Origin of the sequence: Chitinophaga sp. CC14 (assembly GCF_048957795.1) — a bacterium.
Lineage (GTDB): Bacteria > Bacteroidota > Bacteroidia > Chitinophagales > Chitinophagaceae > Chitinophaga > Chitinophaga ginsengisegetis.
In genome coordinates, this window is sequence record NZ_JARBFY010000006.1 from 576,714 (window position 1) to 634,384 (window position 57,671).

The 57,671-nt window shown below is 46.9% G+C and carries 44 protein-coding genes (1 of these 44 only partly in view); 19 read left to right on the forward strand and 25 right to left on the reverse strand.

What is annotated here, in order from left to right:
* The 3 genes in view from PV783_RS32805 to PV783_RS32815 are tightly spaced (at most 59 nt apart) and all read left to right on the forward strand, a layout consistent with a single transcriptional unit that may run on beyond the window.
* Positions 1–2,487, forward strand: partial view of a SusC/RagA family TonB-linked outer membrane protein gene (locus tag PV783_RS32805; RefSeq protein ID WP_420990960.1) — the 3' portion only. The gene continues 900 nt to the left of window position 1, outside the view; the window shows 2,487 of its 3,387 coding nt (coding positions 901–3,387); its start codon lies off the left edge, out of view; its stop codon occupies positions 2,485–2,487.
* A 10-nt stretch (positions 2,488–2,497) separates the two neighbouring features.
* Entirely contained in the window at positions 2,498–3,958 is a 1,461-nt protein-coding gene (locus PV783_RS32810; RefSeq protein ID WP_420990961.1) for a RagB/SusD family nutrient uptake outer membrane protein, read from the forward strand.
* Between the two features lie 59 nt (positions 3,959–4,017).
* Positions 4,018–5,145, forward strand: coding sequence for a redoxin domain-containing protein (locus PV783_RS32815; RefSeq protein ID WP_420990962.1), 1,128 nt, complete (start codon positions 4,018–4,020; stop codon positions 5,143–5,145).
* 76 nt (positions 5,146–5,221) lie between these two features.
* On the opposite strand, the gene PV783_RS32820 is transcribed toward PV783_RS32815, so the two are convergent.
* The 10 genes from PV783_RS32820 to PV783_RS32865 form a co-directional block, all read right to left on the reverse strand.
* Positions 5,222–6,862: an FAD-dependent oxidoreductase gene (locus tag PV783_RS32820; RefSeq protein ID WP_420990963.1), complete on the reverse strand. Its 1,641-nt coding sequence runs from the start codon at positions 6,860–6,862 to the stop codon at positions 5,222–5,224.
* 10 nt (positions 6,863–6,872) lie between these two features.
* Positions 6,873–7,613, reverse strand: coding sequence for a GDSL-type esterase/lipase family protein (locus PV783_RS32825; RefSeq protein ID WP_420990964.1), 741 nt, complete (start codon positions 7,611–7,613; stop codon positions 6,873–6,875).
* The gene (locus PV783_RS32830; protein ID WP_420990965.1) at positions 7,613–9,040 is read right to left on the reverse strand and encodes a RagB/SusD family nutrient uptake outer membrane protein; all 1,428 of its coding nucleotides are present in this window, start codon (positions 9,038–9,040) and stop codon (positions 7,613–7,615) included. Before PV783_RS32830 ends, PV783_RS32825 begins: the two co-directional genes overlap by 1 nt.
* Positions 9,041–9,057: 17 nt before the next feature.
* Positions 9,058–12,372, reverse strand: a complete 3,315-nt coding sequence (locus PV783_RS32835; protein ID WP_420990966.1) for a TonB-dependent receptor — start codon at positions 12,370–12,372, stop codon at positions 9,058–9,060.
* Positions 12,373–12,436: 64 nt separating this feature from the next.
* On the reverse strand, positions 12,437–13,636 hold the full coding sequence (locus tag PV783_RS32840; protein WP_420990967.1) for a FecR family protein: 1,200 nt from the start codon (positions 13,634–13,636) through the stop codon (positions 12,437–12,439).
* An 80-nt stretch (positions 13,637–13,716) separates the two neighbouring features.
* Complete coding sequence (locus PV783_RS32845) at positions 13,717–14,289, reverse strand: RNA polymerase sigma-70 factor (protein ID WP_159454422.1); 573 nt, start codon at positions 14,287–14,289, stop codon at positions 13,717–13,719.
* Positions 14,290–14,442: 153 nt separating this feature from the next.
* Positions 14,443–15,678, reverse strand: coding sequence for a glycoside hydrolase family 88 protein (locus tag PV783_RS32850; protein ID WP_420990968.1), 1,236 nt, complete (start codon positions 15,676–15,678; stop codon positions 14,443–14,445).
* A 4-nt stretch (positions 15,679–15,682) separates the two neighbouring features.
* Positions 15,683–16,594, reverse strand: a complete 912-nt coding sequence (locus PV783_RS32855; RefSeq protein ID WP_420990969.1) for a DUF5017 domain-containing protein — start codon at positions 16,592–16,594, stop codon at positions 15,683–15,685.
* A 17-nt stretch (positions 16,595–16,611) separates the two neighbouring features.
* The gene (locus tag PV783_RS32860; RefSeq protein WP_420990970.1) at positions 16,612–18,645 is read right to left on the reverse strand and encodes a RagB/SusD family nutrient uptake outer membrane protein; all 2,034 of its coding nucleotides are present in this window, start codon (positions 18,643–18,645) and stop codon (positions 16,612–16,614) included.
* Positions 18,646–18,655: 10 nt separating this feature from the next.
* A complete protein-coding gene (locus PV783_RS32865) occupies positions 18,656–21,862 on the reverse strand; it encodes a SusC/RagA family TonB-linked outer membrane protein (RefSeq protein WP_420990971.1) in 3,207 nt (1,068 codons plus the stop codon).
* Positions 21,863–22,056: 194 nt separating this feature from the next.
* On the opposite strand from PV783_RS32865, the gene PV783_RS32870 reads away from it, so the two are divergent.
* Together PV783_RS32870 and PV783_RS32875 are read left to right on the forward strand one after the other, a co-directional pair.
* Entirely contained in the window at positions 22,057–26,028 is a 3,972-nt protein-coding gene (locus PV783_RS32870; RefSeq protein WP_420990972.1) for a two-component regulator propeller domain-containing protein, read from the forward strand.
* Positions 26,029–26,105: 77 nt separating this feature from the next.
* Positions 26,106–28,994, forward strand: a complete 2,889-nt coding sequence (locus tag PV783_RS32875; protein ID WP_420990973.1) for a polysaccharide lyase family 8 super-sandwich domain-containing protein — start codon at positions 26,106–26,108, stop codon at positions 28,992–28,994.
* A gap of 14 nt (positions 28,995–29,008) precedes the next feature.
* Here PV783_RS32875 and PV783_RS32880 read toward each other — a convergent pair whose 3' ends face one another.
* Together PV783_RS32880 and PV783_RS32885 are read right to left on the reverse strand one after the other, a co-directional pair.
* The gene (locus PV783_RS32880; RefSeq protein ID WP_420990974.1) at positions 29,009–29,941 is read right to left on the reverse strand and encodes a hypothetical protein; all 933 of its coding nucleotides are present in this window, start codon (positions 29,939–29,941) and stop codon (positions 29,009–29,011) included.
* A 106-nt stretch (positions 29,942–30,047) separates the two neighbouring features.
* Positions 30,048–30,380: a winged helix-turn-helix transcriptional regulator gene (locus tag PV783_RS32885; RefSeq protein WP_420990975.1), complete on the reverse strand. Its 333-nt coding sequence runs from the start codon at positions 30,378–30,380 to the stop codon at positions 30,048–30,050.
* A gap of 107 nt (positions 30,381–30,487) precedes the next feature.
* Between PV783_RS32885 and PV783_RS32890 the strand changes: the two genes are divergently transcribed.
* From PV783_RS32890 to PV783_RS32900, 3 genes are all read left to right on the forward strand, one after another.
* Positions 30,488–30,910, forward strand: coding sequence for a DUF6194 family protein (locus tag PV783_RS32890; protein WP_079472276.1), 423 nt, complete (start codon positions 30,488–30,490; stop codon positions 30,908–30,910).
* 70 nt (positions 30,911–30,980) lie between these two features.
* Positions 30,981–32,327, forward strand: a complete 1,347-nt coding sequence (locus PV783_RS32895; RefSeq protein WP_420990976.1) for a DUF4157 domain-containing protein — start codon at positions 30,981–30,983, stop codon at positions 32,325–32,327.
* A gap of 11 nt (positions 32,328–32,338) precedes the next feature.
* Positions 32,339–32,812, forward strand: coding sequence for a hypothetical protein (locus tag PV783_RS32900; protein ID WP_420990977.1), 474 nt, complete (start codon positions 32,339–32,341; stop codon positions 32,810–32,812).
* A gap of 36 nt (positions 32,813–32,848) precedes the next feature.
* On the opposite strand, the gene PV783_RS32905 is transcribed toward PV783_RS32900, so the two are convergent.
* Positions 32,849–33,316, reverse strand: a complete 468-nt coding sequence (locus PV783_RS32905; protein ID WP_079472279.1) for a hypothetical protein — start codon at positions 33,314–33,316, stop codon at positions 32,849–32,851.
* Positions 33,317–33,518: 202 nt separating this feature from the next.
* Between PV783_RS32905 and PV783_RS32910 the strand changes: the two genes are divergently transcribed.
* Positions 33,519–34,085, forward strand: a complete 567-nt coding sequence (locus tag PV783_RS32910) for a DUF4256 domain-containing protein (protein ID WP_420990978.1) — start codon at positions 33,519–33,521, stop codon at positions 34,083–34,085.
* A gap of 19 nt (positions 34,086–34,104) precedes the next feature.
* Here the strand turns inward: PV783_RS32910 and PV783_RS32915 are convergent, their stop codons facing one another.
* On the reverse strand, positions 34,105–34,644 hold the full coding sequence (locus PV783_RS32915; RefSeq protein ID WP_420990979.1) for a prolyl-tRNA synthetase associated domain-containing protein: 540 nt from the start codon (positions 34,642–34,644) through the stop codon (positions 34,105–34,107).
* Positions 34,645–35,248: 604 nt separating this feature from the next.
* Between PV783_RS32915 and PV783_RS32920 the strand changes: the two genes are divergently transcribed.
* Genes PV783_RS32920 through PV783_RS32935 form a run of 4 tightly spaced genes read left to right on the forward strand, consistent with a single transcriptional unit; the run spans position 35,249 to position 42,643 of the window.
* A complete protein-coding gene (locus PV783_RS32920) occupies positions 35,249–38,401 on the forward strand; it encodes a SusC/RagA family TonB-linked outer membrane protein (protein ID WP_420990980.1) in 3,153 nt (1,050 codons plus the stop codon).
* A gap of 19 nt (positions 38,402–38,420) precedes the next feature.
* On the forward strand, positions 38,421–40,307 hold the full coding sequence (locus PV783_RS32925) for a RagB/SusD family nutrient uptake outer membrane protein (RefSeq protein WP_420990981.1): 1,887 nt from the start codon (positions 38,421–38,423) through the stop codon (positions 40,305–40,307).
* 25 nt (positions 40,308–40,332) lie between these two features.
* Complete coding sequence (locus tag PV783_RS32930) at positions 40,333–41,517, forward strand: DUF5000 domain-containing lipoprotein (protein WP_420990982.1); 1,185 nt, start codon at positions 40,333–40,335, stop codon at positions 41,515–41,517.
* Between the two features lie 28 nt (positions 41,518–41,545).
* A complete protein-coding gene (locus PV783_RS32935; protein WP_420990983.1) occupies positions 41,546–42,643 on the forward strand; it encodes a DUF4998 domain-containing protein in 1,098 nt (365 codons plus the stop codon).
* Positions 42,644–42,735: 92 nt separating this feature from the next.
* Here the strand turns inward: PV783_RS32935 and PV783_RS32940 are convergent, their stop codons facing one another.
* From PV783_RS32940 to PV783_RS32955, 4 genes are all read right to left on the reverse strand, one after another.
* Complete coding sequence (locus PV783_RS32940; RefSeq protein WP_420990984.1) at positions 42,736–43,506, reverse strand: SDR family oxidoreductase; 771 nt, start codon at positions 43,504–43,506, stop codon at positions 42,736–42,738.
* Positions 43,507–43,541: 35 nt separating this feature from the next.
* Entirely contained in the window at positions 43,542–44,297 is a 756-nt protein-coding gene (locus tag PV783_RS32945; protein ID WP_079472287.1) for an SDR family NAD(P)-dependent oxidoreductase, read from the reverse strand.
* A gap of 129 nt (positions 44,298–44,426) precedes the next feature.
* Positions 44,427–45,050, reverse strand: a complete 624-nt coding sequence (locus PV783_RS32950) for a DUF2306 domain-containing protein (RefSeq protein ID WP_420990985.1) — start codon at positions 45,048–45,050, stop codon at positions 44,427–44,429.
* 71 nt (positions 45,051–45,121) lie between these two features.
* Positions 45,122–46,273 carry a helix-turn-helix domain-containing protein gene (locus tag PV783_RS32955; RefSeq protein WP_420990986.1) on the reverse strand — a complete coding sequence of 384 codons (1,152 nt, stop codon included), beginning with the start codon at positions 46,271–46,273 and terminating at the stop codon, positions 45,122–45,124.
* A gap of 165 nt (positions 46,274–46,438) precedes the next feature.
* Between PV783_RS32955 and PV783_RS32960 the strand changes: the two genes are divergently transcribed.
* Both PV783_RS32960 and PV783_RS32965 read left to right on the forward strand, forming a co-directional pair.
* Entirely contained in the window at positions 46,439–47,185 is a 747-nt protein-coding gene (locus PV783_RS32960) for an alpha/beta fold hydrolase (RefSeq protein WP_420990987.1), read from the forward strand.
* A gap of 42 nt (positions 47,186–47,227) precedes the next feature.
* Positions 47,228–48,145: a helix-turn-helix domain-containing protein gene (locus tag PV783_RS32965; RefSeq protein ID WP_420990988.1), complete on the forward strand. Its 918-nt coding sequence runs from the start codon at positions 47,228–47,230 to the stop codon at positions 48,143–48,145.
* Positions 48,146–48,175: 30 nt separating this feature from the next.
* Here the strand turns inward: PV783_RS32965 and PV783_RS32970 are convergent, their stop codons facing one another.
* Complete coding sequence (locus tag PV783_RS32970; protein ID WP_420990989.1) at positions 48,176–49,444, reverse strand: alpha/beta hydrolase family protein; 1,269 nt, start codon at positions 49,442–49,444, stop codon at positions 48,176–48,178.
* A gap of 266 nt (positions 49,445–49,710) precedes the next feature.
* Here PV783_RS32970 and PV783_RS32975 point away from each other — a divergent pair, with 266 nt between their 5' ends.
* Entirely contained in the window at positions 49,711–50,382 is a 672-nt protein-coding gene (locus tag PV783_RS32975; RefSeq protein WP_420990990.1) for a Crp/Fnr family transcriptional regulator, read from the forward strand.
* 286 nt (positions 50,383–50,668) lie between these two features.
* Here the strand turns inward: PV783_RS32975 and PV783_RS32980 are convergent, their stop codons facing one another.
* Both PV783_RS32980 and PV783_RS32985 read right to left on the reverse strand, forming a co-directional pair.
* The gene (locus tag PV783_RS32980) at positions 50,669–50,875 is read right to left on the reverse strand and encodes a hypothetical protein (RefSeq protein WP_420990991.1); all 207 of its coding nucleotides are present in this window, start codon (positions 50,873–50,875) and stop codon (positions 50,669–50,671) included.
* 37 nt (positions 50,876–50,912) lie between these two features.
* A complete protein-coding gene (locus PV783_RS32985) occupies positions 50,913–51,671 on the reverse strand; it encodes a hypothetical protein (RefSeq protein WP_143313685.1) in 759 nt (252 codons plus the stop codon).
* A gap of 164 nt (positions 51,672–51,835) precedes the next feature.
* On the opposite strand from PV783_RS32985, the gene PV783_RS32990 reads away from it, so the two are divergent.
* Both PV783_RS32990 and PV783_RS32995 read left to right on the forward strand, forming a co-directional pair.
* Complete coding sequence (locus PV783_RS32990) at positions 51,836–52,042, forward strand: hypothetical protein (protein ID WP_420990992.1); 207 nt, start codon at positions 51,836–51,838, stop codon at positions 52,040–52,042.
* A 306-nt stretch (positions 52,043–52,348) separates the two neighbouring features.
* Complete coding sequence (locus PV783_RS32995; protein WP_420990993.1) at positions 52,349–52,675, forward strand: YegP family protein; 327 nt, start codon at positions 52,349–52,351, stop codon at positions 52,673–52,675.
* A 46-nt stretch (positions 52,676–52,721) separates the two neighbouring features.
* On the opposite strand, the gene PV783_RS33000 is transcribed toward PV783_RS32995, so the two are convergent.
* A complete protein-coding gene (locus PV783_RS33000) occupies positions 52,722–52,988 on the reverse strand; it encodes a hypothetical protein (protein WP_420990994.1) in 267 nt (88 codons plus the stop codon).
* Positions 52,978–53,478 carry a hypothetical protein gene (locus PV783_RS33005; protein ID WP_420990995.1) on the reverse strand — a complete coding sequence of 167 codons (501 nt, stop codon included), beginning with the start codon at positions 53,476–53,478 and terminating at the stop codon, positions 52,978–52,980. Before PV783_RS33005 ends, PV783_RS33000 begins: the two co-directional genes overlap by 11 nt.
* A gap of 436 nt (positions 53,479–53,914) precedes the next feature.
* Here PV783_RS33005 and PV783_RS33010 point away from each other — a divergent pair, with 436 nt between their 5' ends.
* Complete coding sequence (locus PV783_RS33010) at positions 53,915–54,145, forward strand: helix-turn-helix domain-containing protein (RefSeq protein ID WP_420990996.1); 231 nt, start codon at positions 53,915–53,917, stop codon at positions 54,143–54,145.
* Between the two features lie 468 nt (positions 54,146–54,613).
* Here the strand turns inward: PV783_RS33010 and PV783_RS33015 are convergent, their stop codons facing one another.
* Together PV783_RS33015 and PV783_RS33020 are read right to left on the reverse strand one after the other, a co-directional pair.
* Positions 54,614–55,708: a hypothetical protein gene (locus tag PV783_RS33015; RefSeq protein WP_420990997.1), complete on the reverse strand. Its 1,095-nt coding sequence runs from the start codon at positions 55,706–55,708 to the stop codon at positions 54,614–54,616.
* A gap of 177 nt (positions 55,709–55,885) precedes the next feature.
* Positions 55,886–57,457, reverse strand: coding sequence for a reverse transcriptase domain-containing protein (locus PV783_RS33020; protein WP_420990998.1), 1,572 nt, complete (start codon positions 57,455–57,457; stop codon positions 55,886–55,888).
* Between the last annotated feature and the right edge of the window lie 214 nt (positions 57,458–57,671).

The window sequence follows — 57,671 nt, forward strand, 5'->3', positions numbered from 1 at the left end:
ACCGGCGCTACACAACCGCTGATCATTGTGGATGGCGTACGTTATCCCGGTGGTACGTTACCTCTTTCCACCAACACTTCCTATGGCACAGAAAATTTCCTGCAGGGAGGCAGCGGCCTCAATTATATCAATCCAAACGATATTGAAAGTATCGATGTGCTCAAAGATGTGGATGCCACTGCTATTTATGGTTCTTCCGGCGCCTATGGCGTAATCCTGATCACTACCAAGAAATCCAGGGCTGCCCAGCAATCTTTTAACGCTAATATCTACACCGGTATATCGGTAAACGGACAAACATCTCCGTTGCTCAATACCGATCAATACCTGATGCTTCGCCGCGAAGCACTGGCCAATGATAAGCTCGAAGTATCCACCAGCGACAATGATCTGAACGGCACCTGGCCCGCCGACCGCTACACCAACTGGCGGAAAGAATTCATGGGAAAGTCGGCCGCCACATCCAACGCTAACTTCTCTTACAGCGGTGGCGCCCAGCACACCACGTACCTGATCAGCGGAAGTCTACGCGATATCGGCAACATACAACGGCACAAAGGATCAAACAGGGATGGTTCGCTCCGGTTTGCATTAAACACCAGCTCGGCCAACGATAAGTTTACGATGGGCATCACCGGTACTTACCTGTCTTCGAAAAATGACATGGTGCCCTACGATTTTTCCGTCAGCGCATTAACGCCGCCAAATGCGCCACCTGCCTATAACAAAGATGGCAGTATCAACTGGGCATCCATCGGGAGCGACCTTAACAGCAGCGGCACAGCCAGTAACGCCAACAGGCTATATGAAAATACTACCAACAACCTACTGGCCAATGCCACGCTCACTTACCGGCCCATCAAAAAAATAACACTCCGCAGTATTTTTGGCTACAATACCATCAACGGAAAGGAACTGATCGGCTATCCAACAACCGTGTTCAATCCTACCAACACCCAGGCCCCTACGCAAACGGTGGGTATTCTGCACCAGTATAACACCCGCTCCTTCACCATTTCACCCTATGGCGAATTCAATACGTTGATTGGTAAGAAAGGTGATTTAAGCGTGAAACTAGGTGGTGAACTCAATAACCAGGTCACCTATTTTGATGAGATCACCGGAACGGGATTTCCTTCCGATGCGTTGCTGAACAACCCCTCTGCCGGATCTAGCGTAACTACCAATTATAACCTCACCGAGTACCGGTCCATCGGCATGTATGGAATTATAAAATTTGTGTGGGACGAGAAATACATTATCGATATCAACACACGGCGGGATGGGTCCACCAAGTTCGGACCCGGCCGCCGTATCGGGAACTTTGGCTCCGCCGCGCTGGCCTGGATTTTCAGCAGCGAAAAACTAATCAGCGACAACCTGCCGTGGCTCAGCTTTGGTAAGCTAAGGATCAGCAGCGGCGTGGTAGGCGGCGATGCCATTGGCGATTTCCGCTGGCTGGGAACGTATAGTGTAATTGGCGGATCCTATGATGGCAAGGTAGGATTAACACCCAACTCACTTCCCAATCCCCTGCTGAACTGGGAACGTAACTTTAACTCGGAAGCCGGTCTGGAGCTGGGATTTTTTCACGACAGGCTTACAACCGATTTTAGCTACTACACCAACCGCGCAGGTAACCAGCTGCTGGGCCAGCCGCTGTCAAGCGTTACCGGCTATACCAGCTACACTTTAAACTCCGATGCGCTGATCCGTACCAGCGGCATGGAAATCAGCCTAAGCTCCATTAATATCAAAAGCAGGGATTTCACCTGGTCAACAAGGTTCAACATTTCAATCCCTAAAAGCAAACTGCTGAGATTACCCTCCAGTACGCAGAATGCCAACTACGTGTTGAACAAACCCGTTACCGGTAAATTGCTTTATAAATACAACGGCGTAAACCCGGAAACCGGCAATTACAGTTTCACCGATGCGAAAGGCAATGTATCCGATTACACCGGCGGATTAACCCAGGCAGATAAAACCGAATTTGTAGACCTGGCGCCAAAATATTTCGGCGGGCTGCAAAATTCCTTTACCTACAAACGGCTTACGCTCGACTTCACCTTTAATTTTACCAGCCGCACAGGCATGAATTTTCTTGGTCAAACCCCGTTTCCTTTCGGGCTGTATGGCTTAAATGGTTCTACCATCTGGTTGCGCCGCTGGCAACAACCGGGTGATATCACAGACATCCCTAAATTAAGCAGCCAGTTCACCAGTATATTCAGACAAACCTTGCTGCAAAACAGCACCGGGGCTTATAGCGACGCCACCTATGCACGATTACAGAATGTGAGCATCCGGTATAGTTTCAGCCCGGAAGTGAACAAGATGCTGCATCTCAAAAATCTGTCGGTGTACGTACAGGGACAAAACCTGCTGACCATTTCCAAATTCGATGGTCTTGACCCTGAAAACCTGAATGCGGGCGTGATCCCGCCACTGCGCATATTTACAACCGGAATTAATGTTACACTTTAATGTACCGAAAATGAAGATGATATTTCCTGCCAATAATAGTTTTTCAAAACGCCTGCTTACCATCACTGCAGCAATGGGCATCACCCTGAGCAGCTGTGAAAAATACCTGGACAATACACAGCTGCCGGCCAATACCATTGCGGCGGTGGATGTGTATTCCACCGACAATATGATATCCACAGTTGTTACAGGTATCTATCTGAACATGAACAATTCCGGGCCTTTTCAAGGTTCCTCGAGTGGTAATATTGGTTATACAATGGGCTTGTATACTGATGAACTCAGAAGTTTACTGAACGGTAATTTTGCAGATGTATTTTACAAGAATGCGATTCAAAGCGGGCAAAGCGGCAACTGGTCCGACCTGTATAAGAAACTCTTTACCGTTAACACGGCTATTGAAGGCATCAGCACCAGCAAAGGCAACCTCGTTTACAAAGACCAGTGGCTGGGCGAGTGCTACTTCCTGCGGGCTTATTTTTATTATTATCTCGTTAATATTTACGGTCCTGTACCGCTGGCGCTGACTAACAACTACGCGGTAAATAACCGGCTGGCCCGCGCTCCGGAAGCTGATGTGTACAAACAAATCATTGCCGATCTTAAAATGGCGCAATCCCTTTTAAGCAACGAGTATAAAAATGGCTATGGTGTTACCACCACTAATCGCTTCCGTCCTAATAAGGCCGTGGCTACGGCTTTGCTGGCAAGAGTTTATCTTTATACAAAAGACTGGGCCAATGCCGAAGCACAGGCTGGTGAACTGATTGGCAACACCAATTATGAGATGCCGCCGCTCAGCCAGGTGTTTCTTGCCAACAGCCGGGAAACCATCTGGGCGCTGGCTACCAACAGTCCCAAAGCTGCCAATGAATACGGTTTCTATAACAATGGTATGCCGGAAACAATTGTACCGCCGCAAAGCCCTGCTTCCTCCAACGTATTTGTTGCATTGAGCAATATCCTGATCAATAAGTTTGAGCCTGGCGACGGGCGCTTCACCAACTGGGTGCGTACCTCCACAGTGGCCGCGTCTTCTACCACTCCGGCTACGGTGTATTATTTCCCCGGTAAATATAAATCACCGGCTACCAATGCAGAATACCAGGTTATGCTGCGGCTTTCAGAGCAATTCCTGATCCGTGCGGAAGCAAGGGCGATGCAAAATAAAAGCAATGCGGTGGAAGATTTGAATGCGGTGCGGCTACGCGCGGGCCTGGAAGGACTGACAGCAGGCACGCAAGCCAGTGTTCTCACCGCCATTGCCAAAGAAAGACAAACCGAACTGTTCACAGAATGTGGTCACCGGTTTTTCGATCTGAAACGCACCGGCGTCATCGACGCTGTAATGGCTACCGTAGCACCTACCAAACCCACTACCTGGATGAGCTATATGTCTTACTGGCCCATTCCGCCCGCTGACCTGCTGCAAAATCCTAATTTAACACCCAACCCGGGATATCTTCAATAATATACCAGGCAGGATGGTGATAAACATCATCCTGCCTGTTCTCAATACATACATTTCTCATGAAAAAAATGTTGATACTGGCAGCCATACTGGCGCCCGGATGGATGTTCGCCCAATCCGGCAAATACACACTGACCATCAAACTTCATACATCCGCCACACCTGCAAAAGCGTACCTGGTAGAAAACTACGGCTGGAACAATCAGCAGGTGCTTGACTCGGCAACGTTCAACAAAGGCGCTTTCCGGTTTAGCGGTCAACTGGAGGAACCGGTTAATGTGCATGTACTCATTGATCATACCGGAAAAGATTTCACAACATGGAAGAAGACGGCTGATGTCAATGATTGCTACCTGGAGAAAGGAGTTATCGAAATTACCGGTACCGACTCCGTAACAAACGCAAAGATTACGGGTGGCCCTGTAAACAGCGATTACCAGCGGTACAAACGCTCCGTACTGCATCGCATGGAACAGATGAGCAAAGACGTGGATGCGGCATCTGATCAGCAAAAAAAAGATCCCGGGTTCATGGATTCGGTGATGAAACAATACCAGGTGATTGCAAAACAAACCGACTCTATGAAATATGTTTTCATCCGTCAAAATCCTACATCGTATATCAGCCTGGTTACCCTGATAGAAGTGGCTGGCAATGATGTGGACGTACCACGTATTAAACCTGTTTTCAAAAGATTGTCCCCGGCAGTACGCAACACCAAAACCGGCAAACAATTCGCAAAAACATTGTATGATCTGGGGCCGCTTTCAATTGGAGCGATTGCCCCTGATTTTATTCAAAATGACGTAAATGGTAAACCGGTGAAATTGTCTGACTTCAGGGGGAAATATGTGCTGCTTGATTTCTGGGCTTCCTGGTGCGGACCATGCCGGGCGGAAAATCCCAATGTACTGAAAGCATACCAGGCATTTAACCAAAAAGGCTTCACGATCGTTGGCGTGTCCCTGGATACCAATAAAGACGCGTGGCTTGGTGCGGTGGCGAAAGATGCATTGCCCTGGCAACAGTTATCTGATCTGAAAGGATGGAAAAATGAAGCGGGGAAATTGTACCAGGTAAAAGCCATCCCACAAAACTTCCTCCTGGATCCAAAGGGCCGCATCATCGCAAAAAATCTGCGTGGAGAAACGCTGCATGAAAAGCTTACGGAGATACTGCATAAATAGCCGGAGAAATTACAAGGGCCGGTTAAAAAGTACAGAACTACTTTTTAGCCGGCCCTTATTTTATTTTATACCATTACTACTCCAGCCGCTGCTTGTCTTTCAGCAACTGTGCTTTCAGTTTTTTATAACTGATATCCTGTACATTCTTTTTATCGGTGATGGCCTGTACTGCGGCGGTGGCGGCACTCTGGCCCAGGATCATGAACACCGGCTCCATGCGGATGGAACCAAAAGCAATATGTGAGCTGGACATACATACCGGCACCAGCAGGTTGCCGCATTCTCCTTTCTTCGGCACAATAGCACCATAAGAGATCCGGTAGGGCTGCTCCGCATCCACGCCTATATCGCCTTCATTTTGCACAAAGCCATCGGGTTTTACGTACCGTTGCGCATTGTGCGCATCCAGCGTATAGGAGCCCATGCCTACAGACTGGCTCACAGCACGTTTGCCCAGCACTTCATGTTCCGTCATCACGCTCATGCCCGTCATGCGCCGTGCTTCGCGGATATACAGCTGGTGCGGCCAGTTACCATTGTCTTTAAACTCGTCGGCCGACAGCCCCCATTTGTTCATGGCATCCTGTACGTCTGACGGTATGCGGGGATCGTGGGCGATGAAATACAGCAGACCTTTCTGGTATTGTTCATGCTCTTTGATAATGGCCTTCCTTCTTTCATAGGAAGCATCCGGGTAATCATAGTTCATCCCGATATTATCCATGCTGAAAGGGCCGTGGTTATTCACGTCTGTTTTGTGGTTGGGAATGGGATCAAATTTATTGAAGGTTTCCCGCCAGCCGGAATTGAAGACGCGTACCAGTAGTTCATACTGCGTAGAGTCGTAACCGTGAGGCCGTTCAAACGGCACCTTGTTACGCGGGTCGTTGGTGAGGCACAAACGGAAGCAGTAGGCCTGTATCCGTTTATCGCCGTCCCCTTTTTTGCCGGGATCGTCGCCGGAAACGCGTGGCAGCAGTCCGCTGGAGGAATCGCCCGCTATTTTATAGGGGCTGATGTTTGTTTTAAAGTGATGACCGTGGTGCAGTACGCCCACCTGGATGCCGTTCCATTGCTCGCCGTACACGCTGTTGGCTTCACGGCCCACGTGGTAGCTGACGCCGGCAGCGGCCATGAGATCGCCTTCATAGGTGGCGTCAATGAACATTTTCCCGGCAAAGGTTTTGCCGCTGAGGGTGGTGAATGACGTGATGTTGCCATCCTTTTTGATCAGCCCTTTTTCGCGGTCCAGCCATTCATCCCGGTATACAATGATCTTGTTTTCTTTTATGAAATCTTCGAACACCTGTTCCGCTACGTGCGGCTCAAAGATCCACATAGTACGTTCCGCGCCGTCCATCGCTACTGTTCCCTGGCCTTTGTTGCCGTACTCCTGCTGTTGCTGCCATTGCCAGGCGTCAGGCTGCTGGTAATGCTGGTATACACGGTGGTAGAACTCACGCGATAACCCGCCTATAACGGATTTGTTGCCGGTGTCGGTAAAGCCCAATCCCCCGGAGGAAAGGCCACCCAGGTGTGTGTCGGGAGATACAATGATAACAGACCGGCCCATTTTTTTCACCTGTACGGCAGCAACAACCGCAGCGGAGGTGCCGCCATAAATAATCACGTCGGCCGTCACGTTCCCGGGAACGGGCGCCGCAAACACGGATAAGGAACAGATGGATACTGCAATACTAACGAGGAATTTTTTCATAATTTATTTTTCAGGAACCAAGCAATCTTTTGAGGGCGGCGGGATAACTCTTCCCGGATACGCCGCCATCGCCTAATGTAATACTATCACCAAAACACACCACCTTGTTATGCGGCAGCTGCAACTGCATGATGGCCTCATACACCACAACGCCCATCAGGCGGTATCCTTCCGGGGTGGGATGCAAGCCATCCGTTTTCCCGCTGTTGGCTTCATTACGGAGAAGACTATCCGCATCAGTGCCTATGTTACCTGTTTTTTCAAAAACATGGTGCATGTCCAGCACCGGCAGTTTATTATCTGCCGCGATTTTACGGATCACGTTATTCACCTGCCGGTTCCGTTCCTGGTACCCTTCGGGCTCATAGAACTCCTTCCTGTGGCGGGTAAACAGGTATGGTTCGTAAGCTGGCAGGATGGTCATCAGCAGCACCTGGCTGTTGATATTCATGATCTGTTTTACAATACTGCGGACATTCTTCTCATATTGCGGCAACGGCACATACTTCACGCTGTTCATGTCGTTAGTGCCCGCCATCAGCACGGTAAGGTCCGGCCGGTGTAACAAACAATCCTGGTCGATCCGTTTTAGCAGGTCAATGGTATTGTTGCCGCCAACACCTGCATTGACCACCTGCGGGTCCGCTGCCGGCGTGGCTTTCACGGCAGGCTTCCAGGAAAAGTATTTTTCCTGGAAGGCCACCGAAGTAGTGAGCAAACCTGTTTGTAAAAATGTTCTGCGATGCATCATCAATAGTCAGGGTTTTGTGTCAGGTTCTTATTTACATCCCGTTCTGTTTGAGGAATTGGATACAGGTAGTGTTTATCCAGGACAATGATACCCGGGTTCTGGGCTTTCATTGCGCTGGCCAGCCGTTTAGTCCTTACCAGGTCGTACCAGCGGTGTCCTTCAAAAGCCAGCTCCAGGCGTCTTTCCAACAGCACGCTGTCGCGGAATGCACCCTGGCTCAGCCCGGGCAACAGCCCCACCAGACCGGCCCTTTCCCTGACCCGGTTAATGGCCGTATAGGCTTCCACATTACCGGCGGCCTGCTCATTCAGTGCTTCGGCGTACATCAGCAGCACATCAGCATACCGGATAATGGGGAAGTTATTGCTGCCTTCTCCTGTAGCCGTGGCGGAAGGGTCCAGGTATTTACATACATATCCCGGGAAAAGAATATTGGCCGGTGCCGGAGGTGTGGTAGTGGCAGAATAAAGCCTGATGGTTATATCCCTGCGCTTGTCCGTCAGGCTATAGGTATCATACAGGTTCTTTGTGGGAGGATTGTCGCCAAAGCCGGAAACGCCATTCACCTTATCAAAACCAGGCCGCATATAGCCCTGCATGTAGCTGCCCTCTCCTACGCCACCACCCAGTGCCTGCACTTCAAATACCGCTTCTTTGCCGTTCTTGTTGGCAATAGCAAATGCATCTGCAAAATTGGTCCAGAGGTCATACACACCCAGGTCTATCACCTCCTTGCATTTGGCGGAGGCTTTGGCCCAGTCCTGCCGGGTCAGGTAAACCTTTGCCAGCAAAGCTGTTGCCGCCCCTTTTGTGGCCCTGCCTTTATCTGCGCCCGTGTAGGATGCCGGCAGCGCTTTCTCCGCATCTGTAAAATCTGCTACGATCTGCTGGTATACTTCGTCCACGGTTTTCCGGGATACTGCCAGGTCGCTGAGTGAGGTGGTTTCCTGCAATACCAGCGGCACATCGCCAAATAATCGTACCAGGGTGAAATAGTAGAACCCTCTCATGAATTTTGTTTCAGCCAGCAGACGCGTTTTGAGCGCATCATCCATAGAGATAGCCGGTACCCGCCCCAGCACAGTGTTGGCGCGGTTGATGCCTTGATAGCAGGTACTCCATACCACCTGGAAAGTAGTGGTAGCCGGTGTAAAAGTATATTTGTCAAGATCGTTCTTTGACTGGTTAACCGTGGAGCGGCCACCACCCCATTCGGCATCGTCCGTAGCCTGATCCATCAGCACCCACATAGACTGGTTGTACAGGTTGGCCGTGTTCAGCAGGTCATATACAGCATTAACGGCGGCCTTTGCGTCGTCCGCATTCTTATAGAAATTGGCAGGCGTGAAACTGGACTGCGGCGCTTCGTTCAGCTTTCCGCAGGACACACCTGTTATCAACAGTAAAAAGAGAATAAACTTTTGCATATGCAGAAATATTTTTGTTAGAAGCTGACATTTAACCCAAAAAGCACGGTCCTGGCGGTAGGATAGCTGCCGTAGTCGAAACCCTGGCTGCGGCTGTCCTGCCCAAAGCGGTTCACTTCAGGATCATACCCGCTGTACTTTGTCCAGGTAGCAAGATTCTGTACGCTTCCATACACACGTATGGAATGCACCTTGATGGCTTTCAGTACGGAAGCGGGCAGGTTGTAGCCCAACTGCAGGTTCTTGAGCCGCAGGTAGGAGCCATCCTCAATCTGTCGTGTAGAGATACGGTTAGTAGGACGGGCATTGGTGGCGCGCGGAATATCTGTATTGGTATGTGTAGGCGTCCAGCGGTCGAGCATGTCCCGGTCCTGGTTCATAGTACCGTTGAGATATTCCAGTTCAAAGCGATTGGCGTTCAGTATTTTGTTGCCATATACGCCCTGGAAGAAAATACTAAGGTCAAACCCACCATAGGAGAAGGTATTGCTGATGCCACCTAAAAATTTGGGCTGCGCATTACCAATGATGGTACGGTCTGCATCGTCTATTTTTTTATCGTTGTTCAGATCCTTGTACCGGCGGTCGCCCGGTTTCTTTGCATTAGGGTCTGCCAGTGCGGACAGTTCTTCTGCCGACTGGTAAATACCATCCGTTACATAGCCGTAGAAAGAGCCTAGTGGCTGACCTACACGGATAATACCGGAGTTCACGTTCTGTGCAATGTTGGCCACTTCACCGGCAAATATCTGCGGAGCGCCACCAATGTCCAGCACTTTGTTACGATTGATTACATAGTTGATATCCGTGGTCCATTTGAAAGCGCCGTCGAGGTTCACTGTAGACAGACTCAGCTCTATCCCCTTGTTCTCTACCTGGCCCAGGTTCTTATAAGCGCTGGAATAGCCGGAGGTACCGGGGATGGTTACATTCAGCAACAGGTTCCTGGTCCTTTTCAGATAGGCATCTGCCGTGAGACTGATCCTGCTGTTGAACAGGGAAATGTCAACGCCCAGGTCGGCCTGCGAGGTGGTTTCCCAGGAGAGGTCCGGATTTGCGATCTGGCTGGGGCCAATACCGGTGGCCACTGCATTGCCCAGCACATAGTTCTGGGTGCCTAACAGGGAGTAAGCGGGATAGTTTCCGATACCGTCCTGGTTACCGGTAGTACCGTAGGTAGCCCTGACTTTCAATTCGCTGATCTGTTTCACGCTTTTCAGGAAAGGCTCTTCGCTTGCCCGCCATGCCAGTGCAGCAGAAGGGAAATAGCCGAAACGCTTGTTGGCGCCAAACCGGGAAGATCCATCTGCACGGAAAGAGGCAGTGAGTAAATATTTATCACGATAGCTATAATTTATCCTGCTGAGGTAAGACTCCAGTCCCCATCCGCCAACGCCTGAAGAAGGGATAACGGGAATTGCGCCTGCGCCCAGGTTGCCGGAGCCGAGGTTGTCATTTACAAAACTGCGGGAAGATGAAGAGCTGTATTCCGTATGGTTTACCTGCTGGGTATAACCTATCAGGGCAGTAATGTTATGTACACGGTTGAATCTTTTCGTATAGGTGAGCGTGTTTTCATTCAGCCAGGTAATATTCTGATCATTGTAGATGTAGGCGACACCACCCTGGGAAAGGCCACTGGCCACACTTCGCGGGAGGTAGTTGTCCTGCTTTTGCAGAATGGCGTCTGCACCGAACATCACCCGCAGGCTAAGCCCTTCGAGTATTTCGTATTCGCCGAATATATTACCAAAAACACGATAGGCAGTATTGCGGTTCTTAGAGTCCTGCACCAGCGCTACCGGGTTATCAGCCGGGAAAACGAGCTTGGGATCATTAATCAGGTATTTACCATCCTTATCGTATACGGAAAGAAGCGGAGGAAACTGCAGGGCAGCCATTGTTGCCAGGCCAGCGGAGCCCAGGTTACCATCAGACTTGGCCTGGTTACTCACCGTGCGGCTCACCGTCAGGCTGTTGCCTATCTTGATCCTGCTGGTCAGTTTCCTGTCGATATTTACGCGAAAGGAATACCTGCTAAAGTCAGATCCTTTCACGATCCCCTGCTGTGTGAAGTAGCCGGCAGACAAGGCATATTGCGTTTTTTCATCACCGCCGCTTACAGACAACTGGTAATTGGCGATGGGAGCTGTGCGAAGTATTTCGTCCTGCCAGTCGGTGCCTTTACCAAAAGCATTTACCTGGTCTTGTGTATATACAGCTGGCAGTCCATCGTTGGTATTGGCTTCATTAACAAGTTGCGCATACTCGCTTGCGTTCAGCACCGGGTATTTCCGCCGCACGTTCTGCGTGCCGTAATAGCTGTCGAAACTAATAACAGACTTACCCGCTTTTCCTCTTTTGGTAGTAATAATCACTACACCGTTGGCGCCCCTGGAGCCATAGATGGCTGTGGAAGAAGCATCCTTCAGGATGTTGATGGATTCAATGTCTGCCGGGTTGAGGGTACTCAGTACGTTAAAGGCGGAGCCGGTGCCTGCGCCGGCATTCTTGAAGGGAATACCATCTATCACATACAGCGGCTCGTTGTCGCCCTGGATGGAGTTACCGCCGCGGATACGGATAGTGGTGGAGGCGCCGGGAGCGCCGGAATTCTGCGTCACCTGCACGCCGGCGGCTCTTCCCTGCAGGGCCTGGTCCAGCGAAGTAACGGCCACTTTTTTGATTTCTCCTACGGGCACGGAGGTAACGGAGCCGGTGAGATCACTCTTTCTTACCTGGCCATAACCTACTACCACTACTTCTCCCAGGGCTTCCGTATCACCTTCCAGGGTAACGGAGATGCTGTTCTGGCCGGGAGATAAAGTTATTTCCTTTGATTTGAGTCCCAGTGCGGAAACCACCAGTACGGCGTTATCCGGTACATTAGTGAGGGTGAATCCGCCGGTTACATTGGTGGTGGTGCCACGGCCGGTGCCTTTGATCTGCACGGTGGCGCCGGGTATTGGCTCACCCTTTTCATTCACCACTTTCCCCTGCAGGCGGTCAATAGCAGGTTGCTCCGTACCCTGCGGCTCGGGCGATGTTGTTTTACGGCTGATGACCACCGTATTGCCCTGCAGCGAGTAGCGCAGTGGCTGGTCTTTCAGCAGGATCTTCAGTGCCGTTTCCAGCGCGATGTTGTTAAAGGCAACAGTAACGGGTTTGGCCGCGGCCATATCCTCGTTGCGATGAAAGAATACATAACCTGTCTGCTGTTTGATCACGGCAAACACCTTTTCCAGCGGAACATTCTTCCCACTGAAGGTGATCTGCTGCGAGTTACAGACGGCAGTGGTTTTCAGAAAAAAAAACAAAAATAGAGATAGCATTAATTTGTACATAACATGGAAGATTGATTGATTGATTGACTGATTGGTTGATAGGTTTGCTTATTTATTCCGGCAATATGACAATATGCCTGTCGTGCTCTATTTTAAAATGCACTCTTGCCTGTTCAAGTGTTTCCAGCGCCTGCGCCAGGGTGAGACCTTTCCCGATCTCCCCGGAGAAGAGTCCCTGCGGCATGCCGTCTGCATAGCTTACTTCCACGTCGTACCAACGGGAAAGCTGTCGCATGATCGTGTGAATATCCGCGTCTACAAAAGAGAAGTAGCCGTTTTTCCAGGCAATCACCTGCTCTGTGTTCACCTTGTTGACGGCGATGGCATCAGCACCGCGTATCACGGCGGCCTGTTGCCCCGGTTGCAAAAGCGTTGTTTCCTTGTTCACGCTTACTTTTACGGCGCCGTCCAGCAGGGTGGCGTTCACGCTCCGTTCATCATCATAAGCCATGATGTCAAAGCTGGTGCCCAACGCCAGCACTTCAAGATTGTGCACGCGAACTTTAAATGGCTGTCCCGCTTTCTTTGCGATCTCGAAATATCCTTGTCCTTCCAGTTCCACCACTCTCTCCTTGCCTATAAATGCTGTGGGATATTTCAGCCTGGATGCCGCATTCAGCCATACTTTGGAGCCGTCCGGCAGCACCAACTGGTATTGTCCGCCGCGGGGCGTGGTCAGGGTATTAAGGCTTGCAGCATCGCTTGCGCCGTTTACATCATATTGCAGCCGGCCGTTCTGCAGATGGATGGAGGTATTACCCTGCTGCATCACGTGGCCGGAGGTACTGTCCAGCGCAACGGTGGAGCCATCCGCCAGCGTGAGCATGGCTTTGTTGCCGCCGGGGGGCACGTCCTGTTTTAAGATGTTGTGCTGAACAATGGCAGAAGGAGTAGGTGACCGTTGCAGGTAAAAGTATCCCATAGCGCTTAGTCCCACCGCTACTACGGCGGCAGCGGCATAACGCCAGCGGTACGCCCTGCGTACCGGGATAACAGGCGTAAGGTTTTCCTGCTCCTGCTGATCTGCCGGAGGGCGGGTACTGGTGAGAAGATGTTCCAGTTTGGCTTCGGCATCCGGGATGCCTGCTGTATCACGACTGTTGCGCCAATGCTGTTCCATAGCCAGGCGCAGTGCATCATTAGCCGGCCATTGTTTCACGGCTGCCAGCAGCTCTTCCAGCTCTTCACGGGTGCAGGTATTGGCAATATAACGTTCGAACAAACGGTGTAGTCTGTTATCAGTTTCACTCATACGTGGATGGCAGGGAATAACTGCCTTTAGAAGCTAGACGCTGGAAAAAAGAGGAATAACTAATCAATCTGAAAAAAAAATTAAACTTTTTCTGAAACAACATACAGAAGGGCAAATACCGTTACCAGGTTAAGATGGTCGGCCAGGTATTGCTGGATGAATCGTTGGGCTTCGGTGATATGGTTGTTGACAGTGTGTTTGGAAAGAGACAAGCGCCCGGCGATCTCTTTATGGGAAAGCCCCTCCTCCCGGCTTAGCTGGTACACTTTCCGGCGCTGGGGACTGAGCAACCCAATTGCCTCGCGTAGCTTTGTCTCATATTCCTTCACTATTACCTGGTTGTCGGCCTCCGTGGCATCCACCATCTGGATCTCTTCCCACAGAAGGTCCACCAGTTGCGGGTTCCGGCTGGCAGCACGCAGGAAGTCAATTGCGCGGTGATAGGCGATACGGAACATGAAGGCCTCCACGTGCTCAATACGGGGCAGTAGTTCCCTGCCTACCCAACATTTTGTGAGAACGTCCATGACCACTTCTTCTGCCACCTGCGGAGATTTGATGATAGTACGGATATAATGAAACAGCCGGCCCTGCCAGGCATGGAAAAAACTGCGGAAGGCTGCTTCGTTGCCTTCCGAGATTAGTTTTAGCAATTCCTTATCAGTATATTGTCGCTCTGGCATGTAAGTAAGCCCGTCCCTCTTGCCATAAATGTAGTAAAATAATAGATCATAGTGGAAAGCACAAAAAAAGACAGGCATCCGGATAACCAGGTGCCTGTCTTTTTTTATACGTTGCTCCCCCGCTTAATCCAGCGAAGCCTTATACCGTTGCAAGGCTTCTAAAAAATAATAGTCTGCATACACCAGTGGCACATCAATCTCCGCATTGTGCGGGATACTTCCTACACCGTGCATTAATATAAAGTTACCATTCTTTTCTTCCGGCGCCCTGTACGCGCTGCCTGCAAGCGAATGCAGTATTGTGATGGCTGCCTGGCGATATTGTGTTCCTTTCTCTTTGCCGGCATAACCACTCAGCTCAAACAATGCCGACGCCACAATAGCAGCGGCGGAAACATCGCGGTATTTTGTTTTTACCTTATTGGCATTGGAGCGTATACCGGGGGTGTATCCTTTCTCCTGTGCATTGAAATCCCAATACGGTATTTTATCTTCCGGAAGATTTTTATTATCCAGGAACCAGTCGGCCATACCGGTCGCAGTTTTGAGGAAACGCGGATCATGTGTTTCTCTATAGATCATCGTAAACCCATAGATACCCCATGCCTGGCCGCGTGACCAGGTGGAATTATCAGCATACCCCTGCGCGGTTTCGCGGGCCAGCACTTTACCATTGGTGGTATCATAACACACTACATGATACGAGCTGTAGTCCGGACGTACCTGGTTGTACATAGCGGTTTCCGCGTGGCTTACTGCTATGTGGCGGAAGCTGGTGTCGCCGGTTTCTTTAGCTGCAAAAAACAACAGCTCCAGGTTCATCAGGTTGTCGATGATTACCGGGTAATAATATAGCTGCTGCCCATGCCATGTTTTAAAAGCGTTCCAGGATTTGATGCTTTTTGTTACCGGGTTAAAACGCGTGCTGAGCGAGCGGGCGCCCTGGATCAGGATATCGCGGTACGCTTTGTTACCCGTAAGGCGGTAAGCATTACCATAGCTGCAATACATCATGAAGCCGAGATCATGATGCTGTGTAAAATCTTTCAGCGGCTCCAGCTTCTCCGTCCACTTAACAGCTTCCTGCTGCAACACAGGATCTTTGGTTTGTTCATACGCATACCAGAGCGAGCCCGGGAAAAAACCGGGTGTCCAGTCGTACATAGAAGTGGTAATCATTTTCCCTTCCTTATTGATAGTCCGGGGAAAAGCCAGGCTATCGCGGGATTCCGTATCCTTCAGCATATGCTTGAGCTGTTGCCGGGCAAAGCCTGCATTACTGCTGATAAAATCCTTCTCCCCGCCTGCAGTGTAGGCAGTAAGACCGGCGGCTAAAATAAAATAAAGCAATGGTTTCATATTCTTATGGTGTCACTTTAATGATCAATTCCCTTACAACACTTTTTTGTTCGTCCAGTGTATGGTTAAATGCCACGAAGGTGGCTTTGTATACTCCCGGTGACGGATAAACGAAAGCATATTCTTCTTTATCCGGTTCGTTGATACTCTTGATGCCGGTACTCACATCTCCCGGCACACGGCCGATGTATAAGGGTTTGGTGATGATCCAGCTGGTATTGCTGGCCGCGCTGCCACCGCCGCCGGTGATTTTAAGATCTGTGGCGGAGGCTGTCCAACGGCCATTAGCGGGGCTCCATACGTTGCCGTAACGGGTCCAGTAGGCTACATCGGCCGACAAAGAGCTTAGCGAAACAGTTTTCTCCGGCAGTACATTGTTCACGATAAATTCGGTGATCGTCCAGGTACGTTGTGTCGTTCCCGTTACACCGCTGTATTTGAAAGCAATAAAGAGTGAATCGCTTTCGCTGGTTACCAGGTCCGTCAGGTCAGCAGTACCGAAAGGCACTACCGTTGCGTTGGTAGCTACTATGCCGCGACTCGTGATATTTGTCCATGCCGCATTTACCACAGCAGCAGAATCCAGGCCGGTCAGTTTGTTGGTGGCCAGTACCTGCAGGGTATTTGTTTGCGTACCAAATTCTGATTTTGAGGAAAAGCCCAGCGTGATCTTTCCCAGTTTGTTTGCAGACGTACGGCCATCGTAACGCTTGCCGGGTTCCCCGGAATAGAATGCGATATTACCTGCGCTGCCGCTGAACTTAAAGCGGGTGGTATCCCCCAGGCGGTACGTGAACGTATCTGATACCAGCTTTGCAGGATCGAGCGCCACGTTGAAGTCCGGCGTATCTATTTCCAGCTTTTTAGAACAGGCAACCGCAAAGAAAGACAACAGTATGATGAATGATTTTTTCATGTGGATGTGTTTTAGCATTACCAGCCTTCGTTTTGTGTCAGTAACCGGTTAAGATTGAGTTCATAAGTTGGTTTGGGCAACATCACATGCCTGGCGCTTACATTGCGCACGCCCTGCAATCCGTTGGGATTACCGGTAGACGTAACGCCGGCACCGTTGGCAGTGGCCCATGATGCGAAGTTTTGCATGTCTGATACAAAACTGCCCCACCGGATCAGGTCTGCTTTTCTCACCGCTTCAAAACACAGCTCGCGCATTCTTTCATCACGGATGGCCAGCTGGAACGCATCTTTACTAAGTCCCGGCGTAAGATCGGATTCATTACCTGTGGTGATGGTGGCCGTAGCTGTTGCGGCGGTACCGGCATAGGTGAATACAGCACCGGTTACTGAGGCATCGGAAGCGCCGGAAGTATTGACAGGCGGTGTATTGGTGGCAGTACCTGCCGTTGTTACGGTGTACAGGATGCCGCCGTTAGTGATTTGTGTACCTGTTGTATAACTGGCGCCCGGCGTCCAGAAGGTGCCTATCACTACTACAGGTGGCGTAGTATAATAGGAGCCTAATGTTAATGCACCCGGGCTGTTCAGGTAAATACCGGTTACCTTGCCGCTGGTAATAATCGCCGTTCCGGTAGCGCCGTTGCCACCGCCGCCGGTGATAGTTACTGCCGGCGCTTTCGTATAGCCATCGCCGGAGTTTACCATTGTAATGGATTTTACTACGTTTCCATTCATCAGTCCATATCCTCTTTTCCGTACCTGGTTCACATAATTATAGGCATTCGTAGGGCCGTTCACGTAATTCTCTGCTTCTGCGCGCATCAGCAATACATCTGAATACCGGATCATGGGCCAGTTGATATTATAGGTACCGCCTACGCCATTGGTATTACGGATTGCCTGCGGTACATATTCCCTTCTGAACTTACCGGCGCACATCTGCCAGGGATTGGGACGCGCGGTTTTTGTGCGGGGATTTGTTCCGCTGTAAATATAGTTGGCACAGTTCCAGTCGCGGCGGATATCCAGCGAAGGTTTGTTAGGCATGACAGCGCTGTTGGGATCTGTTTCATAAGCATCGAACAGCTTTTTAGTAACCCACACCCATCCGGCGGAGTTGTAGGATGTTGAGTCCAGCGCAGTAAGCGCTGACTGGATCCCCACAAAGTTGCCGATGTCATTTCCTGACTTGTTTACCACGCCGGCGGCTGCGCCCAGGGAGCCCAGCTCCCAGATGTTTTCTCTTACATCATACTGGTCTGTGGCCAGGTTGATGAATACCTGGCGGTAATCGGGGTTCAGTGCATGAAGACCAGAGAGAATCACTTTATCCGTGTAAGTGATCACATCCTGATATTTGGCGGTATTGTTTTGCGGATAGCCGGCCCAGTAGAGATACACCCGCGCCAGCATGGCCTGCACAGCAGTGAGCGTAGCCACATCATTGAATTTCGCCTGTGTAACGGTATAATCTTTCAGCAGCACTTCTGCTTCTTTCATATCCTTTTCAATTTGCGCGTACACGTCTGCCTGCTTTACCTGCGGAATGTTTACATCATTGATAGCGGGTGTGTGAAGTACTACAGGCACATCTCCATAATTACTGGTAAGAATAAAGTACAGGAACCCACGAAGGAATAATGCCTGTCCTTTGATAATATTCCTGCGGGATGCATCCATCGTTGGCTTATCGATGTTATCCAGTAATGTATTAAGATTGTTGATGCCAACATATGCATAGCGCCAGATACTGGCGATATGTACAAGGGAGGCATCGTAATTGTAACGGAGACCACGGGCATCGCCGTCTGCCGTACGGTTTGACATTACCTCATCTGTGGTGGATACAAAGTTGAAGCCCATCACCTGCGCATACAACTCGGGCCGCATCAGATCACCGTACACGCCGTTCAGCGCCTGCTGCAGCTGTGTTTCCGTGCTGTAATAATTGGTGGTGGTATAAAAATCTGTTGGTTGCGTATCAAGGAATTTTTTGCAGGATGTAAGCCCTGCTATTACGATACATGCCAGGATGCAAATACGTTTCATGTTCATCATTTTAGAAGGTTACATTTAAACCGGTCACATAAGACAATGAGTGCGGGTAAACGGCATAGTCGAAGCCAGGGGTAAGGTTACCCGGCCGGCCGCTCACTTCAGGATCCATACCGGAGTACTTCGTCCATGTATAAATGTTCTGTGCAGCGCCATAGATGCGTACATTCTTTATCTTCGCGCGTTTCAGCAGTTCGCCGGGTATATTATACCCCAGTGAAACCGTTCTCAGCTTCAGGTAAGAGCCGTCTTCAATTACACGGGAAGAATACGCCGCATTACCCATACCGCCAGCGCGGAACATGGTGTTGCTTGGATTGGTGGGCGTCCAGCGTTTGGCATAGCTGGCAAACTGGTTCAGGTTCGGATTATTTACAATACCACCTTCAAACACATACCGGTTCGCATTGATAATATCATTGCCATAAGACCATTGCAACAGTACGTTCAGATCAAAATTGCGGTAGCGGAAATCGTTGCTGAAACCGCCGGTATGTTTTGGTAACCCGCTGCCGATGATCGTGTAATCCTGGTTGTTCACCTGCAGGTCACCGTTGAGGTCCTTATACTTAATATCCCCCGGACGGATAGCATTACGCGCCGCGCCATTGGTAGGCACATCCGGCTTCAGCAGGTAAGTGTTATTGGGCATCACATCGAAATCGGAATACTGGTACACGCCGTCGAACACGAGGCCATACATCTCACCCAGCGGTCTTCCGATCACAGAGATGTAAGGGAACAAACCCGAATAGGTAGTATTAAAAAAAGTACCGGAACCAGAGAGAATAGATTGTTGTCCTTCTGCCAGTGATTGTATTTTATTACTATTAAAGCTGATGTTAAAACTGCTGTTCCAGCTGAACTGTTTGGTATCTGCAATTACTGCTGCAACTGTGAACTCCAGTCCTTTATTTTGCAGCTGGCCTACATTCTTGAAACCCTGCGCGCTTTCTACACCATGTACATAAGGCAGTGCGGCATTCAGCAGGAGATCCTTCGTGGTACGCAGATAGGCGTCTACGGTAAGTGTGAGCCTGTTTTTCAGGAAGGCCATATCCAAACCGATATTGGTTTGTTCGTTGGTTTCCCAGCGCAGGTCCGTGTTACCGGAAGATACCATCACCGACCCGATACCCAGCGGCGCATTTCCAACGGAATACCAGTATTGGTTGCTGGTAAGCTGCAACTGGGGCAGGTAAGCAAAGTCCCCTACCCGGTTATTGCCGGATGCGCCGTAGCCCAGCCTGATCTTCGCGTCTGAAATGAATCTCACATTTTTCATAAACTCTTCGCTGCTGAAGCGCCAGGCCGCAGAGGCGGAAGGAAAGTATCCCCATTTATTACCTGCGGCGAATTTGGAAGAACCATCTGCACGCAGGGAAGCAGAGAAAAGATATTTCGAATTGTAGTCGTAGTTCACGCGCACGGCGCCGGAGGCCATTGTCCAGCCGGAGCTGAGCGACAGCAGGGAGGTATTGGCCGGTGCTGCGAGATCAATTCCATCCAGACCGAGGTCTTCATTCGGGATTTGATTCGCCGAAAACCTGCGCTGTGAATTTTTATATCCCTGCGCTTCCAATACACCGAGCACGGTGAGGTTGTGTAACTTGTTCCAGCTTTTGCGGTAGGTCAGTGAGTTTTCCGAACGCCAGAGTGAAGTGGGTTTGGTTTCTATACTGCCATTCACGCCATTGGAATTCCACTTACTGCCGGATTGTGTTTTGGAATTGTTGAAAATATCGATCTCCGTATTTACGGTATTGATGCCACCGGCTATACGTAATGTTAGTCCATTGGTGATAGCATATTCCGCATATGCGTTAGCGAACAGGTTGTTCACCTTATTCATGGTGTACTGGTTCTGGATATTCTGTAACGGGTTCACGCGATAGTCCTGGTTATTGGCCAGCTCATTACCCGGATCATAAAATTCATCCACGAGATTCACGGCGCTGTCGCGGCCATAAATACTGGTCGTAGGCCGGAAGCCCCATACGGAATATAACGTGGTAGCAGACGCATAAAAATTTGTTGCGGAAACCGGGATACCGTAAGTTTCATTGTAGGCATAATTGGCATTGATGCCTACTTTCAATTTGCTGCTCACCGTTTGATCCAGTGAAAACCTGCCCTGGTAGCGTTTGAAACCACCATTGATGATGATTCCCTTTTGGTTATTAAAATTTCCGGAGACAGAATACCTCGTTTTATCATTTCCTCCCCGTACGGCAATGTCGTGATTCTGGTTCTGGCCAACGCGGTACACAAAGTCCTGCATATCTATGGCTTCCTTGTTACGGTAATCCTCCAGTTTAGCGCCACCGGCCAGGTACACGGAATCATAGATGGAAGGGTTTACATCTCCCACATACTGTACAAACTCGTAAGCGTTCATTAACGGGATTTTGTTGGGCACCTGTTGCCAGCCATAATAGCCGTTATAGGTTACCTGCGGTGCGCCGGTCTTCCCTTTTTTTGTGGTAATGAGAATAACCCCGTTTGATCCGCGGGCGCCGTAAATGGCGGTGGCAGATGCATCTTTCAAAACATCGATCGATTCAATATCACCCGGACTGATCGCATTTGCGTTGGAACTTTCAGTAGGGAAACCGTCGATCACGTAAAGCGGGGAGTTATCTTGTGTGATGGAACCCGCGCCGCGGATCACGATATTGGAAATGGAACCCGGCTGACCGTCGTTGCTCGCTACCGCTACCCCTGCTACCCTTCCTGCGAGCGCTTCATCGAACGACTTTACCGGCGCCTTCGCAAAATCTTTCATGTTTACACTGCCCACTGCGCCGGTGAGGTCTTTACGTTGCTGGGTAGCATATCCCACTACCACCACATCGTTGAGCGTGCCGGCCTGCTCACTCATCTGTACATTATATTCCGTTCTGTTATCTACCGGTTGCTCCACTTTACCGAAACCGATAAAAGAGAACACCAATGTAGCGCCTGGCGCGGCAGCAATAGTAAAATGGCCGGTCCCATCTGTATGGGCGCCCGTTTTTTCATTCTTTACCATTACAGTCACCCCAATCAATGGCGTACCATCTTTGGCCTTTACTGTACCGGATACTGTTTTTTTCTGTTGTGCAAAAAGGAAAAGCGGAAAAAGTAAGATCCACATGACTCCCGTAAAAAAATAATGGAAGGTGAAGTTGCCCCCTCCTCCCTTGCTGGCTGATTGGCTTGTCTTTTTCATAAATTGTGGAATTGAGCAGAAATAACGGTTGATTCACAAATATGTGGTAACCCGTCCGGATCACAGGGGGACAATCGTAAATGATTGGGGTGAATTTTATAAATCCTCCTTCAACCTACTGATTATCAGAATAGTAAAAGAATGATTTTTATAAAAAACACCCGTTTGCGGAAATACAATTCTTATATTAGAGCATGATTTCGAGGTGCTTCCCGTTCTTATGCCTGCTGATCCTCGCTGTTTTTACAAAAAGCAGCGGGCAGGATGTGACATTCAATCACCTTACGGTAGAAGATGGATTATCGCACAACGCTGTGTTGTCTGTTGTACAGGATGCCCAGGGGTTCATCTGGTATGGTACGCATTATGGCCTTAACCGCTACGATGGATACCGTTTCAAAATTTACCGCCAGCAGGCGGATGACAGCACCTCCCTTCCCGGCAATCAAATCATGAGCCTTTACCGCGACCGGAAAAAGGTACTCTGGGTAGGTACGTCCGCGGGCCTTGCTAAGTATGATCCGGAACACGATCGCTTTCAGCGCATCGACCTTGATCCGGGGCGGCAAACAAATATCAATTGTATTTATGAAGATAGTAAAGGACGCCGCTGGATAGGCGCCAACAACGGGCTTTATCTGCAGGATGGCAACCGGAAAGAATTTCTCATACCCGGTAAAATTGCGGGGTATGTAGTGCGTTGTGTGTATGAAGACAAGCAAGGTAATATCTGGATCGGCACCAGCAACGGCCTTACAAAAATGAGCGGCCATGATTTCCAGACATTCCGCCATGAAGATGGAAATCCTTCCAGTCTCGCTATGAACTTTATCACCGCCATCACCGAAGATGGACTGGGCAGGTTGTGGGTGGCCACACAAACCGGCGGTATCAGTATCTATGATCCGGCTACCGGCCGTTTTTCATTGCTGGCCCAACCTGCCATCATTAATAATATAGTAAGAAGGATACTCCGCGATAAAGCCGGCAACATGTGGATAGGTACCCAGGAAGGACTTAGTATCATTGACCCGGTTAAGATGACCGGCCGCCACTACCAGCAGGACCCCGGCAACAACAATAGCCTCAGCCAGAATTCCATCCATAGTATGTACCAGGATAGCAACGGTATAATCTGGATGGGCACCTACTTTGGCGGCGTAAACATGATACATCCTTATGGTACCTCGTTTATTGCCTGGCAGCAACATCCCCCGCTCAATGGGATCAGCAACAATGTGATCAGCAGCATGCTGGAAGATGCGCAACACAATTACTGGATTGGTACAGAAGGCGGTGGCCTGAATTATTACAACCGCGCTACCCAACATTTTACCAGCTATAAACATGATGCAAATAATCCTGCCAGCCTCGGGTCCAACCTGGTTAAAGTAGTATATGAAGATAAAGACCACAACATCTGGGCGGCCACACATGGCGGCGGATTGAACCTGTTGCAGCACGGAGGGTTTAAACGCCTCTTCTACGATACCAAAGATCCCGGTACTTTTTCGAGAGAAGTAACCGCCCTATTGGAAGATAGCCGGGACCGGTTCTGGGTGGGCACCAACACCCTGCTGCACCTCCTCCACCGGAATGGCCATGAGCTGGAGAAACGGGCCGATTCCATTTTAACGGGTATTGCTACGCACCAGTCGATCCGCTATATTATTGAAGATTCACGCCACCGCATCCTCATCGGTTCCATCAGTAACCTGTATGTATTTGAAGCAGACACCATGCGGCTTATCCAACCAGGTTATGTGAACTCCATCCAGGAAGACTCACAGCACAACATCTGGGTGAGCATGTATTTTGGAGGGCTGATTAAATATGATCCTGAACTGAAAAAGCAAACCCGTTATACCCAAAAAGATGGTTTGCCGAACGATAATGTAATTGGCTTACTGGAAGATGATCAGCATCATTTATGGATCAGTACCTATAATGGCCTGGCACGTTTTGATCCTGCCCGCAACTCTTTCCAGACCTATACTGTAAGCGATGGTCTTGCAGGAAACGTATTTAATTACAACTCCTTTCTTCGGAACAGCCAGGGCGAATTTCTCTTCGGCGGATATAACGGCATCACCAGCTTCTTCCCCAACCAGATCATTACCAATTCGCATCCTTCCGTTATCCGGTTTACGGGCCTGCGACTGTTCAACAAACCGGTGGGTATCGCGCAGGACAACGGGCTGCTGGACCAGGACATCAGCTATACCAAAGCACTACGTTTTCATCACGACCAGGAAGTATTCACGCTGGAATTTGCGCTGCTCAACTATGTAAAAAGCAGCAAAAACCGTTATGCTTACCGGCTAGAAGGCGCGGACCGCGACTGGATAGAAACCGATAACCCGGCAGTGACGTACACCAACCTCTCTTCCGGCCACTATACCTTTTGGGTGAAAGGTGCCAACAACGATGGCATCTGGAGTGAGCCGGCAAAGATGGAGATCACCATCCTGCCGCCATTCTGGCGAACCTGGTGGGCGTACGGCGTTTACGCATTGGGGGTTATATTATTATTCTTCTTCGTGACCCGGTTCTTTTTCCTGTGGGCCTTGCTGCGTAAAGAAGAAGAACTGCACCAGGTGAAACTTAACTTCTTCACACATGTTTCCCATGAAATCCGTACCCACCTTACTTTCCTGCTGGTACCGGTGGAAAAGATGATGGATATGCTGAAGAAAGATGATCCGCTGCAATCCACCCTGCTGCAGTTACGGAACAATGCCGACCGGCTGCTGAAGCTCGTGAACGAACTGATGGACTTCCGCAAGGCAGAAACCAATCACCTTAAACTGCATGTACAGGAACTGGACCTGATTCCCTTCCTCGATCATATTTACACCAGCTTCCGCGAGCTTTCGCTCGACCGCAACATCAGCATGGTGTTCGGGCATGATATGGAACATGCCTGGGTTTATTTCGACCGGGAACAACTGGAGAAAGTGTTCTTCAATTTACTCAGCAATGCCTTCAAGTTCACACCGGACGGGGGGCGCATCCAGTTGCACATTGCCCATTCCCGGCAAAATACGGTGATCACTGTCACGGACAACGGGCGCGGTATTGCACCTGAGTACCTCGACAAACTATTCACCAATTTCTTCCAGGTACAGGATCATGGCTTACAAAACACCGGGTATGGCATCGGGCTGGCGTTGTCCAAAAACATTGTGGAGCAGCACAAAGGCACCCTCACCGTGGAAAGCGAACCTTCTACCCCGGAAAAAGAAGGACGTACCTGTTTTACGGTTTCCCTGCCTACCGGCTCCAAACATTTTGAAGGCACCCAACACACTGTTGGCGGCATGCCTGCAATGCCCGCTGCACCGGTTAAAGCAACGCCCGCACCGGAAACCACGGATAGTATTATTCCCGCTACGCCACAACCTTTCACCATTCATATCGTGGAAGATAACCCGGAGCTGCGCATCCTCATCTGCCAGACTTTCCGCGAGCAATACCTTGTACTGGAAAGTGTGAACGGGGCAGATGGATTGGCAACAGCCACCGCGCAAATCCCCGACATCGTGATCAGTGATGTGATGATGCCCGAAATGGATGGCCTGCAGCTTTGCCAGGCACTTAAAACAGATGAACGTACCAGTCATATTCCCGTGGTACTGCTTACCGCTAAAAGCTCTCAGGCCGATCATGTAAGCGGCCTTGAAACCGGGGCAGACCTCTATCTCACCAAACCTTTCAGTACCCGGGTACTGGCACTCAACGTCCGCAACCTGATCGCCTCCCGCGAAAAAATGCGCGAACGTTACAGCCGCCAGCTGCAAACGGAAACGATCACACCGGATGCTTTGCCCAGCAGCCTGGATAATGCCTTCCTCGAAAAAGTGATGGCGCTGGTGGAAGAACATATGGACAACCCCGACTTTGGCGTGGACATGCTGGCCCGTAAGGTAGCCATGAGCCAGCCGGTGCTTTATAAAAAGCTGAAGGCCGTTACCAATATGTCGGTGAACGACTTTGTAAAATCGCTGCGACTGAAAAAAGCAGCCTCCCTTATACGTACCCGTGAGCATACCATTTACCAGGTGGCGTACATGGTGGGGTACAACGACCGGAAATATTTCAGCCGGGAGTTCAAGAAACAATTTGGTAAAACGCCTTCCGAGTTTGCGGAAGCCCCTGATTTGTGAAAATTCCCCCCATTTACTCGGAAAAATCACCCCACCTAACAGGCGGGGATCACTAGATTTGTTGCAAATCCACTGTTATGAAAATCAGCATGCTGCTTATCCTGGGCTTCCTGTGCAATATGTCCCAAGCATGGGGCCAAACGGCGTACACCACTATTATGGACCGTATCCGGGCGGAACTGCTTTCGCAGGCCAGCAACACTACCACGCTGGACAACAACGTAACCAGCACGCTGGCAACGTTGCAAAGCAACGGCTCGTGGCCGGATGTGAACTATGCCTACAGCTCCACCACCTATACGGCGGATGTACATATCAACCGGGTAAAAACCTTCGCACAGGCCTATACGAAATCCGCCAGTTCGTATTACCAGAGCGCCACGCTTTTCACCGCTATCGTAAACAGCCTCACTTACTGGAATACCACCGATCCGCAAAGCTGGAACTGGTACCATAACCAGATCTCCAATCCGCAGCGCATCGGGGAAATCCTGATCCTTTTGGATACGGCGCAGCAAAGCCTGGGCACTCTCCGCAATGCACTGCTCACGCAAATGAACCGCGGCAACCCTTCCGGTCAAACCGGCGCCAATAAACTGGATGTGGCCACCCACTTCATGTACCGCTCCTGCCTCACCGCCAACGACTCGCTGATGCAGTACAGCGTGGACCAGGTATTTTATCCCCTTGTGCTTACCGCCAATGAGGGCATCCAGCATGACCTGTCGTACCACCAGCATGGTCCGCAATTGTATTTCTTTGGCTATGGCTCCGTGTTCGTGGAAGGCGAAACCAAAGTAGCCTATTATCTCCGTGGCACGCCCTATGCCCTGTCGGGTTCCCGTTTAGCGGTGTTCAGCGACTTTGTACGGAACGGTTTCCTCAAAGCCCTGCGGGCGCGCTATATCGATTATGGCACAAACGGCCGCAGCATCAGCCGGGAAAATCAATTAGGCGTTGGCGTTACCAGTCACCTGGAGAAACTCAAAGTACTGGACACCGCGCATGTTACCGAATACAACGAAAACATAGCACGACTGAATGGTACGCAGGCGCCGGGATACCTCCTGCCCTCCCTGCATAGCCATTTCTGGCGTTCGGACTATACGGTACATCACCGTGCCGGCTATCTCTTTGGGGTGCATATGACTTCCACCCGCACCGCCAAACAGGAAAACGGCAACGGGGAAAACCTGAAAGGGTATTACCTGTCGGATGGCTCCACGCATATCGCCGCCAGCGGCAATGAATATTATAACATTCCTGCCGTGTGGGACTGGAGCAGGATCCCCGGCACTACCGTGCCCTACATCACTACCATTCCGCTGCGTACCGCCTGGGGCGTAAACTTTGGCACTACCGCTTTTGCCGGTGGCGTATCAGATTCCCTATACGGCGTTTCCGCGCTGCAGTTTTCCGATTACAATACGCAGGCCCGCAAAGCCTGGTTCTTTTTTGATAACGAAGTAGTGTGTTTGGGCGCCGGTATCAGCTCCACCGCCACGCAGCCCATTAACACCACTGTGAACCAGTGCCTGCTGAACGGCGCTGTATCCGCCAATGTAAGCGGCACAGTGAGCACTATTGCCAATGGTACTTACAGCTACAACAACACGCTGAAATGGATCACGCATAATGGTATCAGCTATTACTTTCCGGCCGGAGGCCAGGTGCAGCTAAGCATGCAATCGCAGTCCGGTACCTGGAGAAGTATTAACAACGGCGGCAGTACCACTGTACAAAACATGAATGTGTTCCAGTTGTGGTTCAACCACGGCACTACGCCCACCAATGGCACTTATGCGTATTATGTATTGCCGGGGCAAAATATGAGCACCTATGATACCACGGCAGTACGCATTGAGCAGAATAACGCGAACATGCAGGTAGTATATCACCGGGGATTAAATATCTGGCAGATGGTATTTTACCAGGCGGGCACCTTTCATAAAGATTCGCTGACCGTAACCGTCGACCGGCCATGTGCACTGATGCTGCGCAACGCTGGTACTTCCGATGTAACGGTATCCGTTGCGGACCCGGCGCAATCTTCTTCTCCCGTTAATATTCAGCTGAACCTGCCGGGCATTCCGCAAACACGGCAACTGGTTGCCACGCTGCCCTCCGGTCCTTATGCAGGTTCCTCTGCCACGTATCATGTAAACAGCCAAACGCCTGTTTATGCCGCCTCTGTTATTACAGCTGTTGCGGATGCGTATGTAAGAGGGGGTTCTACTTATGGTGGGGTGAATTATGGCACAGAGTCGCTTGTGCTGAAGCAGGATGCAACTGTGAGCTATACACGGGAAATATTCCTGCGGTTCAATGTGGGCGCATTGCCCGCGGGTACCAGCCAGGTAAAGCTGCGGATGTACGTGAACTATGCAAACACCAGCATTGCCTCCGTGCCCTGGATTGCGCAATATGTGAGCAACGACAGCTGGACAGAAACCGGCATCACCTATAACAACATGCCGGCGGCCACCAGCGCGGTAGATACTATCATGGGACGCACCGCAGGCAATTACGCTGAATGGGATATAACGGATATTGCACTCGCGCAACAGTCGGCCGATGGCATGCTTACTTTAAAGCTCGTATCCGGACTGGCAGGCGCCACTACCGATGCCATTTTTACCTCCCGCGAGAGCAGCGACAGCACCCGGCGGCCGGTACTGGTTTGCAGCACCGGCAGCATGCTCCGTAAGATGATGCCCGCAACGGAGGAAAAAGCAGATGGTGTCAGCATTTATCCCAACCCGGCAGGTGCATTCATTTATGTAAACACTACTGAACGTTGGCTGAGAGCAGAATTACGTGACACCGCCGGTAAAGTGGTAAAAATGGAAAAGCTGGATGGCCGCCAGCAGTTTGATTTCCCGATGAATGATGTGCAGCCTGGGATGTATCTACTGGTACTAAAAGGAACGGGCAAACAGCTGGTAAAAAAGATCGTGAAGATGTAAGCCGGAATTTTATTTTACAACTGCGCAATTGCACTTTGTATGTACTGGCGCAGTTCATCATAGGTTTTTGCGGTGTTTACCTTATCCAGGAACTTTTGTACAATGCCCCCGGTTCTGGTATTGCCGTGTTGTTCCACAAAGGAAAGATATTCGGCCTTGTTCTCCGGGATCAGTGAACGAAGGTTTTGGTTGTTTTCAAAGGAGGGCGTATTGTCTTCCCCAAACAGGTAATCCTCGCAATAACCGTTATACAGATCCCTGGCCGCTTCCAAAAACCTGCTGTCGGGATAAGTTTCCAGGAACTTTTCCCAGTTGAGCGCCCGCTTTCCTACCAGGCTGAATGGGATTACTAATCCCGCATCAGCGCTGTATAACACCGTATCTTCATCTGCCCGCAGTTGCAGGTATGCCCTGTAATCAGCGGGCAGGGAAGCTTTGAACAAATTTGTATAGAATGTGGGAACCGTACGAAGATCCGTATAACCCTCACCTATTTCCCAGGGTTCGATGCCCGCAGTGGCCAGTAAATTAATGCGTTGTTGTACACGCGCAGGCGGTATAATGATACCCTTTGCTTCAGAGTAGTAGTTTACGTATTCATTCAGCCATGCCTGTTCATTGGCGGTAATAGCTACCAGGGCGGTGTCCATATAAAGCGCCAGGGAATCATAAAGCAAAGCGGCCGCTTCAGCCTTTATCGCCGGCAATTGTTTTTTGATGGCTTCCTTCCTGCTGATAATAGCGGAAATATATATTTCTGTAGATGTAGATAAAGTGGGTGTATCAACCTGCCTGGGCGCGGGCGTCGTGGTATCTATACTAACCGCGCTATCAACGGGTTGCTTGCTTTGGGATTTTTTGCCATCGCCGTTACAGGCGGCCAGCATTATCAGGGGTATACAAAAAACAGGCATCCAGATGTGGCCGTTCCTAAACTTGTGCTTCATAGTGTAGTCGGAAATTAATTACGAAGATGCAAGATAATTATTGCTGTTCCATCAACAAATTTTAATTGAACAACACACCCGTAAAGAGACAAAAAGTAACCGGAAGCTAAACTACATTCTGCATCGCCCATGCTTGTATTTCCACCAATACCGGTTTCAGTGATGTACCTTTTTCAGTTAACGAATATTCTACCGTTGGCGGCATGGTTGCAAAGGCTTTCCGGCTGATGATCTTCCTGTTTTCAAGTTGTTTAAGTTCTTTTACCAGCATTCTTGTATTAATACCCACTACACTTCTTTCTAACTCCTTAAACCGCATTTTTCCTGCCATCAGGGTATTGATGATACTCATCGTCCACTTTCCTGAGATCAGGTCCATTGCTTCCTGGAAGGGACACGTCTGAGATTTTTTTATCTTTTTTTCATCTTTCAAGCCCATACTATACCTGTTACTTTACTTTATGTTACTACGTGCCAAAATGGTAACTACTTGTAAATGTAGTGTAACATGGTGAAATTTGCAATGCACAGGAAAACACGTTTATTATGTCGTTACAAGCCATCGAACAATACCTGACGGAACAATTACCCAACGTCACTAATCTTGATAGTTTTGGATACCGGTTCTTTTTCTATGGACCGGACCAGGTACTTCCGTTTGTGACCATTGCCTTATCAGATAACGAACACGACAACAAATCGAACCTGAGCCGTGAAGGCGTATTCCGCGTGAATATTGGTATATCAAAGGCTTCTTACAACCAGCTGTTTACGGCCACACAAAACGACTGGGATTACACCGCATTAAACCGTTTCATGCCGCATCCGGATTATGCCGCACAGCACTATATCTGTATCCTCAATCCGGAAGAAGACCTGTTACCCGGAACAATTAAATTCATTGAAGAAGCCTATCTGATCGCAAAAAACCGTTTCGACAAAAAGCAATCTGCCAGGAAGGCTGGTTAAGCAGGTTACGGGAAATTACATTTAATGACTGGTTTTTGTTATCTTCATATTACCAGGAAAAAGTAACCTCATGATCACACATGCTGAAGACCCTCACAGCGGAAAACGCCAGGCTGCAACTGCAGGTCATGTAACGCCGGCCGCCGTACATGTTGCGGACAATGGCCCCCGGGCGGTGCAACTACGCCCCTATCAGCAACTGGCAAACAACAACGACAAAATAACGCAGCAGAAAGCCCTGCAAACACTAGCGGACAATCGCCCGCAGCCTGTACAGAGAAAAGAAAATAAAACCGGTATGCCGGACCATCTTAAAAATGGTATAGAAAATATATCCGGTCACAGCATGGATGATGTACGCGTGCATTACAACTCCGCCGAACCCGCGCAACTGCAGGCCCTCGCCTATGCAAAGGGAACAGACATCCATATCGGACCGGGCCAGGAAAAACACCTGGCGCATGAAGCATGGCATGTAGTGCAGCAAAAACAGGGACGGGTACAGGCCACCACACAATTAAAACAGGGTATCCCTGTTAACGACGACAAAGGACTTGAACAGGAGGCAGATGTAATGGGGCAGAAAGCACTGCAATTATACAGCGCTTCCCATGCGTTGCCGCTGACTGTTGCCACCCAGCTGAAACAGGACGTGGTACAGCGTATCAGCATCGATACCGGCAAACTGAATGTAGTGGGTGAAGAACATGGAGAGTCACAAAAACGGCGGCAAACAGAAGTTGCCTACAGCAACCACCTGTTTGGCCAGAACGGCCTGTACTGGCAGGAAGCGGCGTTCAAGCCCATTGAAATTCACCAAACACGCGGCGATGAAGCCGGTCTGCGATTGAAATTCTTCTATCATACATTTGCAGGCGGCATGGTGAAGGTAATACAAACCACCCACGACGGGGATATGCCTTTCCTGATGGCGGTACGCGGCATCTGGAAAACACTGAATACTGTAAAAAGCCTGTACCAGGAAGAAGTGGAAACGCTGAGCTACGAGGAAGGTCTTGCCCTGCATCAAATGATCACCAACCAGGTATGGACCGGCTTCCAGGCTAAAATGGACGGACTGGCTACTCCTCAAAATGCCGACAACCTGCAATACCGGAAAGAGTTGGTAACGGATATGATAAATCTGAAAAAGTATTGGGAAACCAAGCCGGATATTTATGAACCCAGCAAAGCAGTGGTGACGAACGACCGCAATGACCACATGCATAACAGCGCTACCACAGCCGCCTTCCAGGGACGTAAAGGGATCTGGAAAGTGGGAGAAAACCACGTTATCGGTATCTCACAAATGTTCCCCGCCGGCAGGCAGTATAATCTGGTACACCGGGCAGATTTCAATAACGATATCAATGCGTATATCCAAAGTACCACCAGTGTATCTAAGGAGAAAAAATGAACGATCTATTTATGGAAAGACAATGGAATCAAACAGGCGAAGGTAAATTCGTGTTTTTAATGAATGGTGAAGAAATTGGAACCTATCAAAGAGGAGATGATTGGAAGAAAGAACCCACTACTTTCAATATTCTTCAAAATGAATATAATATAGAATACTCTTCCGGCCTTTTCAGTCGTGGTAACATCAAAATATTAAACGAATCAGGGGAGCCCGTCCTGAAGTTAAAGAGTATCCCCTTTTCATTGAACTTCAATTTTGAATATCAGAACCGGCAATTTAAACTTGTATTTAAGGATGCGCCACTTTGGCAATGGTCTATCATGGAAAAAGATAACCTGGTACTTTCTTATAGAACGGACCTGAGCAAAGGAACAACGGGATTGTCTATACAATCCCGGGAAGATGCAGACAGTGATTATCTGTTTGATTTCTTATTGGGACATTTGATTTTGGGGAAAGAGAAGAAGGATGTTATGGAGTGATTTAATTTTAAGAAAAGGTCCTGTCCGTGGCTGTTGTTAATAAATTGCAAGGATTTCTATTTCTTTTTTATTGAACAGAAAACGATCTCCTGTCTTTTTTGACAGTAATAATTTTGCCAGCGGCGTATAGGGAGACAGGAAAAATATAGTCTGTTCATCTATCAGTTGCCTGCCCAGTCCTGCTGCAATAAAAAAAGACTGTTCTGCGCATTGTACCAGGGCACCGGTTTGCGGGGTAGTATAAATGCTGTCTGTATTTACTTGTTGCAACCTCGCAAGCTCCTTTACATTTTCTGCCTGTTGCCGTGCATACATATCTTTCTCCAGGTGCCCCATTGCCCTTCCTGTTTCATACTTATCCCCCGCCGAACTTTTATCTTCATTGTTAGCTGCTTCTTGTGCGCTATCACCGGCCGATTTAGCCATTGCAATACGTTCAGATATTAACTGCAGTCCTGCCTGTTTTAACCTGGTTTTAAAGGCGATCTTCTCCTGGCTTGTCATAAAGGTTGATTACATGAAAATAAAAGTACGCATTTTACACCGGTTAACGGAAGGATGTTCTCCCGCAAAAATTACAGCGACCTGGCCTCATACAACAACATGTCGCTGCTCCGGGATACATGACGCCACCCCGAACCTTTTCAATGGAATAGCTTTATTACCTATTTTTGCAGAAACTTAGAAGTTCTAAACTATCAACCATATGAAAAACACTAAACGAAAGTTGTCTTCCGAACAATCCAGGGAACTCCTCAGCGTATTGAAAAACCGCTTTGAAAAAAACAAGAACCGTCACAAAGGGCTCGACTGGGCTAAGATACAGGCAAAGCTGGAAGCGAATCCGGGAAAACTGTGGTCGCTCGATGAAATGGAATTAACCGGTGGTGAACCCGATGTAGTAGGTTATGATAAAAGTAAGGACGAATACATTTTCTATGATTGTGCAGCAGAAACCCCTAAAGGCCGCAGAAGTATCTGTTACGACCATGAAGCCCTGGAGTCGAGGAAAGAACACAAACCGGAAAACAGCGCCGTTGAAATGGCTGCCGATATGGGTATTGAGCTTTTAACAGAAGTACAATACCGCGAGTTGCAGCAACTTGGCAACTTCGATACGAAAACCTCCAGCTGGATAGTAACGCCTCCGGCAATAAGGAAACTCGGTGGCGCACTCTTCTGTGATCGTCGTTATGATCATGTTTTCGTGTATCATAATGGAGCAGAATCTTATTATGCTGCCAGGGGATTTCGTGGATCATTAAGGGTATAAGCGCTGCATTAAGAACCACCTACAGCTGTACAAATTTGGGCGTATGCCCGGTAGAGGGGATAAACTCGTTTATCACCCATGCTGTACTAAGCTTGAGATAACTGGTGGTGGTGCCGTCGCTGCAGCCGTACCACTCTTCCGACAGAATATCATTATCGATTACCAGCTGCACCTTCATTGTCTTGTCCAGCATCAGGCCAAACACCGTTGCGGCACCAATATCTGTTCCCAGTATTGAACGAAGTAACTCAACGGAGGCAAAGGACAAGCGGGAAATCCCCAGCGCTGCGCCCAGATCTTTTGTTTTAAAAGGCTTTCCGGCAGTAGTAATTACCAGGTAGAAGTTTGTTTGCTGCCGGTTACAGAGAAAAAGTGTTTTTACCGTTTTCATGTTCAGTCGCTGGTCTATCCTGATACAATCTTCCATCGTAATAGCAGGATCGGTATCTACACGCTCATAACTTACTCCACTTTCCCTGAACATTTCATAAACCATTTGTTGTAATGGTGTGTTGAACACCGGTGGTTCGGTTTGTTTTACGTCACTAACAAAATACATATCAATATTTATTTACGATCCCTTTTTTAAATGGTCAAAGATAACCGGTAGGCGTTAAAAAATACCTACCGGTTGTTTGGAGCAGGATGGTACAGGATGATTAAAAAGAATTAGTTTTCTATTTTACTATCAGTTTCTTCGCAAAAAGTAATAGTAAATTAAACTTAACTCTATAGCAACCAAATATTATGTACTGCGCAAGATAACTAACTGAATTTCTTTCAGTTTTAGTGACTACTGCTTGTATCTGTGCTAAATCGATTTTCCGAGTATCAAATTTATAACAAAGCCAATAATCTTATGTAGTATCAACAGGTAACTAATCAGTATACGGTGAGTCGGCTGACTCACCGTGTGCAACTTCATCACTAATTAGAAGTGTAACCTTTAATCTCATTGCCGGCTCAACTGCCGGTAGCTTTCGTATTGCCTGAAATACAGGTAACGGGCTGCTGTAACGTTGAACCGGCCTGGAGAAAGAATGCCCCTGCACATAGCATCACCTAAATTCAACAGCATGGAATTATAGACCCAACTGCATTCCCGGATATGAAACAACACCTTGCCCATTCACTCATCTCAAACCAGTAAATAGCTTAACGCTATGAAGAATTCTACGTTTAGAAAAAAGCCATTTTTTCTTTCCCTATTCAGGCACGCACTATTTAACAAACGGTACTTCCTTGTACCTGCGCTGCTATTATCCTGTTCCCTGTCTTTAGCGCAACAGCGTATGATCGTTACCGGTGTCGTCGTTTCGGCAGACGATAACTCCCATATCCCTGGCGTAACCGTACAGATAATGGGCACCAGTAAAGGCACCACTACCAACGACAATGGTAAGTATTTCCTTGAAGCCAGTCCGGGCGACTCCCTGATTTTCCGCTACATCGGCTACGTGGAAAAGCGCGTAAAAGTAGGCACGCACCCTGCCATTAACATCGCTATGCAGTCGATATCCAGTCAGCTGAAAGATGTGGTAGTAGTGGCTTTTGGCACAAAGAAAAAAAGCGACATGGTAGGATCGGTTACTACCATTAAACCATCGGATCTCAAAGTACCATCCAGCAACCTCACCACAGCACTGGCCGGGCGTGCAGCCGGTGTAATCGCCTTTCAGCGGAGTGGTGAACCCGGCCTGGATAATGCACAGTTTTTTATCCGCGGGGTTACCACCTTCGGGTATAAAAAAGATCCTTTAATTCTGATTGACGGCGTTGAATTAACTACCACCGACCTCGCCCGGTTGCAGGTAGATGATATCTCCAGCTTTTCTATTCTGAAAGATGCCAGTGCCACCGCGCTGTATGGCTCCAGAGCCGCCAACGGCGTGATCATGGTAACCACCAAGCAGGGCGCTGTTGGCAAAGCCAAGTTAGCTTTCCGCGTAGAGAATTCAGTATCCGCCCCTACTAAAAATATTGAGCTGGCAGACCCGGTTACCTATATGAAACTGGCCAACGAAGCCGTGCTTACCCGTGATCCCCTCGGCGCACTTCCCTACAGCCAGGAGAAAATAGATAACACAGCAACAGGCCTCAACCCTACTGCTTACCCGGCCAACGACTGGAGGAAGCAGCTATTCAAGGACTATACCACCAACCAGCGGTTAAACCTGAGCGTGAGCGGCGGTGGTGGCGTAGCCAGGTATTTTGTATCGGGCGCCTACAACCGGGATAACGGGTTAATGAAAGTAGATAAACGGAATAATTTCAATAACAACATCCGGCTGAGTAGTTATAGCCTGCGGTCTAACGTAAATGTCAATTTAACGAATACCACAGAAATGGTAGTCCGTTTAAGCGGTAGCTTCGACGACTACACCGGTCCGGTGGATGGCGGCGCCAGCATGTACCAAAAGGTAATGAGATCCAACCCCGTACTATTCCCGGCTTACTACCCCGCCGATGAAGAGCACAAGTTTACAAAGCACATCATGTTTGGAAATTATGATGAAGGACAATACATCAATCCATACGCAGAAATGGTGAAGGGATACAAGGATTATTCCCGGTCCCTCATGCTGGCGCAAATTGAGCTGAAACAGAACCTGAAGTCCATTACACCTGGCCTGGCAGCCAGTGGAATGATTAATACCAACAGAACGTCCTATTTTGATGTGAGCCGTTTCTATAACCCGTTTTGGTACCAGATGGATGCGTATGATAAATTATCCGACAAATATTTTATCACCAATACCAATCCCAATGAAGGTACCGAGTACTTAGGTTATAACGAGGGAGAGAAAACCATCAGCACCTCCCTTTACCTGGAATCCAGATTGAATTACGACCGCTCATTTAATAAAAGCACCGTCAGCGGCATGATGGTGTTTATGTTACAAAACCGGTTAAATGCCAATGCGGGCGATCTCCAGCAATCGCTCCCGTTCAGGAATATAGGATTATCCGGCAGGGCCACGTACGACTATGATAAACGTTATTACACAGAAATAAATTTTGGTTATAACGGGTCGGAACGTTTTGATAAGAACAACCGGTTTGGTTTCTTCCCATCTTTTGGACTTGCATGGACAGTATCTAACGAAAAATTCTTCGAACCTATCAAAACAATATTCTCCAATGTGCGGCTGAGGGGAACTTACGGTATTATAGGGAATGATGCGATTGGCTCTCCGCAGGACCGCTTCTTCTATTTATCAAACGTAAATATGAACGACGGCAGCAGGAGCGCAGGCTTTGGGCGTGATCCCGGGAACGTATACCGGCTGAACGGTATTTCCCTCTCCCGTTATGCTAACCCCAATATCACCTGGGAAACTTCCAAACAAAAGAACATTGCATTGGAGCTGGGCTTGTTTAATAAATTAAATATAGTAGCAGAATACTTTTCCCAATACCGCGACCGGATCCTTATGACCCGCAGCATTCCGGAGGCGGCCGGTTTCGCTGTGCCTATCAAAGCGAATGTGGGTATTGCCACAGCAGCAGGCGTAGATATATCCATGGATTATAAACAGTTTTTTAAAGACAACTTCTGGGTGTCGCTGATGGGAAACTTTACCTATGCCACCAGTAAATATAAAAACTATGAAGAACCAAAGTATGATGAATCCTATCGCTACCATACCGGGTATTCTCTTAACCAGGTGTTTGGTTATATCGCGGAAAAATTATTTGTAGATGATGCCGAAGCAGCTAATTCTCCCAAACAAAATTTTGGCAGGTATGGCGGTGGAGATATTAAATACCTCGATGTAAACAGGGATGGCCAGATCACAGAAGCGGATAAAGTGGCCATCGGTAACCCTACCGTGCCGGAAATAGTGTATGGCTTTGGCTTTTCGATGGGATATAAAAATTTAGACCTCTCTGCTTTCTTCCAGGGGTTAGATAATGAATCATTCTGGATAGATCCGGAAGCCACCTCTCCTTTCGCCTCGGAAAATCAGCTGCTGAAAGCCTATGCCGATGATCACTGGTCGGAAGAGCGCCAGAATGTATATGCACTCTGGCCCAGGTTAAGTCCTGACGTAAACAGGAACAATGCACAAACCAGTACCTGGTTTATGCGCGACGGCGCATTTCTACGGTTAAAGCAGGTGGAACTAGGCTATACGCTTCCCGCCAGGTGGCAGAAGAAACTACGCACTTCTACCTTCCGCATTTATGTAAATGCCACCAACCTGTTAAACTTCAGCAAGTTTAAATTATGGGATGTGGAAATGGGTGGAAATGGCCTGGGATACCCGGTTCAGCGGGTATTCAACCTGGGTCTTAACCTGAACTTCAATTAATAAGAAAACAAAAAGCACCATGAAAGATAATATAACGATAAGGGCGCTCCTGGTATTGATTATACTCGCATGTAACTCCTGCGCGAAATTCCTCGATGTGGTACCCGATAATGTGGCCACGCTCGACAACGCCTTTACTACCCGCATAGAAGCAAAAAAATATTTATTCACCTGTTATTCTTATATGCCAAAGAACGGCGACCTCGGCGACGATCCTGCGATAGTTGGCGGCGATGAACTATGGCGGTTTTCCTCGGAAGGTGGCTTCTTCAGCATGGCCCAGGGATTCCAGAATGTGGTAGGCCCGCTGGGCGACCGGTGGGGGTATTATTTCAGGGCACTCCGCGACTGTAACATCTTCCTCGAAAATATTGCCAAAGTACCCGACCTGGCTGAAGAAGAAAGAAGACGCTGGATAGCAGAGGTAACGTTTCTGAAAGGCTATTACAACTTTTACCTGGTAACGATGTACGGCCCCATTCCGTTGATGAAAACCAATCTGCCCATCAACGCCGACGGCAACGATATCAACCTGTCGCGCGCACCAGTAGATTCCTGCTTCGATTACATCCTGGAACTGATCAATGAAGCAACTACCAACCTGCCTGCTACTATCATAGACCCCGCCAATGAGCTGGGCCGCATTACCATGCCCATCGCGTTATCATTAAAAGCAAAAGTACTGGTGTATGCTGCCAGTCCGTTGTTTAATGGCAACAGCGATGAAGCCGGGCTTAAAAACCGCGATGGTACACAGCTGTTTAATCCCACCTTCTCCAAAGCAAAATGGGATGCTGCCGCTACGGCCTGTAAAGCAGCCATAGACGCATGTCACCAGGCAGGAATGAAGCTTTATAAATACCACCCGGATTTTCAACAGTATGATCTTTCTGATACCATTATGACCCAGTTAAGTATCAGAAATGCTTTTTGTGAAAGATGGAACACGGGGATTATCTGGGCAAATACCCAAACCAATTCCACCGGCTTTCAACAGCTCATCACTACCTACATTGATCCGGCCAACAGGGATATTACGGTTGTTAAAGGCCAACTATCACCTCCCCTGCATATGGCGGAGTTGTTTTACTCCAGTCATGGTGTACCCATTACAGAAGATAAAACCTGGGATTATGCTAACCGCTATAACCTGAAAGTAGCCGGTGAAACCGATAAACTCTATTTGTGGAAAGGCTATACCACCGCCTATTTAAACTTTAACAGGGAACCACGGTTCTATGCCGACTTAGGCTTTGACGGCGGTTTGTGGTACGGACAAGGACGTTATGACGACAAGAAATATTCCGACCTGTTTTACCTGGAAGGTAAATACAGGCAAAGAAATGGTTTTGGTAAACCAGGTTATGGATCTATTACCGGCTATTACCTGAAGAAGGCCGTTCAATATCAGAACGTGATCGGAAGAGGAAACGATTACTCCGTTAATTCTTATTACTGGCCTATCATGCGGCTATCCGGTTTGTATCTCTTATATGCGGAGGCATTAAATGAATCAGCAGGACCGGGAGCAGAAGTGTATAATTACGTGAACCTGGTACGCGAACAGGCAGGATTACAGTCCGTTGAATCATCCTGGACCACCTATTCCACCAATCCCATTAAATACACCACGCAAAGGGGTATGCGGGATATTATCCACCAGGAAGCCCTGATTGAACTGGCATTTGAAGGACAACGGTTCTGGGATCTGCGCCGGTGGAAAGAAGCGCAAACAGTATACAACAGACCGGTGAAAGGATGGGATCTGATCCAGGAAACAGCCGCTGGTTACTACCGGCCTAAAACCATCTTCAATCAAACTTTCGGATTAAAAAATTATTTCTGGCCGATTAGTGAAGGCTCCCTTTCTACCGATAGAAGTTTAGTACAAAACCTGGGGTGGTAACATCTCCCGAAAAAAAACTAACGACATGAAACAACTACGTTATATTATCATCTCTATCTTAATCATTGTTGCCGGCTGGTCCTGCAAAAAAGAGAGCAGGATAAATTATACAGATGAAAATGCGCCGGCACCTGCCCCTGTCACCAATATAAAGGTGACCGTAAGCCCGGGAGCTGCCATCCTTACCTACAAGCTCCCCACAGATCCGCAACTCTCTTATATAAAAGCTGTATATGAAATGCAGCCGGGTATTTTCAGGGAAGCCAAAGCATCTTACTATACCGATACGTTGCACCTGATTGGTTTTGGCGATACCCTCGTGCATAAGGTGCAGGTATTCAGCGTTGGTAAAAATGAAAAAGTATCTGCGCCGGTGGAGCTAACCGTGCAGCCTTTGCGCCCCGCAGTAATCTCCGCTTTTTCTTCCATCACAATGGGCGCCACCTTCGGCGGCGTGCAGATCTCTTTCCGCAACGACGCCAAAGATAACCTGGCCCTTACGCTGATGATGGATTCTACCGGGCAAAATACCTGGACTACCGTAAACACCTTTTACACCGGCGCACCACTGGGCACCTATTCCGTAAGAGGATTTGATACCACGGTAAAGAAGTTTGCCATCTTCGTAAGAGACCGGTGGAGTAACAGGTCTGATACATTGATTAAATCCCTGAAGCCGGTGTATGAAGAATTAATCTCTAAAAGTACCTGGAAAGAATTACGCCTGCCTACAGATACCTGGGCACAGGCAGATGGCGGTTATCAATTCAGCTGGCTGTTTGACAATAACATCAACAGCATCTTTGCTTCTACCAACCTGTCGGTACTTCCGCAGTGGTCTACTATTGACCTGGGCAAGAAAGTAGTGCTAAGCCGTATTGTAGAGCACCAGCAGCAAGCCGATCACTTCTACGCCGGTTCGGCAGTAAAGAAATTTGAGCTATGGGGGTCTAATGATCCCAGTCCGGATGGAAGCTGGGACAACTGGCAGTTACTGGGCAGCTTTAACTCCTTTAAGCCTTCCGGGTTGCCGTTAGGCCAAACAACGGAAGAAGACAGGAACTACGCCTGGTTTAAGGGAGAAGATTTTTCTTTCGACAGGTTGCTACCCGCGGTACGGTTTCTCCGCTTTAAAACGCTGGAAACTTACAGCATGTCCGGCCAGGTGGTGATAGCAGAAATAGATTTATGGGGCCAGCAGGTACCTTAATATTTTTCAACTCTTTAAAAGCAATAAGATGAAAAACATCTTTCATTATATCTCCATCATATTCTCCATGTTGGTTATACTTACGGCCTGCAAAAAAATGGATAGCACCTATAAGCAGTTTGTTGTGCCGGATGGCATTGTATACCCCGGAAAGGCGAATAGCCCGGTAGCGAATGCCGGTCGTAACCGGGTGAAGATTTCCTGGCTGAGAGGCGCAGATCCCACACTTACCGCTGCAAAGATCTTCTGGAATAATTTTGCGGATTCCGTAGAAATAAGCATTCCTCCCACCGGCGACACGATCAGTTATACGATTAACAATCTTCCTGAAAAGAGTTATTTATTCGTTATTAAAACCTACGACGCCAAAGGTGGTGTTTCCGTTCCCGTGGAACTATTTGGCGCCAGCTATGGAGACGTGTATCAGTCGAGCCTGTTAGGCCGCCCGGTAGATGCAGGTATCCTTTATGCAGATTCCATTGTAGTGAAATGGGGCGGTGCGGATATCTCCAACGGCGCTTATGCCACGGAAGTAAAATACACCAATGTTTCAGGTGCCACGCAGGTGAAACGTTTCCCTGTCAGCGACGGGGCTTCCACTATTACTGATATGAAAGCCGGTATTACTTATCAGTACCGGACCGTATACCTACCGGATTCACTCAGCATAGATACGTTTTACACGGACTATGTAACGAGTAAACCGTTTTTATTCAGTCCTAAAAACTGGCAGATCATTGATTTCTCCAGTCAGCATCCCGGTGATGAAAACCTTGTGACCAATGTGATCGACGGATCACCGAATACACGCTGGCATGCGTGGGTTGGCAATTCCAATTATCCGCATTTCTTTACAGTAGATATGGGAATTGTCCGGACCATTACCTCGTTTACATTATACCGTAAAACGGATGATGACAGGGCTTGCGATACGTTTAAACTGCTGGTGAGTACGGATAATGTTAACTGGAATGATCTGGGTACGTTTAACTTCAACCGTACCATTAACGATGGGCAGTCGTATGAGATACCCACTCATCCTGCAGCGAGGTATTTTAAATTCATCGGGTTGAGCGGTTCTCAGAGTTATATCGTTTTAGGAGATATCAGTGCGTTTGGGTTTTAGCGTGTAAGATAAAGCTATCAGGATCGGGTGCTGAAATGCCGGCATTTCAGCACCCGATTTTATTAATCCACGCAATGAAAGAGGATCTGAATTTACTTCATCAGGCTGATATTGGTAAGACCACCATCTGAAAGAATTTCAGTACCCACTATAAAGGATGAATCGTCTGATGCTAGAAATACTGCCGCGCTCCCAATCTCGGACGGAAGTCCTTGTCTGCCTACAGGTGTAATATCTTTCCAGATCTGTTTTAATTGTTCCAATTGTTCCGGGGGAACAATTTTTCCAAAAACAGGCGTATCAATAGAACCTGGCGAAAGCGTATTTACCCTTATTCTTCTTGACAATAAATCCAGCGACAACCCTTTGGCCAGCGATATGATAGCCGCTTTGGCGGCGCTATAAATAGTCATTCCCGGCGCGGCCCGGTGGGCAGCACTTGATCCGATAAGTATAACGGAGGCGCCGTCATTTAAATACGGCAGTGATTTTTGCACGGTGAAATAAGCGCTTTTCAGGTTCAGGTCCATGTAGCGGTCATAATTATCTTCTGTAACCTGGTCAATGGCGGCCATTGGCACACCGTCCACGATACCGCCGGCATTCACTACCAGTGCGTCAATTTTCCCGAATTTCTCAAAGGTTGTTTTGAAGATATCTTCCAGGTCACTGATGTTTGTTACATCTCCCTTAATACCTATAAAATCATTACCCAATGCGCTTACAGAACTATTCAAGGTAGCCTGGTTTCTGCCGGTGATAGTACCTACTGCTCCTTCGTTTCTGAATGCTTCTGCAATGCCGAATCCAATACCGCTGTTACCACCTGTAACAACGGTTACTTTATTTTTCAGTTTACCCATTTCTGTTAGTTGCTAAATTCATGAATACCTTAAAATCAAAAACCGTAAATGCCTCCGGATACGGAAATTTTCTCGCCTGTAATCCAGGCGGCGTCATCGGAAGCGAGGAATACGGCTACTCTGGCAATATCTTCCGGCTGCCCGGTACGGCCAAGCGGCGTATTGGCTACCATTTTTGTTTCAGCATCGCTGCCGATGAAGCCGGCGCTACGCGAACCTTCGGTTTCCACAACGCCTGGTAAGATAGAATTGATGCGGATATTTCTTCCGCTGAATTCTTTCGACAAAGCAATGGTAATAGCATCCAATGCTGCTTTGGTGGCAGAATATACCGATCCTGTGGGCAGCGGCATTTTACCTGCTTCTGAACTGATGTTGATGATATTGCCACCCTTATCGCCAAACAGCTTTAAAGATGCCTGGATGGCCAGTAAAGACCCCAGCACATTGACGCTGAACTGCTGATGAAAAGATGCTGCTGATACCTCTTCAATTGGCGCATAGTGGTAAATGCCCGCATTGTTTACCAAAATGTCAAGCGTGCCGAAAGCATTCTTTGTTTCTTCAAAAAGCCTGGTTATATCGGCTTCTTTTGATACATCGGCCTGTACCAGGATGGCTGTGCCGCCCTTATCAGTTATGGCTTTCACTACGTGCTCCGCGCCTTCCTTACCTGACGCATAATTTACAACTACCTTTGCGCCTTCTGCTGCAAAATACCTGGCGATAGATGCGCCTATTCCTTTTGATGCGCCAGTAACTATGGCTACTTTGTTTCTTAATTTATCCATTGTTTCATTGATTTAATTCCTGAGCAGCAAAGTTAGGCAAGGAATGTATACTTTAGTAACATGGTATCATAAAGTAACAGTAACCTGGAGGTAACAAGGTAACTTATGAAGGAAACAGCCGGTGATTGTTTATCCCTGTCCAGGAGTTGCCAGGGCTGATTTTTGTGTCAGAAAATAAGCGATGGTTAAATTAGGGATCCAGCACCACCAGGCCACAACGGTATAGGCAGTTTCGAAGCTGCCAAACAGGACAATCAGCAAAGGCATCCAGGCTCTTAGGGTAACTGCCGCAAAGCAGCAGGCATAGCTATAAATCATCATATTTTTATGTGGTATCACCTGCCCGCTCCTGATGCGGAAGTATGCCATGAGCGTAGTATAAAACCAAATAAGGCTCAAGCTGATAAAGCCCAAGGCTACCGGAAGTCCTCCGGTTGCGTAAAAAGCGATATTAAATCCTGCAAGAGCGCTTAGTAAAACAGCGATGACGTATAACCGGCCTATTCTCCTGTGGAGCGTTATATTTTTGCGCCTGATCCAGGGGCTAAATTGTATCCACCCAATCAGCAGCGCAAGCCCGCCAAAGATGATGTGCACATAAAAGCTCCCGTACCAGAAGGGATTAAGAAAAAGTTCACCGGGTTTGATTTTTAATATCCCCACCTTCTTTTCACCCAAAAAGAACAAACCCGGATAAAGTCCCACTACAACCGACAACGCGACCAATAGCATCCATAATAACTTTTTTACCATCTTTTTTTAGTGGCAAAGAAAGATGGTATTCATTTCCCGGACGCTCCAAAAGGTAAGGTGGTCGCTTTTATTTAGGTTGCATTGCCCAATTGTATCTTCTCCTGCTGGCAGTATTCTTTGGGAGAGAGGCCCGTTGCCTTTTTGAAATTGCGGTTGAAGGAGGTTTTTGAATTGAACCCCACTTCGAAAGCAAGGGAAAGGAGTGTAAAATTGCTGTTTTCGGGCAGTACCGCTATCCGCTGAAATTCTTTTATGCGGAAGTCGTTGATATAGTCGTAGAAATTCCTTTGTTCCATTGAATTAATTACCTGCGACAAAGTATTGCTGTGAACGCCCAACCGCCCAGCCAATGCATCCAGGTTTAGTCCGGGGTCCTTAAAGAGCTTTTCCGTTTGCATTAACAGCGTTATTTCTTTGTGCACTTTTGACATCAGCTCAGGGTCCACAGCCGTTTTCAGGTATTTGGTTTTCTCAGTGCCATTGGCCAGGCTGCTCACACCAGGATCATTCCCTTCTTCCAATTTTATATCATCAGTATCCATCAATTGCGTATTCACTACCCGGTTGGTGAATATGCCCACTTGTTTTATTCCGAAATATCCAATAAACAAGATGAACAAATCGACCAGCATAAAGGTAGAAATATCATTTCCGAGTATAACGGATAGCCAGATGGCGCCCATTCCAATGGTGAGGTAAACCAGCCAGTTCAGATTGATTTTCTCTGTATAAGAAAACTGTTCCTGGATATTTATGCTGTGCTTCTTTAATAATATCAGCGACCAAACCACGTAAATTATACCAGACGGTATAATGGGAAGACGTATTATTGAAACGAGTTTTTCATACCCAATACCATGATGCTGATAAACATTGATTTTATGATTAAAAGTCTGGATAAAGAAGCCTGACAATAAGAGGTACGCTATCGTTGCGGGAATAAAATGGATAAACCAGTGCAGCCTTTTATTGTTTTGATTGACCAAAGCAGCAATGTACAAATACAAAAAAGGACCATGAATAAGTGGTAATGGAATTTCAACGCCCAGTAAATACGGGAATTCAACATAAGTTCCGGAAACCAGGGTGTAGTAGCAGAATAAATGAAGGGCAATCAGGGTTAACCATAGCGCTAAAATAAAGTCAGCGGTTGACTTCCCCTTTTTTGTAAAAAGCAGCAACGCGAGAAACAGGGAGATGATTATTCCCGTTAAGTGAAACATCTTTTCTTTAATTTATATAGACCCGTCTTTTGATTAAAAATAGAACTTTTTGGCTAAAGCCCCCATCTCACATTTTGTTACAACTAAAGCAGATACGGTTAGGTCTGGCATCCGGCTATTCCTGAATTTTGTAATCTCAAACAATTTATTTCAATTAAACATTGTATGAAAAAATTAATTTTCATTTTAAGCATGACCATCTCTTCGTTCGCGTACGGACAGCAACACCAACCCCGTACTTTCCTCTTCGTTCCCGGTGCATGGGATGGTGGCTGGGACTATGCAAAAGTAGATTCCATTCTAAGCGCACATGGCGACATCGTTTACCGCCCGACACTTACAGGCCTTGGAGAAAGGGTTCATCTCTCTAACCCTGATATCAACCTGACCACCTACATCAATGATATACTGAACGTGATCAGGTTCGAGAATCTGCATAATGTTATCCTTGTAGGTCATAGTTATGGCGGCATGGTCATTTCAGGCGTGGCGGAACAGGCGCCTGAGCGTATCAAACAGCTGATTTACCTGGATGCAATGGTACCTGAAAACGGAGAAAGTGCAAAAGACGTGTGTGGCGACCTCTGGGAGCCAATGGTCAGGGGCAACATCAAAGACAACATGGTGCTTTATCCTTTTGGCCCGGCAAAGCTTGTTCCGCCTATGGATGTGCCGCAACCATTGAATACCTTTATCGAACCGCTGCAGATCAGCAACCCAATGGTTAAAAAGATTCCAACAGCCTTTCTCCAGATGACGAAAGACGGTAAGGGAAGTCCGGAACACGATAAAATGGGAATATTGAAAGCCAGGGCAAGAAAGTGGAAAATCTATACCCTTGAAGGCGGACACTACTCCATGCGTGAGCAACCGGAAAACCTGGTAAAAAAGCTGGAAGAGATCGTACAGTAATAGCCTGCGGCAGTCGTTAAACATTTATCAGTAACTTAGGATATGGAAAACAGGGTGATCCACCGGATAAAAACGATCAGTGAATACCATAAGGTAATGGGACTCCCCAAGCCGGAACATCCACTGATCAGCGTTGTCGATTACGGGGCCATACAGCTCCCCTGCAAGGCCAGTATGGGTTTCGTGTTCGACTTTTATTCCATCCTTATCGACAGGGATTTTAAAGGCAACATGAAATACGGGCAGCAGTCGGGCGACTTCGAGGAAGGCGTGCTTTTTTTTATGGCGCCAGGTCAGGTGTTTGAAGTGGGTCTTGCAGAAGCGGAAAACACCAACCGCTCTGGCCGGGTATTACTCATCCATCCCGATTTTCTATGGAAAACCACGTTGGCAAAGAAAATCAGGCAATATGACTTTTTCAGCTATTCTGTCAATGAGGCGCTTTTCCTGTCGGATAAAGAAGAAAAGTCGATCCTTGCCATCATGGAAGGCATGGTGCAGGAGTACCGGAATAACATTGACAAATTCAGTGACACCGTAATCATTGCGCAACTGGAACTGCTTTTGACATATGCGGAACGGTTTTACCAGCGGCAGTTCATTACCCGCAAAAAATATAGCCATACGATCCTTGACCGCTTAGAATCCTTACTGGATGAATATTTCAATAGCGACCGGCTATCCATAGAAGGAATACCCACCGTTAAATATGTGGCCTCCTCATTGAATGTCTCCGCAGGATACCTCAGCAACTTACTGAAAGTCCTGACCGGTAAAAGCACACAACACTACCTCCAGGACAGGCTGATTGAACATGCGAAAACGCAATTATCCACGACGAATCAGTCTGTGAGTGAAATTGCCTACGGATTGGGGTTTGAGCACCCGCAGTCATTCAGCAGGCTGTTCAAGTCAAGGACTAACTTGTCGCCTTTGGCGTTCAGGGAAAAGTTCAATTGAGGCCAGGAGCGCAGTTGCCAATACTATTTATTACTTATTGAAGAACCGGTTTGCAAAACGTATGTATTGATTCCAGTCGTAGGGCGTTATGGCGTGTTCGCCTTCCCGGAGATGATACCCGATCACACCATCGCCAACCGGCTGGTTGATACCCGGCGGCACAGGTGTGCTTAATCCTTTCAAACCATACAGTGCATATACCGGGGTGGCATACCATCCGGATAAGTATTCTCCCAATGGGTCTGCCCACTGGTCTTGCGAAGCGCTGGCTATATATACCGGCCGCGGCGCTATTAATGCAATTAATTCGTGGAAATCTACCGGCAATTCATCTTCTTTATCGTTATACTTTTTAAAATTCCCGCAAAACCAGTGCGGGAATGCCTTATTCATTACGGCAATGGTTTCACCGTATTTCCTTCTCGTAATGGCTGCCCCTCCCTCTCCCGAATTATTGGAAATCACCATAGCAAATCGCTGATCCTGCGCGCCGGCCCAAAGCGCTGTTTTACCTAAACGGGAATGCCCCACCACTATCACTTTTTTTGCATCAATATCACCGTCTGTTTCCATGTAATCGAGCGCCCGGCTTAAACCCCAGGCCCATACGCCTATCGCGCCCCATTCATCTGCAGCAGGTTCTTTTTGTCCTTTCGTATAAAACAAAGGAGCCACACCCACATTCACGCTATTCACACTATCCGGCTGAAGATCGCCATAATACACAGTAGCTACCCCATACCCTGCCGCAATAATCTTTTCAACGCACCAATCGTTGCTTTGTACGCCACGTGAAGCTGCTGTTCCCAAATGATTTTTATAGGCAGGCTCCGTGGCATATTTAACCCACCGTTTTGAAATAAGTATGCCTGTATCGGCATTCACAACCTGGTTACCTCCAAAGTTCAATCCCACAAACACTGGCACAGGCTTGTTCTTTTTATTTGGCAGGTAGAGTAAAATATCCATGTAATATTCTTCGTTCCGCGAAAAATATACCCTCACCTGTTTCCGGGTAGCTGTTCCATTTAATGCATTATGACTAACCGATAATGGTACAAACCTCAATGGGATATTCTTTACAGGAGTTTTGCCCTGAACATTCTTTTCAAATAATGCTGTTATTTCCGGCCGGCGGATCTCCTCCCAATCTGCCACCGTATTTATCTCTTTACCTGATTGCGTACGCAACACATCCGGCAGATGGTAATCAACCGCTGTCTCATTTGGATGTTGAGCAAAGCAGGCAGGAAGAATTGCCAGCTGTATAAGAAAGCTTAGTATAGTTTTTGGGTTCATGTGCTATAAATTATCCGGGTAAGATAATAATCATACAATAGTGCATTACTCCAATTTACATAGAAATGATCGAACAACTATCCTGCACCTTCACGTGGCTAGACCCGGGAAATCGTCTTTTCATCTTCTGAGCAATTAAATATATTTCCATCATCCCTTCTTGTTAGTTTTTATGAAAAAGTTTAATTTACTGGTATAGCTGGTTGTCATTAACATCATCACCCCATATCCACAGCAATGGATTATTCCCAAACATACGCATTGCTATGAAAAGAAAGCATCGTGGCACAAAGGTGCTGCATATGGTTAACTCCATGTCGCCGGAAGTTCAGCATTATTTTGAGATAATGTTCAACGACTTAAAAGTACATCACCCGTTTTTCTCAGACGCATTAAAAAACGCCATTATCGATAGCTGTGAAGTATTCTCTTTTAAGAGGAATGATATCCTGCTGGACTATGGCGAAACCTGCAGGTACTGCTATTTTTGCATTAAAGGACTGGTTACGGGAAGATATATAAAAGATGGTGCTGAAAAGGCCAAGTGGTTCTTTGCAGAACATGATATGATTATTTCGGTAAAGAGTTTTTTTAACCAGGTAGCCAGTTTAGATAAGCTGGTTGCCAAGGAGCCTACTATATGCCTGGCCATACCATGGGAAAAACTGGAAACTATTTATGAGGAATATCCCGAATTTAATAAGATAGGCAGGAAACTAACGGAGTACTATTATGAGCTTGCAGAGGAAAGGGCCATGTGGATCAATTATGACGCGGAAGGACGTTACCACCTGCTTTTTAAAGCCTACCCTAAACTGGCAAACCGGATATCGGATACGGATCTGTCGTCCTATCTCGGTATTACCCGGCAGTATTTAAGTACTATCAGGAAGCACCGCATAAATAAGTATAACCAGGTTCCGGGGCAGCGGTTATAAGCCCGGAAAATTGTCATATATCTTAACAATCTTCTTAAACCAGCCTCCTAATTTTGGGGAAGCAAAAGTCGCCCGGCTGCATTCAGCATCTCCTTATGCGTATTCTGTGTTTCTTAACCTCAAAATAAATTGTTCATGATTACTCAAACCCAACAAGCACCATACTGATTATTATCGTTAGCGGCAGCCTGCTGTTAAAAAGCCCCCCGCATGCCTGCGGGGGACTCTCAAAACTGTTCTGAATTGTTGCAACTTTCCTCAGAACAGGTAGCAGAGGGTGTTCCTGCTACTCATTTTTAACAGCGGCCTGGCTTACACCTGTCATGATGCTGCCTGCTACTGCTAATACCTGGGCTACTTCCCCTACTATAAACGGGAGTTGTAGTGGTAACCCTATCACTGCTGCTGCCAGCGCAGTGAGAATGAGCCCTATGTTGCGCACCTTCACAAAGAAAGGTGGTGTGGGGGCAATTAACCGGTTTACTAATTCCATACAGGATTTGTTTTAAAGGGTGAAAAATTACGCATCCTTAAACGCTGGCGGATACCGCCACCACCTTCATGGAGTTGTATGTACCGTTGGACAGCTTGTAAGGCTTTCCATTTACCACCTGTATGAACTCAATACTGAGTGCCAGGAACATGGGGAACGTGCTGTTCGGAGAAACGGAGGCCGTGAGTTTCAGCGGAGCGGTATTATTGCTATCCAGTACCAATACTTCGCTGCTAACCAATGCACTTTCATATTTACCGCCTGTAAAGTCGATAGCACTAACGCCACAGGTGATAATGAAGTGCGTTGCCCCTTCGGGAGATTGAATGCCTTCCACCGGCTTGAAGGGCGGCAGCTCTATTGTTCCGGTGCCGGCAACGCGATCAATGTTAGCCGTTAAGGGAGCAAAGAGTGACGTATCCATCAAACTATTCATATTAAACTCAAAGTTTTCAATGAACCCGATTTCTCCATCAATTACATTCCGCAAGCCGCGATCGCTGGTAGCATCAGCCTTTACCACTTTTACAAACTCTTTCGTGAGGCGGGGGGTAGCCCCTTTATCCGCTGTGTTTTTTATCATATCACGGAAAGATGTGCGAAGCAATTTACTGGCTTTACCAGCGCGACCAAACTCCTGGCCGTTTTCGCGGGTGCGTTTGAAGGCCGGGTCGTTGGAGATCCGGGCTCCTGATACGCCAGATCTTTTTCTGACAGCGTATCCACGCTTTGTTTTATAAAACGATAGGTTTTCGATTGCGCCATCAAACTGTAGCAATCCATCTTGTTTACTCATAATTAAAATATTTTTTCTGAAAGAATAGGCAGTTTCTATAGCTATGCCTGTTAAGCTTTTCCATCTGATCAGACAGGGTTGTACTTCGAAATACAAGACGAAATTATTCACTGGCAGAAGTGTGGAAAAACAAACCCGCCGCTTTTGCCGCTTTTTGTATAATTATGCCGAAAAACGTTCCTAAGAGGATGGTGATCTACACCAAAGACATTCAAAACATCATGGGAAAGAGCGAACGCTCTGCCAGGGAGCTCATGCAAAAAATCCGGCTGATGTTTGGAAAGCTGGAATGGCAGTACATTTCAGTGGCTGAATTTTGTGAATACTCCGGGCTGGATGAGGAGGAAGTGAGGGAGTTCATGGATTGGTAGTTTGGTATCCTAAGTGTATGGGGAGTGTATAGGAAGTGTATTGTGAGTGTATGGTGAGTGTATGGGAAGTGTATGGGGAGTGTATGGGGACTGTATAGGGAGTACGACGCATAGACGAGTCCTAAGTATCTGAGAAGTATCCAAGAGGTATGCGACATGTATCAGAGGGGTTACGCAATAAACTGAATCAAAGGGGTATTTTAAAAATTATTAAAATCTCAAAAATCAGCCTGTTGGTTTAAACAATTCCACCTCCGGCTGGTTATTGTTCAGGTATTCTTTCATTCATTTAAACACCAACATGTTATGGGAAAATTTATCATCAAAACAGCCAAAGACGGCCAGAACTACTTTGTTTTGAAAGCCGGCAATGGCGAAGCAATTTTATCCAGTGAGATGTACACCACCAAAGCAGCCTGCAACAACGGCATTGAGTCGGTTAAAACTAACGCGCCTAATGATAGTCGTTACGAAAAACTAACCGCTAAAAACGGGCAGTTTTATTTCACACTCAAAGCCGGAAATAGCCAGGTTATCGGTACCAGTGAAATGTATACTACTTCCTCCAGCAGGGATGGCGGCATTGAATCCGTTAAAAGTAATGCTCCCGGAGCAAGCGTTACAGAGGAATAAAAAAAATAAAGGGCTGCCACGGATACACTGGGTAGCCCTTGTATATTCACTTTTCACTGTCCCTGAAAACAGCGCTGAACAAACTATTGACAAGCTCCTCTCCTATGCCGCGGATCATCTTCTTTTCCGCTTTACTTAACGCCGGTATCACCTTGCCATCAACAAGCCTATCGCTGCCCCGCAACTTCCTGTAAAAAGTTGGTGCGCCATAGTTACATTCCTCGCAAACGCGCTCCCTGAAAAGAACAGGTAACTTAGAGAACTCCGTATGCAACTCCAGTAATAAGTTTTTCTTTTGGGTTTCAATACTCATAAAGTACAGTTGAAAAGTGATGGTTTATTTTAGCGATACTAATCCGTTCTTCTATCTCCAGAGAGTGCAGCGTGAGGAAAAAGGTCCGGAAGTAATTGCCGGTAATAGCGGCGATGGTTCCGTCTATTCCCCTATCCCCGTCAACCAGTATTTCGATGTACTGATCAAGCGCAGCTACCAACTCATCTAATTCAATACCCGCCTGGAAACTCGACAACTCATACAGATCACTTTCTAACTCCGTTACCAGCTCCCTGGTCAGGTCTTCTGCATTGGCTCTTTCCAGTGCACCCTTGATGCTAAAAGCGGCTGTAGCGGTGGTTCTGAAGACGGTATAAAACGCCATGAACTCAGCCCGCTGACCTGGGGACCAGTTATTGGCGGAGGTGCTGCCGATAACGTTACATAGTTCGTTTTCGACTAGTTCGATGAAGCCTGCGGAGGTGCCACAAGCGGTGATGCGGGTTAAGATGGTTAACAGATTTTCCATAACAGAATATTTAAAGTGAATAAATACAGTTCCGAATAGGCAATACAACTCCCCTTTCAGCCGTGAGGGCTGAATAACCAGCGGTTGTTAATATGAGTTTATGAAATTGGAATGTGGGTATCAGACACAAAAAAGCGCGGTACCCACTCTTCGCTTTTGAGGCCCTGAGAAGCCCATGCCGCGAGAAAGTGGGCCCGCGCACGAACGCGAGCTTTCTACTTTATCGTCTTGGGAAGATTCTCAGTTTTAAAGGCGAATTGCCTATGATATCTTATATTAATAGAATTGAAAAAATATTAATTTTACTTTATAAGTAAAACATCTTTTATCAATATCTTGAATCAGATTATCTGTTTTTAATTGACAGTACAAAAATACTTAAAATAATGACATATTCGTCATTATTTTAAAAAATATTTCATCCCATCTTGTATACATGGCAGAACAAATAAGAAACAATAACCTATTGAAAGGGATAGCAACGATTCTTAAAGAATTACGTGACGCTAAAGCTATTAGCCAAGAAGAAGTTTATAATGATACTAATATACACGTTGGGCGTATTGAAACTGCTAAAGCTAATCCAACGGTTAGTACAATAGCTGCACTCTGCAAATATTTTGACATCTCAATTTCTGAATTCTACAAAAGAGTTGAAGAGATTTAAAATTGCTGTACATACAATTGAATTACTTCTATTTTATAAAAAACATATAAAATGTTTCTTATACTTATTACAATCTTCTTTTGCATTGCTCTTATTCTTGGTATATTCTCCGGAATAATTATAAACTATACTATGGAAAATCGCATTAAAAAGATCTTGAAAAAGTATAGCTATACATTGATTTCCATTAAAAATACTCATAAAACATTTCAGTATAAAAGGTACCAAAAGTTAAACTGGAAAGATCTCGCAGGAATGGAATACTCAACAGCAATAATAACCATATTCAAAGAAGTGAGTTTTCATACTACTGACAATAAAAAAATCACATCCTTAGTTGCTATGGAGAGCTTTCTTCAAGTATATAATAAGCTATTTTTCGAGATCAATTTAGATACGGTATAAAACTCAGACAACACTAAAGCTATATGCTATTTCTTTCAGTAATTCCTTATAATTAATGCAATACTACTTAATAAATGTTGTCATATCAATATTTGTGTACTTTGGCATTTTTTGAATTAGACTTTCAATCATTTCATATGTAATATTTGGAAGTCCAGGCCTATTAATACATAAATTGGGAGTACCTTTTGCATATTGTGAAAGAGTAAAGATATACCTATCAATTTCATCGCTTTTTTCTGAGGTGATATTTTGATAAACGGACGTCGTACAGTTTCCATTTAGTTCTCTGAACTCCCTATGAATATCAAATGCTCTGTCCAATATCAATTCCCAGTCAAGATCTTGTTTCGGAACATTTGAAACATAAAGAGCCTTCAGGAAATTCAATATATATCTTATTCTAACAGAGTGATGCGGATGACTAGTTTGGGCTAAATAAAATTCCTGGGGAAATCCAATCAATTCTTCAAATGAAAATAAAACGCTGGCCACTGCCATTGAAATTATTACTTCTAATGATTGATTGGTTTTTCGTTTGCAGTATTGCCAATAGTCCAAAGAAGTTCCCACCAAATGGCAAGCTCCTCTCCAGTCTGCATCAAATTCAAGAATATGGTCTGACATTTTAAAAGCTGGGACAGAACCGGAATATTCTCTTTTAACAATCGTAGCTTTAGCGCTAGACGATTGTATAATGTGTCCAAATTCATGTGCAATCACAAATCCAATACAAAAATCTGCCATTAATGACGGGATAGAGTTGTAAAAGGTATTTTCTGCTTCAACTAAATACTTGAGTTTTGTCCTTTTAGTGTGGAAATTAACATTAGTAAAGTAGCCGTCAGTTTTGGTGATAACTTTTGAGTTAATTCCTATTAGGGAAATGCCTTCGCAGGGTCCAGCCACGGCGTTAAATTGAACTTTGTTATCCAAAAAAATTAAACGACAAGTTGTAATTCCCAGTAAAGACTCCCAGCTACAAAGGGCAGTTTGCCAATTATTATAAAATTCTTGAAATCTAGATTTTAAAGGATCATTTTTATAACTATATACGCGATCATATATCCCGGAACTTTCTAAGCCTTTATATAATCCAGAATTTATTACATCTGTTACTACAACTTCATAATTAAAATTTGTGTTAATTTGTGGCATGAGGATCTGATCTTTTGCTTTTAGAATTAGTCAATTTATTTTTAGGGAATTAAATTCACGTCATTTTAAAGTTACTAATGCACCTAATTATCTATAAATTTTAGTTGAAAGTACAAAAATCAACCTTCCTTCATTTTTTATTTGCTCTATTATGCAATTCATTCTAAATACATTAAATTAAAGCACTCGTTTATGCTCTATGAATTGATTCTTTGCCCGTTTGAGATGAGTCCTTTGTTCGTTTTTTGTTAGGAGAACATTAATCAATATGTTCATATGCCGAGATACTTGCTTTTTAATGCTAGGGGCACACAAACCATCCTTTGTTTCTCCTTGCGCATTTATATAGGTACATCCAGCAGCATTATAGGCATATTTGAGGAAATTCCTCTTGCCTAAATGTGTATACCTATGAAGTAGCTTTTCTTTAAAGATTTGATCGGCTTTTCCTTTTTTACCGTATGCCATAGCTACCGTTTTCGAAACACGCGCCTTCAGTTTTCTGTAATACCTTGAAACGCTACTTGAACGAATGAAAATATCTTGCCCATTGAATTCAAACCCTAAATACTGTAACGACTTATAAAATCTTTGCTCATTTTTGCTTGTAATTGGTCTAGCGTTGTCAACTAATTTTTTATGGCTAAACGCCCGAATTTTTCCCTTAATATTGGATTTGAATACAATCGTTTCAACCTTCTTATCCTGGATATTTAACAGATAGTCGCTCTTTATACTATCAATCGTAAAAGATTTTAGTCTATCTACATCTTGAATGGAACATATAATCAAAATATCATCACAATAACGTCGATAGACAAACCCCTCTGCTTTTGCTTTCCTACTCATCATTTCATCAAAATCTATAAGGTAGATGTTAGATAATAAGGCACTCAGTGCAGAACCTTGGGGAATGCCTTTTTCACGGATACCAATCTTATTTCTGCGATTAACAACAATTAAATTATGCTCTCTCAATATATTAAACTGCTCATACCTCCGCTGGGCCGGTACAAAATCTAGAAGCGTACGGGGATCTATGGCCTGTCTTTGCTTGATAATTTTAAAATGCCTATAGATATGCGATTTAACGACGTAACTATATTCAGTTAATACTTTATATAGCTTATATTGATCGAAAGGTATTTTTTCTCCCAATACTTTAGCCCATTTTTCTTTCAATATAACATGGTCGATATTATCAAAATATCCTTTTATATCCAATGCGATTGTTCCACATTCTTTACGTGATCTTACTTCATCTATTACTTCCTTTGCAAACTGAATATTGCATTTTCCTAGATCGGAGCGATAAGCAAGAACACACTCATCAAAAACATGATCCTTTATATATTTTTCATAAACTTTTGTAAGAGCAAATCCATAAAAACCAAAAATAAGTGAATCAATATGAGATGCAAAGCAGATTGGGCGAATTTTTGTCTCCAAATCATATACACCTTCATCTTCTTGGTATTTATAGCGTGGTGTTTTTAATAGAATTTTCAGAAACGGAGAGAAAGACCAGTACTCTTTCTTCTTGGTTATCTTATTATAAGAAACTAAGTTATTTTCAAGTAGTGACCGCAGCTCCTTTTTCCTTTGTGGAAGCCAGAACCGCTCATCAAAATGAAGATATCCTTTCTTTAAATATCTTTTCTTATAACTATCCGATTTCTTATCATAAATTTCTACGTAGTTCTTCAGCTCTTGGGTAAGCCATTCATCCCATATCGTGGTAGTATACATACAAACAATTTATTGGGACGTTAGTCAAGAAAAAGCTAGTTCTTGACTAACGCGACCAAATGCACCTTGATACATAAAGCGCTCAGTTAACGGACCGTCTCTATCCGTTTAGGATTTTCACCTTTACAAACCTAAGTCCTCCCATAGCACGATCACCTTTTACAGTGCGGCACTTCAAATCATATTTTAACATAATCTCGATATGCACATACAA

Excerpts from the sequence above, each read along its gene's own strand:
- PV783_RS32960 (WP_420990987.1), top strand. The coding sequence starts at position 46,439 with ATGAAAAAATTAATTTTCATTTTAAGCATGACCATCTCTTCGTTCGCG.
- PV783_RS33015 (WP_420990997.1), bottom strand. The coding sequence starts at position 55,708 with ATGCCACAAATTAACACAAATTTTAATTATGAAGTTGTAGTAACAGAT.
- PV783_RS32885 (WP_420990975.1), bottom strand. The coding sequence starts at position 30,380 with ATGGGCTTGAAAGATGAAAAAAAGATAAAAAAATCTCAGACGTGTCCC.
- PV783_RS32865 (WP_420990971.1), bottom strand. The coding sequence starts at position 21,862 with ATGAAAAAGACAAGCCAATCAGCCAGCAAGGGAGGAGGGGGCAACTTC.
- PV783_RS32875 (WP_420990973.1), top strand. The coding sequence starts at position 26,106 with ATGAAAATCAGCATGCTGCTTATCCTGGGCTTCCTGTGCAATATGTCC.
- PV783_RS32925 (WP_420990981.1), top strand. The coding sequence starts at position 38,421 with ATGAAAGATAATATAACGATAAGGGCGCTCCTGGTATTGATTATACTC.
- PV783_RS32945 (WP_079472287.1), bottom strand. The coding sequence starts at position 44,297 with ATGGATAAATTAAGAAACAAAGTAGCCATAGTTACTGGCGCATCAAAA.
- PV783_RS32860 (WP_420990970.1), bottom strand. The coding sequence starts at position 18,645 with ATGAAACGTATTTGCATCCTGGCATGTATCGTAATAGCAGGGCTTACA.
- PV783_RS32920 (WP_420990980.1), top strand. The coding sequence starts at position 35,249 with ATGAAGAATTCTACGTTTAGAAAAAAGCCATTTTTTCTTTCCCTATTC.
- PV783_RS32975 (WP_420990990.1), top strand. The coding sequence starts at position 49,711 with ATGAAAAGAAAGCATCGTGGCACAAAGGTGCTGCATATGGTTAACTCC.
- PV783_RS32935 (WP_420990983.1), top strand. The coding sequence starts at position 41,546 with ATGAAAAACATCTTTCATTATATCTCCATCATATTCTCCATGTTGGTT.
- PV783_RS32915 (WP_420990979.1), bottom strand. The coding sequence starts at position 34,644 with ATGTATTTTGTTAGTGACGTAAAACAAACCGAACCACCGGTGTTCAAC.
- PV783_RS32955 (WP_420990986.1), bottom strand. The coding sequence starts at position 46,273 with ATGTTTCACTTAACGGGAATAATCATCTCCCTGTTTCTCGCGTTGCTG.
- PV783_RS32900 (WP_420990977.1), top strand. The coding sequence starts at position 32,339 with ATGGAAAGACAATGGAATCAAACAGGCGAAGGTAAATTCGTGTTTTTA.
- PV783_RS32995 (WP_420990993.1), top strand. The coding sequence starts at position 52,349 with ATGGGAAAATTTATCATCAAAACAGCCAAAGACGGCCAGAACTACTTT.
- PV783_RS32910 (WP_420990978.1), top strand. The coding sequence starts at position 33,519 with ATGAAAAACACTAAACGAAAGTTGTCTTCCGAACAATCCAGGGAACTC.
- PV783_RS32890 (WP_079472276.1), top strand. The coding sequence starts at position 30,488 with ATGTCGTTACAAGCCATCGAACAATACCTGACGGAACAATTACCCAAC.
- PV783_RS32990 (WP_420990992.1), top strand. The coding sequence starts at position 51,836 with ATGCCGAAAAACGTTCCTAAGAGGATGGTGATCTACACCAAAGACATT.
- PV783_RS32840 (WP_420990967.1), bottom strand. The coding sequence starts at position 13,636 with ATGAGTGAAACTGATAACAGACTACACCGTTTGTTCGAACGTTATATT.
- PV783_RS32850 (WP_420990968.1), bottom strand. The coding sequence starts at position 15,678 with ATGAAACCATTGCTTTATTTTATTTTAGCCGCCGGTCTTACTGCCTAC.
- PV783_RS32985 (WP_143313685.1), bottom strand. The coding sequence starts at position 51,671 with ATGAGTAAACAAGATGGATTGCTACAGTTTGATGGCGCAATCGAAAAC.
- PV783_RS32870 (WP_420990972.1), top strand. The coding sequence starts at position 22,057 with ATGATTTCGAGGTGCTTCCCGTTCTTATGCCTGCTGATCCTCGCTGTT.
- PV783_RS32940 (WP_420990984.1), bottom strand. The coding sequence starts at position 43,506 with ATGGGTAAACTGAAAAATAAAGTAACCGTTGTTACAGGTGGTAACAGC.
- PV783_RS32810 (WP_420990961.1), top strand. The coding sequence starts at position 2,498 with ATGAAGATGATATTTCCTGCCAATAATAGTTTTTCAAAACGCCTGCTT.
- PV783_RS33010 (WP_420990996.1), top strand. The coding sequence starts at position 53,915 with ATGGCAGAACAAATAAGAAACAATAACCTATTGAAAGGGATAGCAACG.
- PV783_RS32815 (WP_420990962.1), top strand. The coding sequence starts at position 4,018 with ATGAAAAAAATGTTGATACTGGCAGCCATACTGGCGCCCGGATGGATG.
- PV783_RS32965 (WP_420990988.1), top strand. The coding sequence starts at position 47,228 with ATGGAAAACAGGGTGATCCACCGGATAAAAACGATCAGTGAATACCAT.
- PV783_RS33020 (WP_420990998.1), bottom strand. The coding sequence starts at position 57,457 with ATGTATACTACCACGATATGGGATGAATGGCTTACCCAAGAGCTGAAG.
- PV783_RS32905 (WP_079472279.1), bottom strand. The coding sequence starts at position 33,316 with ATGACAAGCCAGGAGAAGATCGCCTTTAAAACCAGGTTAAAACAGGCA.
- PV783_RS33000 (WP_420990994.1), bottom strand. The coding sequence starts at position 52,988 with ATGAGTATTGAAACCCAAAAGAAAAACTTATTACTGGAGTTGCATACG.
- PV783_RS32855 (WP_420990969.1), bottom strand. The coding sequence starts at position 16,594 with ATGAAAAAATCATTCATCATACTGTTGTCTTTCTTTGCGGTTGCCTGT.
- PV783_RS32835 (WP_420990966.1), bottom strand. The coding sequence starts at position 12,372 with ATGCTATCTCTATTTTTGTTTTTTTTTCTGAAAACCACTGCCGTCTGT.
- PV783_RS32970 (WP_420990989.1), bottom strand. The coding sequence starts at position 49,444 with ATGAACCCAAAAACTATACTAAGCTTTCTTATACAGCTGGCAATTCTT.
- PV783_RS32895 (WP_420990976.1), top strand. The coding sequence starts at position 30,981 with ATGATCACACATGCTGAAGACCCTCACAGCGGAAAACGCCAGGCTGCA.
- PV783_RS32950 (WP_420990985.1), bottom strand. The coding sequence starts at position 45,050 with ATGGTAAAAAAGTTATTATGGATGCTATTGGTCGCGTTGTCGGTTGTA.
- PV783_RS32825 (WP_420990964.1), bottom strand. The coding sequence starts at position 7,613 with ATGATGCATCGCAGAACATTTTTACAAACAGGTTTGCTCACTACTTCG.
- PV783_RS33005 (WP_420990995.1), bottom strand. The coding sequence starts at position 53,478 with ATGGAAAATCTGTTAACCATCTTAACCCGCATCACCGCTTGTGGCACC.
- PV783_RS32830 (WP_420990965.1), bottom strand. The coding sequence starts at position 9,040 with ATGCAAAAGTTTATTCTCTTTTTACTGTTGATAACAGGTGTGTCCTGC.
- PV783_RS32930 (WP_420990982.1), top strand. The coding sequence starts at position 40,333 with ATGAAACAACTACGTTATATTATCATCTCTATCTTAATCATTGTTGCC.
- PV783_RS32880 (WP_420990974.1), bottom strand. The coding sequence starts at position 29,941 with ATGAAGCACAAGTTTAGGAACGGCCACATCTGGATGCCTGTTTTTTGT.
- PV783_RS32820 (WP_420990963.1), bottom strand. The coding sequence starts at position 6,862 with ATGAAAAAATTCCTCGTTAGTATTGCAGTATCCATCTGTTCCTTATCC.
- PV783_RS32980 (WP_420990991.1), bottom strand. The coding sequence starts at position 50,875 with ATGGAATTAGTAAACCGGTTAATTGCCCCCACACCACCTTTCTTTGTG.